Raw genomic sequence first — 57671 nt, 5'->3', positions numbered from 1 at the left:
TTGCATTTGTCCTTTATCCTTATCTCAGTAATAAATCATCTGCAAAAAAAGGAATCGTTATTGCAAATATGATTACTTTATTCGTTTACCTGCAAGTTACGTTCGTTTCTTTCGTTTATTTTAGCCCAGATGGTATAACTAAGTTTTTATGGCCCACTCTTTCTCTTGTTACACCATTTCACTTTTCATTTCTGGAACGGTTTGAAATTATCTTTTTGTCATTTTATCTCTTCATTATTTTTGATTCTTGCATTCCTTATATTTTTACTGCCTCAGATGGAATCAATCAGTTACTTAACAAAAAAGGGAGTTCATTACCTATTTGGTTTTTATTATTCGGGTGTGTTTTCGTTTTATGTTTTTATATCCCATCCTCGTATCAAATAAGTGCATTGCGGGAATTTTGGGGAACTGCAAGTTATTTTATCGTTTTTCTATTCCCAGTCGTATTTCTCTTATACATGACACTTTATCAGCATTGGAAAAGGAGAAAAATTTAAATGAGACGCTTTATTTTCACTATATTTTGCTTTCTCATAACCTTTTTAACAGGATGTGGAGGAGATCGGCTCGACTTAGAAAAACAATCCATTTCATTAATTTACGGGTTTGATACAAAAGCAAAAGGAAAATTAATTGTATACCACGTAAACCCTATTTTTAATGAAGATGTGGAGAAAAAATACGAAACTCATGAAGCGACAGTACATACCCCTCGAGAAGCAAAAGCAACATTTAATAGTTCAAGTAGCGGTTTAGTATCTACAGAAAAGTTACAACTCATTTTATTTAGTACGAAATTTTTAAAACAAGAAGGAGCTATGTCTTACCTTGATGTTTGGTATCGCGACCCTAAAAATACTGGAAATATGCGCATGGTTGCAGTAGACGGTCCAATCTCTTCAATTATATATAATAATTTTAAAGATAAGCCTGCACTTCCTGAATATTTAACAGATTTAATTAATACGAACAAACTATACAATCGAACCGCGTTTACGACATTCCATGAATTCCATAGGCAAACTTTTAATAAAGGTATAACACCTGCTATCTCAGAAATAAAAAAAGGTAAAAAAGATATTCTCGTTACCGGCTCTGCATTATTAACTTCTCGCGGAATCTATAAAATGTCTTTAAATCGATATGAAAGTGCCCTTCTTCTTCTATTACAAAAGAAAGCGAATATACCCGTTTCACTTACACTGAAAATCCCTTCTCATTCAGTTGAAAGTAATAGTCATCTAAAAGATACAGACGGCGACGACTTCGTAACAATAAATGTTCTTAGCATGAATCGTGACATTCACACAGGCTATAACGATAACCACTTCAAATTTAATATTGCAATGAATTTTAAAGTTTCCGTATCTGAACTTACATTCAACATGGATATAGACAAAGGTAGAAAGAAAATAACTTCACTTATTACAAAACAACTAAACAAAGATTTAAACAATTTAATCCACAAAATTCAAAAACAGCAACTTGATCCATTCGGGTTTGGTGATTATGCGAGAGCATTTCAATATAAAGAATGGAAAACGGTTGAAGACGATTGGCCGAGTGCCTTTTCAAAGTCTAATGTGAAAGTAGCACCTACTATTAAAATTTTAGAGAACGGGATTATTAAATAAAAAAAACACGCTACTTGCTCTTATACGTGTAAAGAGTAAGTAGCGTGTTATCATTTTTATTTTGAAGCTTCCTATGCAGTTACGCTTCTGTTTCTGGTTCTTCGTTTTCCGCCTGTTCCAATCTTTGCTGCTCCGCAAGTTCGGCTGAAATCATTCCATAATAAATTTCTGGATACAATCCAAATATTTGATATACACTTCCTAAAAACGGCATCGGAATCCCTCTTTTCTAAAGTTGTATTGCCACTTTTAAGGATTCCCTTTTCATTCATTATACATTCGTTTTTGGCGTTTCTTCTTCATCATGAACGCTTAATAAATTTTGCCACTTTTTATAAGGAGCACTATTTGGATCTACATAACCTTTCGCGTACGAACGATCCCACAATTGTTTAATAAACATTTCTTTCTCTTTCTTTGCAACCATATCGGCACCTGTACCGTAATAGTTTTGGAAATATAACTCAATTTCGTCAAGGAATAATCTTAATAATTCATCAGAAGTTTCTTCTAACGTTGGATCATATTTCGCTTCACGGTCATACATTAAAATCATATCTAAAATATTATGGACATGCTCTTTACGAAGCCATCTAATATCTTGAGCACCTAATACGAACGGATGTGTATATAAATGTCCGCCCTGTATCATAGCTTTTTCTTGTTCTTCTTCAAATCTGGACAAGATGTTTTCATAAATAAACGGATTATGAAGCAATGCTCTGTGTAATTTATAACTTTCACTTGAAATATTTTTTCCCATCGACTGAATTAAGAAGCTACGTCCAACACCGTTATATTGATACACGAACTGGCCATCAACAGCAACTAAACTAATCCAACGATACATATACGCGTATAGAAGAGCGCGATTACATTTATCGTAATCCAACTTCGTTTGCGTTGCATTTAAGTCTGGCATGAAAGCTGGCAAGTGCCAATATTTATCTAAATGCGGCGTTAAACTAGATTTTTTACTATTCAACTTGTTCACACGGCGATAGTAAGACTGAAAATAATCACCTTTATCATTCATAAATCCATTTGCAATATGTCCTGACGACAGCTTAGGAAAGTCTTGTAGTGATAAACCGTAATGCGCACGATAACAAATGACTTCAAATGGCGAAAAAGCTTCATGTACTGTATCTTTTTCTTTAAACATTTCTTGAATTAATTCCTCTTGCAATTCTTTCTTTAAAGATGGATGTATACCCCAATATTGTAATTCCCTATGATGGGAAACTTTCGGAACGAATGGACTTGCTAAATGGAATAAGTCTTCAATTTTTTCACGGACGTATTCATCACGATCACGCTTCTTATAATCCGCCTCTTTTCGTAACGCCTCAACGATATTCAGCTCTAATTTATCACGATAGCGTATTTGTAATTCATCGTAGCAATAACTTAGTATGTGCTCACGATAAAAATCTTCTACTTTTTTCGATTGAATCTCTTCTGTTTTTGCATCCCGGCAATATTCCCCGTATAAACTCATATAAATTTCCGCAGATATATCTTTCGGTAACACTCCCAAATTTAAATGTTGCTGCATATCTTGCCATATCTTTTCTTGCAATTTCTCTTCAGCTAATACGTATACATTCGTTGGGTTTGTTTTCCCTTCAAATTCCTTGCTTCGTTTTTGAATTTCGAACAATAAATTTTCACGTGTTTCGTATAAATTATCAAAAAACCTTTCCCAATATTGAATCATTTTATTAACCGCTTGATATAGCGATTGATAAACGAGTTCTAATAGCATTTCTTTACGATACTCGTTTAATTTGTGTACGTACTGCGTTACAATATCTTCAAATTCTTTTTTAAATAAACGCTGCTGATTATTAATCATTTTTCCAAACCAGCCTTGTTGCTGCGCGATTTCTACCCGGCGAACAGCTGTTACCGTTCCATCAATATTACTCACATTAAATTTCTTATCGTAGTTTTGAATTAAATTGCGCTTTTGTTCATTATTTTCATGTAGTCGATTCATTTTCTCGACTAACTGCTTTCGAATTTCATACAACATAAAACGAGCTGATACTGGATGAACAGGATCCGTTTTCTTTAAAAACCATGTATTTAATTGATAGGACTGCCCTTCAGAACCACTTGGTGCAAAACGGTCTGATTCAATCATGTCATACAATAGTGTCGTTACATGCTCATGTACGCGGCTCGGAATCGCATACGCATATAAACGAACCGCATGATCCACCCTTGCTACTTCACCTTTCATTTGCTCCATCATTTTCAGTTTAGCAGCCGAAATTTTACACTCGTGCTGCAGTCGGTTTAATTCCTCATCTTTTTGCACCGTACGCTGTACATAACTTTCTACAGCCTCTAAAAACAGTTTAGATTTCGCAACACCGACCTTACCGCCCTCTGCTCCTTCACGCGTTTCATTGTACATTTGTCTATAAAAAATATGAGCCTGTTCTGGACGGGTAGCAAGATGTTCTAAGTCTTCTAAATAACTTTTCCCACGCTCTGGCTTTTCACGTTGCATCCCGCGTTTGACGTCTTGGTCATATCTTTGCTTCTTTTCTTGAAACAGTTGATCTAAATGCAGCCAAGACTCATCTAAACCTTGCACAGCCCATTTTAAAGCACAATATTTTAACACGTGCTCATACGGATAAATAATCTTTGCCGTTCCTGCCCCGCAATATCGTCCTTTCCCACTTGATTCTGCTAATTGCTGAATTTGATTATCTTCCTGTGCAAAATGATTTGCAGACATCGGACTAAATAACTGTAAATAAATCGTATTTGCCATTTGCTCCATATAATCTGATAAATTGTGCAGATGGTGTCCATGTAGATTTTCGTAATCGTATAGGAAACAATAATTGTATGGTAAATGATGTTGTTTAATCGTATGATTCGTTCTTCCGTCTTCATCTACTTGATCAGGTCGATATTCTAATTCAATCGTCACACCGCCACGTTTTGATAATTCTCCAGTGGAACCGAGTGTAATGGCATGTAATTCTTTTAACGAGGCATAGCCGTTTGCTTGCACCGTTTCAAACTCTTTCGCACTAACCGTTCTCGTCTTAACTAAAACATCCGGCATTAAAAACGCACCACGTATTAAAATGTTGTGATGCTGCAGTTTTTTCCGAAGCATTTCACGTAAATATAATGCAATTTGTAGAAACATCCCTGAACCTGTTCCGCCCGCTAGTGATGTTACGATAATGACACGCACTCCATATTCCGTTTGATCGCTTGTAACCGGAAAAATCTTCTCGATTTCTTGCCAAAAGGATGTCAATTTATCTTCTTTCATCGCAGCAAGTAACGCTAAACGGGAAATGACGCGTAACTGTCCTGCCCCTTCTGTCAGTGGTTTATCAAGTATAGTCGGGTCCATCGGAAACCACTCTGGAATCGTTGGATCTCCTGCAATATACTCTCTTGGCGTTTTACTAGAACTCGTTTGCGTCTTAAACTTTCGAATATGATCAAATTTACTCAATGTATTCACATCTGTATCAAATACGTGCATTGCTACCTTTTTTCGGCGCTCCTCAGGTAGCCTTTCATATATTTGATGTGTCACAGTACTACCGATTCCACCTAAACCAATTAATATCGTTGGAACTTGTAACGTCATGTGAACCACCTTCCTATTCTTGCTTGTTTGAAAAGAGGGGAGAAAGATAAGACTCCCTCCTTTTCCCTATCTACTATTCACACTCATATTTGTAAATTTCTTTACCATACCCTCTATCAATTACTAAAAGTTCATTTGGATATAACGTCTTATGTTCCATTCCAACCTCATCTTCTGTTATAAACATCCCATCAATAATCATTCCTACTACTTGTGACTCTTTCGCTACAAATATTGATTTCGATCCTTTCTTTGCTATAAACGTAACGGATTGCACAGTCTTTCTTTCTGCCCTAAACGGAATGCCAAAATAATGTTTCCACCATTTATTTTTAAGTAATTCTGGCTCAGATTGATATAACCAATCTTTCGCTACCTCTTGATCCCATTCGTAATACAATAGTGCTTTTCGGTGAAATCTTGGACGAACAATCCATCCTAAAACGATTATTCCTACTACTAACAATAATAAAGTGATAGGAATAACAAACTTAAAAATAAGCGCATATTTTTCATAGAACGGTGCGTTTTGAATATGAAGTGATATATTTTTCTTTACTTCTTGTAATTTTGAATCTTGCACTACGATGGTAGCTTCTACGGTGCCGGTATCTGTAAAATTGAATGTGTCGGAGTAATGGGGGCGAGGATAAATATAAATTTGATTATCCTGTTGTTTTATTTCATAGTTGATTGATTGTTTAGATGTGACACCAGTAGATTTTAATAGTTTCTTTACAGCTTCTTCTGTCATCGGCTTACCATCTAACTGTGGTTGTATAATAAACGGTTTACTATTCTCTAAATTCGTTACTTTTTCCTCATAATCTTTCGTAATAGTTTGCAATGATAATTTTGGTTTTTCAGTTACTTCGATTTTAAATTCCTTCGTCTGTCTGTAAAACCCCTTTATGTTCATATGAACTTTCCCGCGCACTAACCCTTTATCGATCTTCGTTTCGTAGTAAAATACATGTTTTTTATCGTTCCACTTCATCGGATACTGTTTTCCGTCTATTTCTACTTCTGACTGAAAATATGAAGACTGAATTGGTAATTCCGTAGGCTTCGCTTCAATAACAGCAGTAACACCTTCGTACATTTTCTCCACATTTTTTTGACTACTATCGTCTTTGTCATAAGTAGAAACAGTATAGTTAAGCGCCGGTTCAACTAGTACTTGTAATCCTTCTTTCTCAATATCTCGATCCACTTCTATCGTATACGTTCCTGGTTTAATAACTTCCTGATTTTCCGTACTTATATGAACTATATTTCCGAATAATTTCGCTTCTCCTGGTGCATGTATGGAATAAGAAGATTGTAATTGTAACGGTTTAGAAATTTGTGTGACCTGATAATTAGACAAAGAAGGCGATTGCCGTACAAGCGTCATACGCTTTAACGGGAATGGTGTTGTAATCTCTACTTTCTTTCCTACTACTTTCGTTTTTACAATCGATTCAACCGAGGAGAACGGATCACGATTTGCAACTAATGCTGCCACTTGATTGACGCTTTTTACAATACCATCCTCTCCACTAGATGGCATCGTAACGCCATTTATCTCTTTCTTCCATATTTCTTTAAACGTATTTAGTTGTGCCTTTTCTTGCTGCCCTAAATCCTCTTCCATCGTAATTAAAATTGGATGTAAAGATATCTTTTTTGCATCCATTTCTTTCTTAAACTGTGCTAGCTTCTTTGTAATTTGTTCTTTTCCGCCAATCTTATCTTTCTCTAAATCATTAAATGCCCCGTCAGTTAAGACAATAAGCCAAAATTCACGTTTTCCATCTATATCTGCTTCCTTTTTTATAGATTGCATCGCCGTCTCTACTGCGCTAAACGGAGTATTTAAATACGTTTTCCATGCTCCAATTCCCTCAATTTCTGTTTGTCTCTTATCCTTCGTTAACGAAATGTTTAATGGATCATTCGGCTTGCTCATTGGAACATAAGAGAATTTATCTTTTTCATCTAATAGCGCAACTAAACTTTGCAAAGCATAATTGGCATATTTCCAGCGATCGTTATTTCTCATGCTGCCCGAATCATCATATACAAGTGAAACGACCCTTTCCTTTGCCTCCTCTCCTTTTGCAAAAGTCCAAAAAGGATGTAACCATATAAATAGAAACAACATGAATGTGGCACAAATTCGAATTTTCATGATGAGGCTTCGCCACCTTTGTAGACAAATTCCTATGTTTAAATTTATGAGAGGATACAAGATATATGACTTGTATTTCAGGACAACAAGCGCACCATAACTTTATTATGTAAACAGTTATATAATAAAGTTATGATTCCTTCTAGCATTTTCTATCCGATAATATAAGTAAAAAAAGCCTGTTTAAGCTCTACACTTAAACAGACTTTTCCTACTTTTTATATTGAAAACAAGCATCAAAAAGTTTGATTTTAAATTAACACATCACTTCAATTGTAAATCCACCAGGTGCTTCCACATAAAACGTATACGCATGTGCATGCTTAGGAGGTTCGACCAAAAAGCCATCCTCCTTCAATCTTTGATTCATCTTATTTACTTGTTCTTCACTTTCTTGAGGAAACCCTACATGAAATGTTTGTGGATAATGTACGTCTTTCCCTTTCATTAATTTTAATATAAACCCATCATTATCACGCAAAACTGCAAAGCCATTTCCCCTTGTTCCGCTACAAGTTAAACCAAAATATTTTTCTAAAAACTCTCTAGTAGCTACTACATCTGAAACTGTTAAATTAAGATGTTTAATTTTCAAACCGCCACCTTCTTTCTTAATTTTCTAACATTTTACCACATAAAGTGAAGGCTATTACAGGTAGTTAATCCCCTACCTAACTTCTTTGCTTCCGCTGAATTTTGAGGTGGGGGTCTTACTGCCCACAAATAGCGGGACAAATAAAAAACACGCCTTTCACAGCGTGTTTCATTGCTTCACATACACTTCAACAACCGGATTTTCTTTATTATCCGCATGCAAGCGTAAATTCTCTTCACTTGTACTATAAATACTAGCTAATAACATAATCGTTAACACATTAGGCGTTTTTGCATCGCTTCCGTATTTTCTTTCAAGTGCTTCCTTGTATTCAAACTCCAAATCCCCCTGCACGTATGTATACACTTCAAAGCCATCTTCTAAATTGCAAACTACTGTATCAATTATATCTGCCCCTACTTGCTTCTTCATTTCTTCTCGCAATGCTTCAATAAATTCTTCCCACGGTACTTCGTATGTCTGAAACTGATCTGTAGATTTCATGCCTTTTTCCTCCTTATATATCCTTCTCCTATATTTCCCCTTTCCTATAACAATTATGATAGATAGGACATTCGTACAAGCCGCACTTGTCCCCCTTACATATCGTATTACTGTAATGGGGAAGGAGGAAAAAACATGCATAGACAAAAATGTTACGATACGTGCCAACGTTATTTCGGTAAAGTCGTTCGAATTGAAGATCGTGATGGTCGCATTCATTTAGGCAAAATAATTGATGTGACAAACAGCTCTGTATGGATTGAACCAGTGCAACAGCGCTCATCTTTTGATACAGGATTTGGATACTATGACGCATATGCAAACGGTGGCTGTGACCTTTGTGGGGGCCTTAGCAGATGTGATAGTTGCGGATTTGGTTGTGGTGGTGGATTCAGCGGCTGTGGATGTGGCGGTCGTGGTTGCGGTAGTTGTGGTGGCTGGGGCGGCGGCGGCTGGGGCGTTGAACTCGGATTTGGTTTCATCTTCGGAATTACATTAGCTGCACTATTTTTCATTTAACATAGTAAAGAGTTGACTAGCTTTAGTCAACTCTCTTTCTTTATTTTTCACATATAAAAATACGATGTCCTAAAATATGTTGGTACATAAGTCGTACATTTTCATGCTGTACCCATGCCTCATATAATTCATTTGGAATATGCGAGGATACATTCCATTCTGGCTCTTCTATATAGCCCGAGATTGTTTCTGCAATTGTACCACCGCCAGCAATTGTAATTCTTTTAAAATTTGCTTTCTGAAATAATTGTACCCATTCACTCTCAGTTAATAGTTCTTTCATCCCGTATAACTGGGCAATCTTTTCTTCCTCACTCTTCTCAATGTGCCTATCAATAATCATTTCAATGACAACAAGCTTGCCCTCCTTCTGTAATACACGATAGCACTCCGAGATAACCCTTTCTTTCTCTGTAAAAGCGAGTATCGATTCTCCGAGTACGAACTCAAATGAATCATGCAAACAAGGTAATTGCTCTACACTTCCTTCAATTAATTGAATATCTATTCCTTCAAACGACCATCTATCTTTCGCCTTTTGAATCATAATCTCATTCTTTTCAACCGCCGTTACTTTATAACCACATTCTTTTGTCATATATGCCGCTGTTTTCCCCGTACCGCACCCTATCTCAAGGACATTCGCTCCAAATCTAAAAGGTAGTTGCTCCAACAATTGTTTTGTTAACGTAAAACCACCAGGATGAGCACTTCCTATTCCGTAATAAGCTAGGAAATCGATGTAAGTATTTCGTTCCATGGGATTCTCCCTTTTTTATTTTATATATTCGGGGAAGAAATAAAAGTGCATAGAAAAAGCATTTTCAATCGCTCTAATACCGCAACTTGAAAATGCTTTTTCTTTTATCCTGCTATTTGCTGGGCAGCCTAATTAAAGTTTCACTTTATTATTTCTCTTCAATATATGCCCATTTGAAGCTATATTCCGGACTAATATTATGTTTCACAATTCCCTTTATATTTGGTTTCATAACATATGATTTAGCACTTTGATATAAAGGTACAAGCGCTACATCTTCCTCAAGTAACAATTTCTCTGCCTTCCCTAACTCTGTCCAACGTTTTTTTGCATCAGCCATCCATTCTGTCTTACTTTTAGTAATAATGTCATCATATTTTGAATCTGAGTAGCTCATCTGGTTCTGAGAATTTGTCGTTTCAAACATATCAAGATACGTCATTGGATCCGCGTAATCTGGATTCCAGCCACCATATGAAAAATCATAATCTTGGTCTGATTCTAATTTTAGCTTTTGCTTAAATGGTTGCAGTTTAATATTTACTGTCACGCCTTTTAGATTTTTTTCAACTTGATCTTTTACATACTCCCCAACTTTTTTCGCATTACCAGTATCATAATTTAACAGTTCAATTGTTACTTGATCTTTTCCAAGTTCTTTTTTCGCTTCTTCCCAAGCTGCTGCTGCCTTTTTAGTGTCTTGTTTTAAACCATTCTTGAACGTTTCTGCGAAATCTTTACCATCTGGTCCACTCGCTAAACCTTTTGGTACTAAGTAATCCACTGGTTTTGAACCATCATTTAAAATGACATTCGCTAAAGCTTTCTTATCAATGGATAATGCAATTGCTTCACGTAGTTTTTTGCTCTTTAACGGTGTATCTTGCCCACCACGCTTTTGATTTAAACGTAAGTAAAACGTACTTGTTTCCGAATATGCGCCAAACTCCTCTTTATTATTTCTATACTTATCAACAAACTCTCCTGATAAAAGTGCGAAATCAATTGCACCTGTATCATACAAATTTACTCTAGTAGCTGGTTCTTTTACTACACTATAGTTAATTTCTTCTAGTTTTACAGTCTTTTTGTCCCAATACTGATCATTTTTCTTTAATTTCCAGCCTTGCTCATGTTTCCAATCAGTAAGAACGAACGGTCCGTTATATACTGTTGTATCAGACTCTAAACCGAATTTATTCCCTTTTTCTTTTACAAACTTTTCATTTAATGGATAGTATGACGCAAATGCCATTAAGTTCAAGAAATATGGTACTGGTCTTTCTAATTCCACTTCAAGCGTATAATCATCTACCGCTTTTACACCTAATGTAGAAACTTCTGCTTTTCCTTGATTAATTGTTTCTGCATTTTTAATATAGTAAGCAATAAATGCATACTCAGCAGCTGTTTTTGGATCTACTAGACGTTGCCATGCAAATACGAAATCTTTCGCTGTTACTGGATCACCATTTGACCATTTTGCATCTTTCCGTAATTTAAATGTATATTTTTTACCATCCTCGCTTTTTGTGCTAGATTCTGCTACAGCTGGGATTGGCTTATTATCTTTATCAAGACGATATAAACCTTCCATCGTATTCCCTAAAATTTGTGCGCCAAGTGTATCTGTACTTTTTGAAGTATCCATCGTCGGAATTTCATTCGTTTCAGTACGATTTAACACTTGCTTTGCCGCATATTTAATATCAGATTTCTTCTCTTCTCCACCATTATTAGATGTCGTTGTCGTTTTCTTCTCCCCACCAGAAGATCCAGAACAAGCTGTTAACGCCATACTCATCGCTAAAACTGGCGCTACAACCGCCGTGAGCTTTTTCATCTTTTTCTTCATTCTTGTACCCTCCCCAATTATATGTACGAAACTAACTTTGAGAGATTTCCAATTTAAATTATCAGAAAATTATTACTAATTATCATTCTACTAATTTTTCACGATTTGTAAAGTATTTTTAAAGAATATTCGTAATAATTAATTTATTTAAATCAATAACAATCTATTACTACTATACGAATTCTCCCCCATCTACTATATGTAAGTACCACTTTTCTTATTCTTCTCTATTTATTTAAATTTAATTGAATAGTAAAAGAGCGTTTAAAAAATAAATAATATATTTTTCAAACGCTCTTTTTTCTTATTTCCCTTCCGTTACATACGCCCACTTAAAGCTATATTCTGGACTGATGTTATGTTTCACAATTCCTTTAACATTCGGTTTCATTACATACGCTCTTCCTGTTTGATATAAAGGAACTAGCCCAGCATCTTCTTCAAGGAATAGTTTTTCAGCTTTTCCTAACGTTTCCCAACGTTTCTTCGCATCACCCATTAATTCATTACCTGCTTTTGATACCATATCATCATATTTGGCATTTGAATAACTCATTTGGTTATATGGGCTCTTAGATTCAAACATATCAATAAATGTCATTGGATCCGCATAGTCTGGACTCCAACCTGCATAAGAAATTTCATAATCTTGTGCAGTCTCTAATTTTAATTTTTGCTTAAACGGCTGAATTTTTGTATTAATTGTTACACCTTTTAAATTTTTCTCAATTTGATCTTTAACATAATCAGCAATCTTTTTCGCAGTTCCATCATCATAACTTAGTAATTCAATTGTAACTTGATCTTTTCCAAGTTCTTTTTTCGCTGCTTCCCACGCTGCTGCACCTTTTTTCGGATCATATTTCAGACCATTTTTAAATGTATCTTGGAAATCTTTACCGTCTGGTCCTGTCGCAAGTCCTTTTGGTACTAATTGATCTGTTGCTTTTGAACCATTATTTAAAATAACATTTGCTAAACCTTTTTTATCAACTGATAATGCGATTGCTTCACGAAGTTTTTTGCTCTTTAACGGCGTATCTTGTCCGTTACGCTTTTGATTTAAACGTAAGAAGAATGTACTTGATTCTGCATACTCGCCATATTCTTCTTTGTTCGATTTATATTTATCTACAAACTCTCCTGATAGTAGTGTGAAATCAATTGATCCTGTATCATATAAGTTTACTTTCGTCGCAACTTCTTTTACTACACTATAGTTAATTTCATCTAATTTCACAGTCTTCTTATCCCAATACTTATCATTTTTCTTTAGCTGCCATCCTTGTTCATGTTTCCATGAAGACATCACGAACGGCCCGTTATACACCGTTGTATCTGCTTCTAAACCGTACTTATCGCCTTTTTCTTTTACGAATTTTTCATTTAACGGATAGTATGACGGGAATGCTAGTAAATTTAAGAAGTATGGTACTGGCTTTTCTAATTCTACTTCTAGCGTATAATCATCTACCGCTTTTGCTCCTAAATCTGTAAGAGGTTTTTCACCTTTATTAATTGCTTCTGCATTTTTAATATAGTAAGCAATAAACGCATATTCTGCAGCAGTATTTTTATCGAGTAAGCGTTGCCATCCGTATACGAAATCTTTCGCTGTTACAGGGTCACCGTTCGACCATTTTGCATCTTTACGTAATTTGAATGTATATTTTTTGCCATCCTCGCTTTTCGTACTAGATTCTGCAGCAGCAGGAATTGGCTTATTATCTTTATCAAGACGGTATAATCCTTCCATCGTGTTTCCTAAAATTTGCGCCCCTAGCGTATCAGTAGATTTAGACGTATCCATCGTCGGAATTTCCTGTTGTTCTGTACGATTTAACACTTGTTTTGCTGCGTATTTAATTTCGGATTTGTTCTCTTCCCCACCACCACTAGACGTCGTACTTGATTTCTTCTCCCCACCAGATCCAGAACACGCTGTCAACGCCATACTCATCGCTAAAACTGGCGCTACAACCGCCGTGAACTTTTTCATCTTTTTCTTCATTTTTGTACCCTCCCCAATTATATGTACGAAACTAGATTTGAGTAATTTCCTAATAATTAGTTATCAGAAAATTCTTATTAATTAATATTCTACTATTTTTTCTGGTTTTGTAAAGTTATTTTTAAAATATTCTAAAAATTATTCTTTTCACAATAGAAACCTTATATTCATTACTTTTTACATTTAATTTCATAATAAAAAGCATTCCAAAAGTAAAGAATCTACCTTTGGAATGCTCTATTATTTTATCCTTCTATTGTGGACAGCGAGATTCTCAATGCAAGAATAAGATAAGGAACTTGCATATATCCACTTAAAGATAAAACCACTATTTAAAAATTATTTTCCATCTTTTTCAGTCATGTATGCCCACTTGAAGCTATACTCTGGGCTAATGTTATGGTGAACGATGCCTTTTGCATTTGGTTTTTGAACGTATGCATCACCACGTTGGTATAAAGGTACAAGTGCTACATCTTGCTCAAGAAGTAATTTCTCAGCTTTTCCGAGCTCTTCCCAACGTTTCTTCGCGTCACCCATTAATTCTCCACCAGCTTTTTTAATCATATCATCATATTTTGAATCAGCGAAGCTCATTTGGTTATGAGAATGATTAGACTGGAACATATCTAAGAATGTCATTGGGTCAGCGTAGTCAGGTCCCCAACCAGCAAATGATATATCATAGTCTTGCTCTGTTTCTAATTTCAGCTTTTGTTTGAATGGCTGAAGTTTAATATTAACAGTTACACCTTTTAAGTTTTTCTCAATTTGATCTTTTACATATTCCCCAACTTTTTTCGCATTACCAGTGTCATAGTTTAATAGCTCAATTGTAACTTGGTCTTTCCCAAGCTCTTTTTTCGCTTCATTCCATGCAGCTGCTGCTTTTTTCGCATCTGGTTTAATACCATTTTTAAATGTTTCTTGGAAGTCTTTACCGTCTGGTCCAGTTGCTAATCCTTTCGGTACTAAGAAGTCCGCAGGCTTAGATCCATCATTTAAAATAACGTTTGATAAATTCTTTTTATCGATTGATAATGCGATTGCTTCACGTAATTTTTGGCTCTTTAACGGTGTATCTTGTCCACCACGTTTTTGATTCATACGTAAGAAGTAAGTACTTACTTGTGAGTATGAACCAAACTCTTCTTTATTGTTTCTATACTTATCAACGAATTCACCTGTTAATAGCGCGAAATCAATTGCATTTGTATCATATAAGTTTACTCTTGTAGCTACTTCTTTTACTACACTATAATTGATTTCATCTAGTTTTACAGTCTTTTTATCCCAATATTGATCGTTTTTCTTTAGTTTCCAGCCTTGCTCATGTTTCCAATCAGTAAGAACGAACGGTCCGTTATATACTGTTGTATCAGACTCTAAACCGTATTTATCTCCTTTTTCTTTTACGAACTTCTCATTTAACGGATAGTATGATGGGAATGCTACTAAGTTTAAGAAGTATGGTACTGCTTGTTCTAATTCAACTTCTAAAGTAAGGTCATCTACTGCCTTTACTCCTAGTTCAGTTACAGGTTTTTCCCCTTTATTAACCGCTTCTGCATTTTTAATTGGGAATGCAATGAATGCATACTCAGCAGCTGTTTTTGGATCTAATAAACGTTGCCATGCATATACGAAATCTTTCGCTGTTACTGGATCACCATTTGACCATTTTGCATCTTTACGTAATTTGAATGTATATTTTTTACCATCCTCACTCTTCGTGCTTGACTCTGCCGCAGCTGGGATTGGTTTGTTATCTTTATCTAATCGATATAAACCTTCCATTGTGTTCCCTAAAATTTGAGAACCTAATGTATCAGTATTTTTAGAAGTATCCATTGTTGGAATCTCATTTGTTTCTGTACGATTTAGCACTTGTTTCGCTGCTAATTTTTCTTCTGATTTGCTATCTCCGCCAGAGCTAGAATTTGTGCTTGTTTTCTTATCTCCGCCTGATGTAGAACATGCTGTCAATGCCATACTCATTGCTAAAACTGGTGCTACAACTGCTGTTAGTTTTTTGATTTTTTTCTTTTTCACTTTCTGTACCCTCCCTAATTCTTAACGCTCTCATTTAAGAATTTTCTGATAATTCTGTTTTTCTTTATATATTTATCAGAAGATTCTTATTAACTATTATTCTACTAATTTTTTGAGTTTTGTAAAGTGTTATTATTGAAAATTTTTAAAAAATTATTTTTTTACAGTAATATTCATAAAAATTCCATAATCTTTCGAAACACTATATCTCATTGAATTCTATGTATTGATTTAATAACCTTTATATCCCTCCACTATAAAACACTTGTAAATTATTGTTAATAAATAATGTATATCGTAACAAACCTCTTTTCTACAAAAATAAAAAAGTCAGCTTTGCTGACTTTTTTATCCGACCATTTTCTCTTTTTTCATTTCCTCTATTACTCTCGTATACTTCTCTTCATCAAATTCATTTTCACTTTTTGCAACAACTACAGTCGCAATACCGTTACCAATTAAATTGACGATAGCACGTGCTTCTGACATGAAACGATCTACATCAAGTAATAGCGCTAACCCTTCTAACGGGATAACATTCATTGCAGATAAAGTAGATGCTAGTACTATAAAACCTCCACCTGTTACTGCTGCTGCCCCTTTAGATGTAACTAATAAAATAGCTATTATAGTTAATTGTTGACCTAGTGAAAGATCGACGTGAAAAACTTGAGCTAAAAATATAGTTGCCATCGATAAATAAATCGTCGTTCCATCTAAATTAAAAGAGTAACCTGTCGGAATGACTAAACCTACTACTGGCTTAGAACACCCGAAGTCTTCCATCTTTGTCATCATTCGCGGCAGTACTGATTCTGATGATGATGTCCCTAGAACAATAAGTAATTCTTCTTTAATATGTGCTAAATATTTCCACAAGCTAAATTTGTACAGTTTACAAATAAAATTTAAAACAATAAAAACGAATAATGCCATTGTCGTATACACAAATCATTAGTTTAACAAGTGGTATTAACGTACTTAAACCATATTTACCAATTGTAAACGCCATTCCACCGAATGCTCCAACTGGTGCTAACTTCATAACAATAGATAAAATATTAAAAAATACTTTCGATAATCTTTCAAAAAAGTCGATAACAGGTTGTCCATTTTTCCCGAGCATCGTTAACCCTGCACCGAATAAAATGGAGAAGAACAGAACTTGTAAAATATCACCTTTTGCAAATGCTTCAAACATGTTAGACGGCACAATATGTAAAAAGAAATCCATCCACTGCATTTCTTGCCCGCTTTGTACATATTGTGAAACATCTCCGCCCTTTAGTTTCGAAGGATCTAATCCATCTCCGGGACGTACAACATTCGCTACGATGATACCAATAAGTAAAGCCGCTGTTGTAACGATTTCAAAATATAATAGTGCCTTCCCACCAACACGACCTACCTTTTTCATACTTCCCATACTTGCAATACCAAGCACAATCGTTAAAAAGATTATCGGTGCAATAACCATTTTAATCATATTGATGAATGTTTCACCAATTGGCTTCTTCTCTTGTCCAACACTAGGCCAAATTGCCCCTACTGCAATACCACAAATAATTGCTAATGATGTATTTTATGTAATATCCCCCCTGGTATTTAACTTAAATCACATCATTATGTTATACTATCATCCATAACTTGAAAATAGTATATAATATTTGAATTTAAATGTCATACTATTAAACGTAATAAAAAAGCAGACATTATGCCTGCTTTAATTCTCCTCAATCTGCTTTTCACTTAATCCTAGATGTGTTCTAAGCGTATTACTCAAACTCTGTAGATCTTTTTTATTAGGGTTATAATAATATACACGTTGCCCATTTGGACCGTTAGGTAAATATAAATCATCTCCGCCTAATTGAATCTTTTCAACTGAACCATTTAAACCGTATTTATAAAAAGATAAAATATCATCCATTACTAAATTTGTTTTAAAATCGCCGTCAATCGCCTCAACTATTTTTTCTAGCTTCGTAATCGAGCCTACACTTTTTAATTTACTTAACATCGCTTCAATAACAAGTTGTTGGCGCTGACCTCTCATTGCATCACTATCAATATGACGCGTTCTTGCCAGTGCAAGTGCTTCTTCCCCTGTTAATTTTTGTAGTCCTTTTTTCAAATGGATTGCGTCAGGTTCATCTTTACTATTTTGCTCCGTAAATTCAACTGGGACATTTACTTCAATTCCATCTAATCCATCAACAATTTTAGTAAATGAATTAAAATTAAACTTCACAAAATAATCAACAGGCACTTGTAACAACTTTTCTACTGCTTCCACTGAAGCTTGCGGTCCTCCATCTTTACCATTTTTAACGAAACCACTTCCATATGCATGCGTTATTTTATCTTTTTTCTTTTCAACTGGAACATATGTATATGTATCACGTGGTATGCTCGTTAATTTCACTGTCTTATCATCTTTATTAAAAGTAGCTAACAGTAGTGCATCTGTATGGAAAGCACCATTATACTCCTTTTGTCGTTCTTGATTTTCATCAATTCCCATAATTAAAAGTGAAACATTGTTTGCAATTGGCTTTACAGTTTCCTCACGTAAATGTGATTTTTCACCACGCGCTAAATTTAAACTAGACTTTTGTACGAGATTAGAAGTTTTCATATACACATAAGCACCATATCCCACTCCGCCAAATAGTAATACTACTAACAATACACTTATTATCATTGTCTTCTTATATTTTCTTTTATTTTTCTTTTCTCTTGAAGAAGAGGTATTCTCCATATATTTCCCCCCGTTTTCTATTCATCTAATATGTTTTTCAATTTTTCATACTTAGCGCTATCCTTTTGAAATACATTCTCTTTCAATCCTTTATTTATTTGTATCCATTCAGTCGTAATCGAATATTGAATCATACCTTCGTGGAAACTAAGGAACTTTAGCATAATCCCCGTATTTTTCTCTACAACCATTTCAAATTTCCCTCTTAAATCTTCAGATGTACTTACAGGCATTTCTATATTTATTGTCCCTTCTATTTTGTAGCAATCAAGTCCAAGATACTTCGTTTCTTTATAATTCCAATCTTTATATCGAATTAATAGCTCAGCAAATTCTGATTGCATACTATACTTCGCAAATCCCACATATTCGTCATCATATCGTTTCTTTTCACCTGATTTTCTCAATAATCTTTCCGTAGGATTTAATTTTAATAGTTCATAGTTTCTTTCCCTCGGGCTCCATTTTGTCTCTCTATATGTATACTTCTCATCATCAAATTCTTTTTTCTTGCCCTCGTTATATATAATTGTTCGTTTTTTCGTTAGCTTATCTTCTTTCGAAGAGATACCTCTTTGTCGCTCCGTATCAAGCGCATATTTGTATGTTGTAGCAATTCTTGACGAACTAGAATATTCCTCAAATTGTCCTGAAATATTTTTAAAATGATCAATGGAATCCAGCATCTTTTCATGAATCTTTTCTTTATCTGGATAGTTTACGTTCGATTTTATTTCTTCTTCATTTTCATAATCAGAAAACGCCTTTTTCTTTACATATTCAAATACCCCACCATTTTGAGCAAAAATTTGATCAGAAAACTCCGACATAGACACAATGGACAGTGTTAGAACCGCAGCACTTATAGCCATCATATAAACTTTGTAACCTTTCTTTTTTACCGGAAGATTATGTAGTGTACGATTAATCTTTTCATTTAACTCTGGTGGTACTATAACATTCTCTTCTTTTATTCTCTTTTTTATTTTCTCATCAAATAATTTTTCGTTATCCATCCTATACACCCCCTATTCCATCTTTAATCGCTTTTCCAATTGTTCCCTCGCGCGTGACAATCTCGATTTCACTGTTCCTTTTGGCACTTCTAAAAGCTTCGCTATACTTTCTTGATTCATATCTTCATAATAAAAAAGCACCGTTACAGCTCTTAACTCTTCATGTAATGATTGAATCGCATTACACAAATCTATATCTTCATACTGATCATAAGCACTCATATTGTAATCATTTTCTTCTATTACCATTATCTTTTTGTATGATCTAATAATGTTGTTACACTCATTTATCAAAATTCGAATTAACCAAGTTTGAAAAAACTCTTCTTTCTTTAATTTTTTTATATTTTCATAGGCTTTTAAAATTGTTGCCTGTATCGCATCCTCTATATTTGTCTCATCGCGTAACATAGCCTTTGCAATGCGATACATCTTCACTTTTTCTGTATGTATAAGCGCCATAAACGCTTCATGATCACCTTTTTTCGCTAAAGAAACATCGGTTTCTTCTTTTACAATCATTTTATATAAAGGGATTACTTTCACAATTGCTCCTCCTGTTTCATCCTCACTTCAAATTTAACTTTACATGTATTAGACGGATGAGCCTAGAAAAAGGTTCATTTTTTGAATATTTCCATAAAAAAAGGTAAACATTCTTCATGTTTACCTTTACTCAGATGTAATTCTAAGGAAATATCCATCTGGATCGACAACTTTAAATCCCCGCATCTCCCACGGATAAGTTTGAATTTCTTCTTGTATTGTGCATCGCTTCTCTTTACAACGTTCATATACTTCTTCAATCCGATTGACAACAATAATTAGTTCAAAGCCATTCCCCTTCATGTCTTTTCGATTGTAAAAATAGTGATTTTCACTCAATGTTGAATCAGTAGCTAGTAACAGAGAGAACTGATCGTGATTAAAGCGTGCTGCATGCATACTTCTTTTATACAACTGTAAACCAATTACTTCTTCATAAAACAATAATGACTTCTCAATATCATTTACATATAGCTTAACCCGGAACAAATGATTCATTCGTTTCCTCCTCATCAAAAAAGCCCACTCTATCAGTGGACTTTCTACTTTATAACGGTAAATCCCTCTTCCTAAACACTACAATTGCTACTATGAAAATACAAAGGGCTCCAGCAGTTAAACCTATACTCACTGGCCATATATTATACGTTCCCTCAGCAATTTCTTTCGGACGAAATAGCGTAAATAATGATATATTTCTCATCCACTCTAACTTATCGCTTAATTTACCTACCATGTCCGTTACGAAAAATAAAATAGTTAAACTTGCTGAGTAGCTAAGTGCCTTTCTTTCGTCATTACATATACAAGAAAAGAAAAATGAATACGCACTAACGACTAAAAATATTAACCCACCGACTATATTTATCTTCAGGAATAATTCTTTATTTAAGTTATTATCTTGTAGAAACCACTCTGCACCTACTATACCCGCTACATACGTAACAGTTACTATGATTAGTAGCCCTAATACGAGAATAGCCGCTTGCGTGATTGCAATTTGCACTCTAGATACAGGTGTTGCTAGCAAGTATGCCATCGCTCCTTTATCTACATGACGAGCAATTAAATGCGTTGCAACTGTTACACAAAAAATTGTTAATATGATAATAAACAATAGACTATAATATTCGCCAGCTAAAAAATCCATTACGTTTTGAATCGGACTTTCCATTCCAACAATTTTTTTCACACTATCAGGCATAGCACTTATTAATTCATTTAACCCTTTCGCTGATACCATTGAAGGGAAGATCCAAATTAATAACCATAAATATAGAGCTGCACCAGTTGCATAACTCAAAATACTTTTTTGTGTTTCTTTCAAACTAGCTAAAAACAATTGCTTATTCATGCTTTACCCCTTCTTTCTTATCGTAATAATGCATAAATAAATGTTCTAAATCCATTACTCTCGTTTGAAGCGCCGTTACATTATAGTTTGAAAGTGTTTGTAAAACAGTTTGATAGTTTCCTTGCACAATAATCGATGCTTCTCTACCTTTCACCGCTTCAAATTGCAAATTACATTGTGTAAGAGATTCAATCTCTTCTTGCGATGATACGGTTACATCTATTACCTGTCGTCTCAAGCTTTGTAAATCATGAATATTTTCAACCGTTACAAGGCGACCATCTTTAATTATAGCCACTCTGTCACAAGTTCTCTCAATCTCAGTAAAAATGTGCGATGACATAAGGATTGTTTTCCCTCTTTGCTTTTCTTCTAATATTAAATCGATAAACACTTGCTGCATAAGTGGATCGAGTCCTGATGTTGGTTCATCTAAAATTAACACTTCTGGATCATGCATAAAAGCAGCAACAATTCCTACTTTTTGCTTCATTCCTTTAGACATTTTTCGAATCGGTGTTTTCACATCAAATTGTAGACGTTCTATTAATTCATCTCGTCTTTTCGTATCCTTTAACCCGCGCATTCCTTGCATTAACTTTAAAAAATCTAATCCGTTCATTCCTTCAATAAAAGAAATTTCACCTGGCAGATAACCAACTTTCCTTTGGATTTTCGCCGCTTCATTCCAACAATCTAATCCAAAAATTGTCGCTTTACCAGCTGTTGGTTTTATAAATCCCATTAAATTACGAATTGTTGTGGATTTCCCAGCACCATTTGGTCCTAAGTAACCAAATACTTCCCCTTCTTTTACATCAAATGTAATATGAAACAAACCTTTTCCATTTGAAAACTGTTTTGTGACATTTTGAACTGAAATCATAATTCCACCTCATTTTTTGAAATATTTAATATGTGATATTTCAAAATTATTGTACTCCTCATCTTTCATATTCGCAACAACTTTTTGAAATTTTTATATGTCCATATTTCAAAATTATTGTTTTCCATTAATTTTTCTTGTATATTTTAATTGAGGTGATTGCATTGAACGGCTTTGAAAAAGTGAAAGAAAAGAAAAAACGTGCCATTAAAGAGGCAGCCTTCTTATTATTTTCAGAACGTGGATTTAATGAAGTGAAAATAGAACATATTGCAAAAGAAGCAAACGTTTCTCAAGTTACCATTTATAATCATTTCGGAAGTAAAGATGCGTTATTTAGAGAACTTATACAAGAATTTATCATATCTGAATTTCAATATTATAAAGATCTTGCAGAGGACAAATTACCTTTTCATGAGATGATGCAAAAAATGATTGTAAGAAAAATGAATACTGGTGGGTTATTTCAGCCGGATATGTTACTACAAATGATGCAAAGAGATGAAGAGCTCCGAGAGTTTATTTATAGTTATCAAAACGAAAAAATCCTGCCTTGGTATTTAGAAATATTAGAACAAGCACAGCAAAAAAATGAAATTAACCCTCACCTTACTAAAGAAATGATGTTACTATACATTCAAATGTTCACTAAACTAGGTGATGATTTCGGGGCTCAGCTTCTTGAAGGAGATCGTGAAAAACATATACAAGATATCGTTACGATGTTCTTTTATGGACTGTCCGTCCCTGAAAAATAATTGTTTCTAAAAACAAGTAAAATCACCAAAAAGCCCTTTGGATATTTAAATCTCAAGGGCTTTTTCATATCAAATAAATAGCTAAAACTAACTTTATCTTAAAGAAGTTAAATGCTGCTTTATAGATAACACCTTATTATAGATTAACTCTTTTAGCATAACAGGCTGAATCGAGATAATCGTTTCACCGAAATTCAGAAAATAGTTCGAGATAAAATCAACTTCTTGTTTATTAAAATAGCCTGTTATAATATAATTTTCATTTTTCTTTTGCATCCTCATGGAAGGGTAATTCTCTTTATCAAAAATGTCTTTTCCTTTTTGATTAACAATGACACTAAAATCCGTTGCATCAGGCTTCCTGTGAAAATTAGTAAGATAACTTAATAATTCTTCAAGGTTTTTTGGATGAATATTACTTGTTTCCACAATAGAAAGAATTTTATCACATCTAATTATTTGAACATGATTTGTCTCAAAATTAAAGATTTTAGCATACCACTGGCCAAATTTAGATTCTATTCGAATAAATTGTGCGACCAAGGCTTTCTCCTCATCTTTTTTTAAATATGTTACATGATAAACTCGCTCAGCAAAAATCCCCTGCAAAATTTCTTTTAAGAACGGACTAAAATTACTATGATTTGTTACTTCAAAAGAAAGCGTTCGTTCCATAATTGAAATATTTTTACGCACATTATCAGGTAATACATGTTTAAATTTATTTTCAAGCGCAATACTTTCTACATTAAATGGTTTTGTCTTGTATCCATTTAGCGTAAGAATCGAAAAGTATAACGCATACATTTCATCCACACTAAAATAAATTGGCGATAACACACTATTTTCTATAATTTTATAACTTCCATTTCTACCCAGTTCGGAATATATTGGTACACCTATTTCTTCCAATGATTGAATATCTCGCAACGCGGTACTTTTAGAAATATCATATCTAGCCATTAAATCTTTTAAATTAAAATATCTTTTATTATTCAAGAAAATAAGCATATCATTTATTCGTTCCGTTTTTTTCATATTTCCCTCCTAAAAAGGTGTCATGTATTGAAACCTTTTTAGTCTATATTATAATTATTAACTAAGAAAGGAGTTATATATTTATGACATTAGAAATAGCTATTTTTCTTTCAATGAATGGGCAAGCAAAGGAGGCAATTAATTTTTACACACGTAATTTAGAAGCTACGCAGTTAATGATTGTTACGTATGGAGAACTGGCCAAAAGAGATAGTTCTTTTAAAATTACAAGTGAAAATAAAGATCATATTGCTCACTCTGTTTTACAAATTGGGAATACAAAGCTAATGATAGCAGAAGATACAATGAAGCCTAATGAACGTTATAACGTTGGAAATAACATGTCACTTTGCATTCAAAGCGCTAATTTAGAAGAAATACAAAGGTTTTATAATAATTTAATTTCTGATAAGCATGTGAAGATAATCTCTCCGCTAGAAAAAAATATATTTAGTGAAGCATATGGGATTATTGAAGATCCTTACGGCATACAAATCCAGTTAATGTATGACAAACGATTAAACTAAATAATTATCCATATTCACATATTCCTAATAAAAAAGACACGAAATTCGTGTCTTTTTTACTTTACAGTGATGACTCTACCGGTTTCACTACTTTCAATCGCTAATTGAATAAGTCGAATAACTTCTAAGCCTTCTTGTGCTGTTACAGGTGGTTTCTCACCATTTACTATACTATCTCTTACACCTTTATAATACATGTCATAACAGCCAACTTCTGTTGGAATACGCTCTAGCTTTTCTTCCGTATGTAAAGTAGCAAAATTCTCTTCAGCATCTAATCCATAACCGTTATCGCCTGGCTTCATTCCATTTTTTAATTGTTCTTCCTGTGAATCCATACCGTATTTCACGATAGAACCTTTATCTCCATGCAGTGTAAAGTGTGGACCTTCTTGCTTTACGTAACTGCTACTATGTAAAGTGACACGTTTAACACCGTAGTGAAGTATAACATGGAAGTAATCATCAATTTCTGCACCTGGTCGTTGTTTGATTACATCTGCACTTATCGCATCTGGTTTCCCAAATAATGATAATGCTTGGTCAATTAAATGCGATCCTAAATCATACAGTATACCTGATCCTGGTAAATTCTTTTCTCTCCAGCGATCACGTACATTCGGGCGAAAACGATCGAAATGCGCTTCATATGTGTATAGATTCCCTATTCTATTTTCTTCTAACAATTTCTTTATCGTTAAGAAATCATTATCAAAACGGCGATTATGATACACGCTTAACACCACATTATGTTGTTTTGCTAATGAAATTAGTTCTTCGCCTTCTTCAATTGAAACAACGAATGGCTTCTCCACAACTACATGCTTACCATGTAAAATTGCTTCTTTTACATATGGAAAATGAGTTGTATTCGGTGAAGTAATGACCACTAAGTCAATATCAGCACGATTTACTAATTCCTCAATTGTGCCAACAACTTCAGCATTTGGTAATGCTTGCCTCACTAGTTCTTCTTTTGAAGATAAAATAGCACGAATATCATATTCTTCTATCGTTTGTAATAATGGGATGTGAAATGTTGTACTAGAAAATCCAAATCCTACAATGCCTACACCTATTTTTTCCATGTTGCTCCTCCATCTGTCCCGCTTTAACGGACAGTAAGATTCCTACCTCAAAATTCAGCGAAAGCAAAGAAATTAGTTGAGGAATCAACTGCTCGTAAAAGTCCGATTGATTAAAGTTTCACTTTATGAGAACGATTTCATTCAGTTATTATAACAAGATTATTATTATTTACATAATAATTTGCCTAGAAAAAGCATCTTGCCATTATTCATAGCAAGATGCTTTTTTACTCCGGTCGTTTTTTTGTCCACGTTTCAATAACTTCACCAGTATCATTAACATCTAGTACTAAACTACCGTTACTATACCGGTCTTTATTTCGATACGCTTTCGGGTCAATTTCTTCTACAATATGTTTCTCAGTCTTCATATATACTAGTTCATCATCTCGAACAATTTCAATACCGACAATACGGTATGGATTACGTTTTAACTCTTTAAAAATAACAAGGCCTCGCTTCGCCCTCGTTGATTTCTCAATTTCTGATGCTTTTAGACGTTTTACAGCACCTCGCTGCGTAACAAGAATAAGTTGATCTTTGTCACCATTTAACGGTTTACCAGAAGCGACATAATCATCTTCTTTTAAGTTAATTGCTTTTACACCAGCGGCCCTTACACCGACTGGACTTACTTCATCTTCATGAAAAATAAGTGCATATGCACCATAAGTTGCAAGAACAATATCACTCGTTCCATCTGTTGCAAATATATCTACAACATAATCATCTTTTTTCAAATTCACAGCGACGAACGCTCTTGAATAACGCTGAACTTTATATTGATTTAATTCTGTTTTCTTAATCATACCATTTCGTGTAACAAATACGATAAATCGTTTTTCTTCTTCAAAGTTCGGTACGACGGTCGCCCAAATAATCATTTCATCCCGCTCGAGTGAAACGAGATTCGCAACGTGTTGACCTAAATCTTTCCAACGAATTTCTGGCATTTCATATACTGGCAGATATATATAGTTTCCTTTATTCGTAAATAAGAGGACTGTCTCTGTCGTATTCGTATCGAATCGCTCCAGTAAGATGTCACCCTCTTTCATACCGAAGTCTTTTCCGTTCGATGCATTATGTGAACGCCAACCTGTTCGCTTCACATATCCTTCTTTCGTTACAGTAACGATGACATCTTCCTGCGGAATCATAACTTCCACATCGATTTTAATTTCCTCAATTTGTTCTTCAATAATAGCACGGCGATCATCACTATATGTTTTCTTGACTCTCTTCAAATCTGTTTTAATAACTTGAAGAAGTCTTTTTTCACTTTGTAAAATTGACTGTAACTCTATAATCTTCTTATTAAGCTCGTCTGCTTCTTGTTCTAGCGCCGTAATATCTGTATTCGTTAAACGATATAGTTGCAGCGAAACAATTGCTTCTGATTGCGCTTCTGTAAATCCAAATTTCGTACTTAAATTATCTTTTGCATTACGTTTATCTTTAGAAGCACGGATTGTTTCAATCACTTCATCTAAAATCGATAATGCTTTCTTTAAACCTTCTACAATATGTTGACGGTTTTCTGCTTTTCTTAATTCATATTGTGAGCGTCTCGTAACAACTTCTTTTTGATGCCCAATATACGCATCCAAAATCTTAGGTAATGTCATAAGTGTCGGACGACGATTATTTATCGCTACCATATTAAAGTTATATGGAATTTGTAAATCTGTGTTCTTATATAAATAATTTAAAATACCTTCAGCATTTACTTCTTTTTTTAACTCTACAACGATGCGAAGACCTGTACGATCTGTCTCATCACGTACTTCAGCAATTCCATCTAGTTTTTTATCTAGACGTAATTCATCCATTTTTTTAACAAGGTTCGCTTTATTTACTTCATACGGAATTTCTGTAATAACGATTTGTTGCTTCCCACCACGGATCGTTTCAACTTCCGCTTTTCCCCGAATAATAATTTTACCTTTTCCTGTTTCATACGCTTTTTTAATACCATCAATCCCTTGAATAATACCACCCGTGGGGAAATCTGGTCCTTTCATAACTGTTAATAAATCATCAACAGTACTATTCGGCTTATCAATACGCATCATCGTCGCATCAATTACTTCCCCAAGGTGATGCGGAGGAATTTCTGTTGCATAACCAGCTGAAATTCCTGTCGATCCGTTCACTAGTAAGTTCGGGAACATCGCTGGAAGTACAACAGGTTCTTCACTCGTATCATCGAAGTTTGACACGAATTCTACTGTTTCTTTATCGAGATCACGCAATAACTCAGATGCGATTGGTGATAATCGTGCTTCCGTATAACGCATTGCCGCTGCTGGATCGCCATCCACACTACCATTATTACCATGCATTTCAACTAAAACATTACGTACTTTCCAAGTTTGACTTAAACGTACCATCGCCTCATATACAGAGGAATCACCGTGTGGATGGTAGTTACCGATAACATTACCAACTGTTTTAGCTGATTTACGAAATGCTTTATCATGTACATTTCCTTCTACATACATAGAATATAAAATACGTCTTTGTACCGGTTTTAAACCGTCACGCGCATCTGGAAGCGCGCGATCTTGAATAATATATTTACTATAACGTGCAAAGCGGTCACCTAACACGTCTTCAAGCGGGAGGTCATGAAACTTCTCTGCCTGCATGTTATTCCACCTCCGTCTCCATAATCATTTCATTTTCTAAAATATTTCCTTCTTCTTGCATACCAAATTGTACATTTCGTTCGATCCATTTACGGCGAGGTTCTACTTTATCACCCATCAATGTCGTAACTCGGCGCTCCGCTCTTGATGCATCGTCAATTTTCACACGAATCAACGTACGTGTTTCAGGATTCATCGTCGTTTCCCATAATTGATCGGCATTCATTTCGCCAAGTCCTTTATAGCGCTGCAGCATGTAGCCTTTACCGACCTTTTTTGTTACACCATCTAATTCTTCATCAGACCATGCATACTCAATCACTTCACTCTTACCTTTTCCTTTACTTACTTTGTATAAAGGAGGAAGTGCAATAAATACTTTGCCAGCTTCGATAAGTGGTTTCATATATCTGTAGAAAAACGTTAGTAACAATACTTGAATGTGCGCACCATCTGTATCAGCATCGGTCATAATTACAATTTTATCGTAGTTAATATCTTCAACAGCGAATTCATTCCCTACACCACCGCCAATAGCGTAAATGATTGTATTAATTTCTTCATTTTTAAAGATATCAGCAAGTTTTGCTTTTTCTGTATTGATTACTTTACCACGTAACGGTAATACCGCTTGGAAACGTCGGTCTCGACCTTGTTTCGCTGAACCACCCGCAGAGTCACCCTCTACTAGGTACAGTTCATTTTTTTGCGGGTTACGTGATTGTGCTGGTGTTAACTTACCACTTAATGTACCTTCTGATTTCTTTTTCTTTTTACCAGTACGCGCTTCTTCTCTCGCTTTACGAGCAGCCTCACGTGCCTGCGCTGCTTTAACTGCCTTTCTCACAAGAAGTGTAGCAACATCCGGGTTTTCTTCTAAAAAGTAAGCTAAATGCTCAGATACAACTGCATCAATTGAAGAACGAGCTTCACTTGTACCAAGTTTCCCTTTCGTTTGCCCTTCAAACTGAAGTACTTCTTCTGGTACACGTACAGAAACGATAGCCGCTACACCTTCACGAATATCTGTACCTTCTAAGTTTTTATCTTTTTCTTTTAATAACGATACTTTACGAGCATACTCATTGAACACACGTGTCATTGCTGTCTTAAACCCAGCTTCGTGTGTTCCACCATCTTTTGTACGTACATTATTTACAAACGAAAGAATATTTTCTGAGTAGCCATCGTTAAATTGAAAAGCTAGCTCTGCCTCAATTCCATTTTGTTCACCAGTAAAATATACAACCGGATGGATTGAATCTTTTTCTTCATTTAAGTATGAAACGAAAGCTTCGATTCCTGTTTCATAATGAAAGACATCTTCTAAATCATTTCGCTCATCTTTTATTGAGATTTTCATCCCTTTTAATAAGAATGCAGATTCACGTAATCTTTCACATAATGTTTCGTAATTATAATTTGTTGTGCTGAAAATCGTTGTATCTGGTTTAAAATGTATTGTCGTACCAGACTCTTTCGTCTTCCCGATCTTTTCCAGTGTCGTTGCAGGAATACCACCATTTTCAAAGCGTTGTTCATAAATATTTCCGTCACGTTTAATCGTCACTACTAACCATTCTGACAAGGCATTTACAACTGATGCCCCAACACCGTGTAAACCTCCACTTGTTTTATAGCCACCTTGACCAAACTTACCACCGGCATGAAGTACAGTTAAAATAACTTCAGGTGTAGGTTTCCCAAGTTTATGCATTCCCGTAGGCATTCCTCGCCCTTTATCAATAACGCTAATACTATTATCTTTATGTATTACGACAGAAATTTCGTCGCCAAATCCCGCTAACGCTTCATCAACGGAGTTATCTACTATTTCATATACTAAATGATGCAATCCACGGCTATCCGTACTCCCGATATACATACCCGGGCGTTTTCGAACGGCTTCAAGTCCTTCTAGCACTTGAATTGCATCTTCATTATATTGGAACTGATGCTTTGCCAAACTCCTTGCCCCTTTCCTAATCAAATCAGAACATATGTTTCTATTATAGAATAACGCCTCGACTATAGTTTTGGCAAGTTATCTTATCTCTTTTATATACCATTTTCAATAGAAAAATCCTTGTTTTTTCACAAGGATTCCTCTAGGCTACTATTTCAGAAAAATAATCGTTTGTCAACGAGAAATGGATATGTATGCCAAGATTATACATTCCAAACCTTTATCATGATCCAAATGATCAATATCCAAAATGGGATAACAAGTAACAATCCCCACAAACAGCCTTTAAAAAATCTCATGATGAACACCTCGTTCATCGGCCCTACTTATTTATAACGAGGGCTGAATCAATCTTTCTCTCTTTAAAACCTATACTATTTTGTCATCGCATGTTCTACTTTAATGCAACGATCCATTATTACAGTATAGCCTTTTTCTTGCAAAAGTTTATATGTATCTTCATCTTGTACTCCTAATTGTGCCCAAAAAACATCTGCATCAATCTCTACAAACTCTTTCGCAACATCCATTAAAAATTCTGAACGACGGAATACATTTACAATATCAACATGTTCCCTAATATCCTTTAGTGAAGAAACTGCTTTTTCTCCAAGCACCTCATCTACTGTTGGGTTTACTGGAATAATGCGATACCCAGCATCTTGCATTGCTTTTGAAACCATATACGATGTACGTTCTGGCTTATCCGATAATCCAACAACTGCAATCGTTTTGCTTTTCTTTAATACTTCACCAATTTCCGTACGAGTTGGGTTTTCAATTGTCATAATTTATCCCTCCTATTCCTTTAGTATAGCCGATAAAGAAAGTCTCTTTCAATATGAAAGAGACTTTCTTTTATTTCAATTATTGATTCTTTGTAGCTGAATTATCTGCTAAAGTAGCTGTTTTCGTCATTTTTTGACCGTTACGATAGAATGTAACTTCTACTTTCTCGCCTACTTTTTTCTTTTCATATAAATATTTACGGAATTGAAGTGAATTTTCTACTTTTTGATTATCTAATGATACTACAATATCATATTGCTCTAAACCAGCTTTTTCTGCAGGTGATATTGGGTAAATTTTACCTAATACAACGCCGTTTGTTACTTCTTTCGGTACTTTCAATTGATTTACTGCATAAGCTTGCACATCTTCTAATGAAACGACACCTACTCCAAGAGCTGGACGTTTCACTACTCCGTCTTTTTCAAGTGATTCAATAACTGGCTTTGCAATATTAATTGGAATAGCAAATCCAATTCCTTCAACTTCTTGTTGTGCAATTTTACTTGAATTAATCCCAATTATTTCACCATTTTGGTTAAACAACGCACCACCACTATTACCTGGGTTAATTGCTGCATCTGTTTGAATAACTTGAGCATTCCAATCTGCACGCTTATCGCCATCGATATCTACTGGAATTTCACGTTCTTTGCTACTAATAATACCTTCCGTTACACTTCCATCAAACCCTAGTGGGTTACCAATTGCAATCGCTTTTTCACCCGCACGAAGTTTACTTGAATCACCTAAAGTGGCAACTTTATTTACATTAGATCCATCAATTTCTACAACCGCTAAATCTAACCAAGGGTCTTTCCCTACAAGTTTTGCATCTACCTTTTTACCATCACTTAGTTTTACAGCAAGTTTATTCGCTCCATCTACTACATGGTTGTTCGTTACAATATACGCTTTATTTCCTGCTTTTTTATAAATAACACCCGATCCTGAGCCAGCTTGTTGCTCTTGGCCTGTCGGTTGCATTGCAAATGGATCAACACTTTGTTGCATATTAATAACACCTACAACAACATCTTTCGCGCCTTCAATCATACCAGGTAAATCAGTTTCATTTTTTGCTTTATTGACAACAGGAACTACAGTACCTTCAACTTTTGAATCCGAACTGAATGATGATACAGCCGCTCCATTATTTTGAGCCCATGGCATATATGGTGCCGCAAAACTAATTGTGACAGCCCCAACTACAGCTCCGACTAAACCTGTGAAAAAATAACCTTTTTTACTACCTGATTTTCTCACTTCTCTCGTTTCACTATGCTCTTCATTTAAATTTGGTCCGTCGTAATATCCCATGTTTACTTCCCCTCTCTGGTGAATTCGTATTTTCAGTATAGTCACGTTTTGTGTCCTTCTTGTGAACTCATCGTGAAATCCAATTAAAAAAATACTCTTATCTAACATTGTAGACAAGAAAAGTATTTTTTGTACATTCCACCTACAAAAGAGAGTATAAATTTGCTATATCCCAAAGCTAAAGCGCATAGTAATTTAAAGGTTATTCTTCAAATTTGTAACCCACTCGAATAACAGTACCGATATGCTTCGCTTTATCTCCTAGCTTATTTCGTAGTTTTTTAATATGAGTATCAACCGTTCGGTCATCACCGTAGTAATCATATCCCCATAACTGATCTAATAAATGTTGACGTGACAACACAATTCCTTTGTTCTCCATTAAATAAACAAGAAGTTCAAATTCCTTATGTGTCAATATAATTTCTTCTCCATCTACTAAAACGGTTCTAGATAGACGATTCACTTCTATTCCAGCTAAAGACATAGCATTTTCTTCCGCTACTCCTACCACGCCATCCGCACGCTTCAATAATGTCTTCGCGCGAGCTACTAACACTTTCGGGCTGAAAGGTTTCGTTACATACTCATCTGCACCTAATTCGAACCCTAGTAATGTATCATCCTCATCCGAACGTGCTGTCAACATAATGATTGGTACTGCTGATTCTTTTCTAATTCGTCTACAAACAGACCATCCATCTATTTCTGGTAACATTATATCTAACATAATTAAATCAATTTCATGCTCTGCAAATAATTCTAACGCTTTTTTTCCATCTTCTGCTTCGATTACTTCAAAGCCTTCATTACGAAAATAATCACTAACGATTTCACGTAATCTTCTTTCATCTTCAACTAGTAATACTGTTTTATTCATATCATCTATCCCGCCTTTTTACTCTTTCAATCGAATAATACGTTGATTGGAGCTTCCGCGAAATGGAAGTGTTAAATCTTTTTTCTCGATTTCAAATCTTCCATCGACTAAAACATCCCCATAATGTAACAACTCTATCATATCATTATTTTGAGAACTCTGTATCTCTTCTAACGTATAACCTGTATACATCCAAAGATTTTTTTTCAAGTCTTTCACAGCTTTTGCTACTTTTTTCACTTCAGCAGCTTGAAAAAATGGATCTCCACCTGAAAATGTTACATCAGTTAATGAATTACTTGCAATCTCTTTCACAATTTCTACTACTGTCATTTCAGTTCCATTACAAATATTCCACGATTTCGGATTATGGCAACCGAAACAACGATGCGGACAGCCCGCAAAAAACACGACTGTCCGCAACCCTTCTCCATCTACTACACTATCATGAATGATATTCATCACTTTCATTGATGCTTCACCCGATCCATCTCTTCACTACGTTTTGCACTATTCCACTTCGACATATCTCCTACAAGATAGCCTGTAATACGGCGAATTCTTTCTATATTAGCCTCGTCTTCATTTCCGCAACTTGGGCATTCATTTCCAATAACTCCGTGATAACTGCAGCACTTACAACGGTCAACAGGATGATTAATTGAACCGTATCCAACGCCATGATCTGCCATCGCTCGTACAATTTGTTTTAACGCCTGTTTGTTATGCATAGCTGCTCCGTCTAGCTCAATATACGTAATATGTCCCCCATTACATAGGGCATGGAAAGGTCCTTCTAAACGAATTTTATTTATCGCTTGAATGCTATAGTAAACTGGGATATGGAATGAATTCGTATAATAATTATGGTTCGTTATACCGCTAATCACACCAAATTCTTCTCTATCTTTTTTCACAAACTTCCCTGATAACCCTTCTGCAGGAGTTGCAATTACTGAGAAATTCAGTTCATGTTCTTCCGTCGCTTTATCCATTCTATCTCTCATAAAGGAAATGATTTCATACCCGAGTTTCCATGATTCTTCATCTTCTCCATGATGCTTTCCTGTTAAAGCTACTAAGCACTCCGCAAGACCGATAAAACCAAGACTTAACGTCCCTTGCTTTAAAATGGATGCTACAGAATCTTCAGGCTGTAAATTCTCTCCACCGCGCCATACACCTTGTGAATATAAAAATCGAAAATCTCTTGCTCGCTTCGTACATTGATACTCAAATCTCTCTAATAATTGCTTAATTCCTAAGTCTAGGTAATAATTTAACGCTTCAAAAAATGCTTCTTTTGAACCACTAATTAACGCTAATTTCACTAAGTTGATAGACGTAAATGATAAATTGCCTCTTCCAATCGCTGTTTCTTCTCCATGTATGTTAGACATAACACGGGTACGACATCCCATATAACATACTTCACTTTCCGGTCTTCCGTTATAATGCACTGCATTAAATGGCGCATCTAAAAATGAAAAGTTAGGGAATAATCGTTCCGCCGTTGTCTCTAACGCTAATTCAAATAAATCATAGTTCGGATCACATTCTTCAAAGTTCACACCTTTTTTCATTTTAAAAATTTGAATCGGAAAAATTGGTGTTTCTCCTTTACCAAGACCAGCTTGTGTCGCTTTTAAAAGTTGTCTAACTAATAACCGTCCCTCTTTTGATGTGTCTGTTCCATAATTAATAGAAATAAACGGTACTTGTCCCCCGCCCCTACTGTGCATACTATTTGAATTATGAACGAAAGCTTCACACGCCTGATACGTATCATTTTCTGTTTCTTCCCATGCAAATTCTTCTATTTGTTCTTTCGTAAGCGGATATGACTGTAATCGTTTCTTATGTCTCGCTACTGTTTTTCTCACATATGGAGCTAAATCAATATCAAAGAGTGCAAATGATTGACCACCGTGCTGCATATTTTGATTCGCTTGAAAAATAATAGACGAAAGAGCCAATGCACTTTTAATATCCTGCGGTTGTCTCATATGCCCATGTCCGGTATGAAAACCGTCCGCAAGCATTTGCGCTAACGGAATTTGCGAACAAGTCGTCGTTCCTGTCGCATAAAAATCTAAGTCATGTGGATATAATATATTTTGATTTATCGCTTTTTTCACTTGATCTGACAATAAATTTTCAACTGCATAATATTTCGCACTCTCTGATGCGAACGTTCCCATTACTCCCATTGGAGAGCGACCATCTACATTTGCATTTTCTTGCATTAAATCTTGCTCACTACCGTGGACAATCGTCTCAAACACTCTCATTAATTCTTCTCCACGTACATTTCGTTGTAACATTTATAACCCTCCACCAATATGTTGTTGTCTTTTGATTAAAATGTTACTACATATAGTCTTGGTGTTTCTGTGAGAAATGTAACATTCCTGTGAAATTTTTTTCACGAAATAATGAATTTTTCATTTACAAAAAAGAAATGTGCTCTTTACAAATGTATGGTACAATATACGGGAAAAACTCTTTTTACCCTTTATCAACACATTTGAATAAAGGAGACTGAACTTATGGTTATTACATATCTTTTATTTATCGTTGCCTACTTACTTGGCTCGATTCCATTCGCACTAGTCGTTGGGAAAATCGGCTACGGAATCGATATTCGTGAGCATGGAAGCGGTAATCTAGGCGGGACAAATACATTCCGCACACTAGGGAAAAAAGCAGGTTTTATCGTTACAATTGCTGACATTTTAAAAGGTACATTAGCAACAAGTCTACCGCTTATTTTCGGTTTAGATGTTCACCCACTATGGTTCGGATTAGCAGCTGTTCTTGGACATGTGTATCCGATTTTCGCGAAATTCCGTGGTGGTAAAGCTGTTGCAACTTCTGCTGGCGTGCTATTATGCTACTCTCCAGTTGTTTTTGCAATATTAGCTGTTGTCTTTTTCAGCCTTTTATTTACAACAAGATACGTATCACTTTCTTCTATGGTAACAGCCGTCGTTGCTGTTATTGCATCCATTGTTAGCGGGGATAAAATCTTCATTATTGCGATGTGTTTATTAGCAGGTATGGTTATTTATAAACACCGTGCAAATATCGGACGAATTATAAATAAAACTGAACCGAAAGCAAACTTTTCAAAAAAGCAAAAATAAGATCGTAACCCACATAACGCAAAAAGAAAACGTGAAGCATATTAATAGCGTCTTTTTGCGTTATTTTTTATACTAAAGAAAAAGCAACATAATTTGGAGGAACTATACATGAATCTTTCCGTAACAAAAGAAGCAGCACAATGGTATAAAAACGAATTAAACTTACAATCGGGTGAAACACTACGCCTTTTCGTACAATACGGCGGTTGCAGTACTGTGCAAAAAGGACTTTCTTTAGGTATTCGTAAAGATGATCCTGCACATCCTGCTGTTCAAACTCAAGAAGAAGGTATTAACTTCTTTATTGAAGGCGATGATGAGTGGTTCTTCGATGGACATAATTTAGCTGTTACCTTTAACGACGGTGATGATTTCCCGCAATTTAATTATGAAAAATAAAAAAACGTGGCTTCTGCCACGCTTTTTTATTTTTTCTTAATTTCCTCATATTTCGCATACCACTCAGGATATAACTTTTTAAATGATACGGGCCTGAACCCTTCTTTTTTCGCGCAAATATTCGTCGTACTTGCAGTAATACAAAGTTCACCTTCACCGTTATATATTTCATAACCATATACAACGCGAAGCGGACTAACAGTATCAATCCACGTTTTCACAATTGCTTTTTCTCCGTAACGCATCGCTTTACGATATGAAATTTGCAAATCTAACACAGGAGAAATAATTCCCTCTTTCTCCATTTCAACATATGAAAATCCTAAATCTTGTATAAGTTTCGTGCGACCTAGTTCAAGCCACACCAAATAGTTTGAATGGTAAACAACACCCATTTGATCTGTTTCCGCATAACGGATTTCAACTTCATGTTCTGCTACAAACATATGTATTCGCCTTCTTTCACTTCTGCTACCTTGCATACATTTAATCATAATACAGTGACATCAAAAATAAAATAAAAACAGTGAATCTTTTACTGAAAGGAGCAAGCATATGATTCAAATTGTAACTGTTCGTAGCGGTGATAGCGTATATAGCTTGGCATCAAAGTACGGATCAACACCTGACGAAATAGTAAAGGACAATGGACTAAATCCAGCTGAAACACTCGTTGTAGGTCAGGCACTGATCGTTAATACGAAAGGGAATAATTATTATGTACAGCCTGGCGATAGCCTATATCGAATCTCTCAAACATATAACGTACCTCTCGCTAGTTTAGCTAAGGTCAATAACTTATCTTTAAAATCCATTCTTCATGTTGGACAGCAATTATATATACCAAAAGGGACAAAACGCGCAGTAGAATCCATCGCTTATTTACAACCTTCAACAATACCAATAAAAGAAAGTTTAGTTAACGCTACGCGTGCCATTAATCCATTTTTAACATATTTGGCTTACTTCAGTTTCGAGGCAAAAAGAGATGGTACGTTAAAAGAACCAACTGAAACAGCTAAAATCGCTAATATTGCAACGCAAGGCAAAACCATCCCGATGCTCGTTATTACAAATATTGAAAATGGAAATTTCAGTGCCGATCTGACATCGGTTATTTTACGCGATGCATCGATTCAAAACAAATTTATTACTAACATTTTACAAACAGCTGAGAAGTACGGTATGCGAGACATTCATTTTGATTTCGAGAGTGTAGCACCTGAAGATCGCGAAGCGTATAATCGTTTTTTACGAAATGTAAAAACACGCTTACCTAACGGATACACATTGAGTACAACGCTTGTACCGAAAACAAGTTCAAATCAAAAGGGAAAATTTTTCGAAGCTCACGATTATAAAGCACAAGGGCAAATTGTTGATTTCGTCGTCATTATGACATATGACTGGGGTTGGCAAGGCGGGCCACCGATGGCTATTTCTCCTATCGGTCCTGTAAAAGAAGTACTTCAATATGCAAAATCTCAAATGCCTCCCCAAAAAATTATGATGGGACAAAACTTATACGGATTCGATTGGAAACTTCCGTTCAAACAAGGCAATCCGCCTGCAAAAGCAATTAGCTCTGTCGCAGCTGTCGCACTAGCTCGTAAATACAATGTCCCCATCCGCTATGATTTCACAGCTCAAGCTCCTCATTTTAATTATTTTGATGAAAATGGTGTTCAACACGAAGTTTGGTTTGAAGATTCACGGTCTGTTCAAAGCAAATTCAATTTAATGAAAGAACAAGGTATAGGCGGTATTAGTTACTGGAAGATTGGCTTACCATTCCCGCAAAATTGGCGTTTACTCGTTGAAAATTTTACGATTACGAAAAAGGGCTGACATAAGTCAGCCCTTTTTGACTATTAAAAATCCTTCACAAAAAGAAGAATGACAACATTCTCCCTTTTTTAACCGTTATCAACAATCGGTTGTTTGCCTGTTTGGTCTTGCATTTGCTTCCCTTTATTGCCACCAGCTTTTTTTGATTGTGTTCCAATATGATTCGGTGCAAAGTCTTTTGAATTCTTTTTCGGATTACCCATTACTATCGCCTCCTTAACACTAGTATCGTACTAGTGTTAAGAATTATTCAGCTTGCTTAAAAAGTTGCATTTCATAACGTTTTTCAATACGCTCTTCAATGCGATCGATTGCATCACGATCACTTAATAATTGTTGTTTATTTTCTTTCACAAGTTCGTCAAATGATTTACGGCGACTTCTTCTCATGCTGTTCACCCTCTCTCCTTCGCATTCTTACTATACATAGTATGAGCAAATGAAAAACTCTTTAATCAGATTTGTAAGAAAATTTTATGTTTTAGTATTCCTAAAAAAACTCCGTGCACAACTTCTTGTACACGGAGTTTTTTTATACCATTATATTTAAATATTCTTTTAGCTTTTCATCTGCATTCATTTCACTTTGTTTATACTCACTTAGCGCTTGCAGTACGAAATCATACTGTCCTAAAATATAACTTTCTAATTTCAGGACATCCTCTAAGCTATTAAGCATAATTCTCGTATTACCAACTTCACTTTTTAACGCGGGTTCACAATTTAAACTCGTACATATTTCTTTCACATCATCTTCTAATATCTCTGTTAATACGTATTTCTTTCGCCCTTTTACTTTTACTCTCATAACTGGATAAAAAGCTTTTATATCTAAATAGCTTCCTACATTCATACAACGAATCCATTCGATATCACGTTTATTTCGTACAAGTATCTTTTTTACTGCTTCATATACTACGGTTTCATCAAGTACTTCTGTATTCGATTTCCTGTTTGTTTCTTCTTCAATAGATGCACATTTTTGATAAACAGCTGCACAAGTAATACAATCATCAAATGCATTATGAGAACTTAAACGAATGCCAAGCATTCGCTTTAACGTTTCAAGTTTATGATTAGGTGCGTGCTTCATATATTTCTTCGCTAAAAACACAGTATCAATCACTTTATTTTGAGGTTCAGGCAGCCCAAGCATGTTTACATTACTTTTTAAAAAACGCATATCAAAAGATGCATTATGAGCGACAATAACATTTGTATGTAAAAATGCTAAAAATAAAGGTAATACTTCTTCAATCGTCGGTGCATCTGAAACACGATAATTTGTAATACCTGTTAAACTCGTTATTCGGTCCGGAATTGAACGCTCTGGATTCACATAGGAAACAAATTGATCTACTAGTTCATGATTACGATATTTCACTGCTGCTACTTGAATAATTTTATCATTATAAGGGTTAAATCCTGTTGTTTCAAAATCAATTACAACATAATCTAACGGTAAGGATACATTCCCCACTCCAAACACTCCTTTACCTCTAAACGTTTATATTTCTTTTATCATAACATGCTGCTATCACTACGTGAAAAAGAAAAGGCAGAAATGGTAACTTTCCACCTCTACCTTTTCACCATTATTTTAATTTAGCAATCCGTTTCTCCATCTCTTTTTGCGTCATCGGTCCAATAAACTTATCTTGAATGACACCTTTCGTATCTATAAAATACGAAGTTGGAATCGTAATTACTTTATACGCTGTTGTCACATCAATGTTCTTGTCCAATAAAATAGGAAAAGTAATTCCTTTTTCTTTTGCAAAATTGCTTACCTTTTCTACTCCCCCGCCCTTTTCTGAAGGCGTATAATTTATTGCTAAAATTTCTACATTTTCTTTATGTTCTTTATAGAAAGCCTCCATATCCGGCATTTCTTGCTGGCAAGGTCCACACCACGTTGCCCAAAAGTTTAAAATCACTTTCTTTCCTTTCAGATCTGATAACTTTACATTCGTTCCATCTAACTTCGTTAATTCAAAGTTTGGCGCACTCTTCCCTATTTCGATACCATTACTTGCAATCATCTCTTTCATAGCAGCTTCACTTTTTTCTTGCTCCCCTTGTACCGCCTGGTCTTTTTTACCAAACTGTTCATAAGCTGCATACCCCGCTAAACAAAGTAACACTACAATAATCGTAAGCTTCCGCCACATTTTATATCACCCTAACGTATTTATCTTCTTATTAACCTAATTACCCAAATACTATATACCTTATTTTAGCTTATACGGACAAGCTTGGAAATATTCACAGTCAAAATAATTAGAATATTCTTATTTAAAGTGAAGTTTTTTCCTTTTTATCATATAATTAGAAAAACAGATGAGGTGTTTTATCTTCTTATTGACCCACTTACCTATTTATTCTCGTAGTTATATAACCTTCAGCAAAGGGGGATTGTTTATGAATTCATTCGAAAAAACAACATTATATATTCTTAGTTTTCTTTTATACCCAATCGGCATTATTACATGGATCATTTCACTCTTTAGTAAAGATTTTGAAAAAAAGAAAGTAGGGCGTATTTGTCTCTACGTCTCTCTAGTCTCATTCGTCCTTTTCTTAATTCTCGGAATTGCAACTTTCCTTATGACTGCTACTTTTAACGTTGATCTGAATCACTCCGAATCTATCGAGTATCAAATAAATGATGCTGAATAAAGATAAGAGCACTGCTCTTATCTTTATTCATATCTCTGTAAAAACGAATGACTATTTATTAATTTTTCAGGACTTCCACATGCAACAATACTTCCTTCTCTCATTATAACAACACGATCTGCTAGTATCGCTTTCTCTACATCATGTGTTGCCACAATTCTCGTGACCTCTCTTCCTAATCCTTCTATCATATTCCAAACAGTTTCTTGGTTGCTCGGATCTAATCCCGCAGTCGGTTCATCTAAAATAATAAGATTCGGATTTGAAACAATAGCACGTAATAATGCAAGACGTTTTCTTTCTCCTCCAGAAAATTCTTCACCACTTTTATGTAGTACAGTTTGAACCCCTTCAGGCAACTTCCTAATAATGGATGTTCCATTTACTAGTTCAATATTTTTTTCTAACTGGTGTTCTATATACTCTTCACCGAAATACATATTTTCTTTTACTGTCGTCCGAAAGAAACGAGGTTCTTGCCACACTGTCTTCATACGAGCCTCATTACCATAATAAACAACGCTACCGTTAGATGGTTTATACAAACCTGTCATTAATTTTAAAAGCGTTGTTTTTCCTGCACCACTTTCTCCTACAATCATAACGAATTCACCAGGATTAATTTGCAAATCAATATTATGAATTCTGCATTTCTCTTCATTACTCTCCTGAAATGAAACATTTGTTACCGTCATCCCCATCGCTCTTTCTACCTTACTATTTGCCACTCGTTTATCTAAAAAGGAAAAAACTCTATTTGCCGAAGCGACTGCAACTTGTGTCATCATTAATAAATCGCCAACGTAGCGGACTGGAAAAAAGAGCATTTCAATTGTGGCTAACACAGCAACAATTGAACCAACTTCCATTTCCCCCTTCATTATTTTCTGCGCGCCTATAATGAGAACAACAATATATGCCCCTGTTTCAATCACGGTTCCAACTACTCCAATGCAATGTTGCATCATCGTCTTCTTTACTTCTGTTTTATAAGATTGTGCCGTTACTCCCTTAAATAAGCGAATGGCCCATTTTTCTTTTTCCAAACTACGTAAATCTTGTGCTCCTTTTACAAACTGTGACACCATCTCTACAACACTTGATTGATTTCTTTGAGCAATGCTGGCGATATTTCTTACCTTTTTCCCCATCAACATCGGAACCGTTGCACTTAAAAATAAAAACGGAGCTACCCACAATATGAACTTTATATCTATATGTTGTAGTGCTATGATTGCGCCAATAAATTGGGCAATAGCGTGTATATATTCTATTAATATAGATCCATATAATCTGACCCAGTTCGGAATATCAGACACAACTAATGTCTCTAACTCTCCTCCCTTAATCTTCTCACTCTCTTCAAACGGTAATGAGAAGAAATGACGCAATACATCTATACGCTTCTCTCGTAATATTCGCTGACTCGCTTTTGAACTTACATAATCAAATGAAAGATTGTTCACCCACATCAACAAGCGGCTAGCTGCAAACAAAGTAATGTAAAGATACACCTCCTTTAACTCTCGTTGAATAAGGTTATCTACAATTAATCCCATGAATAGTGGACGAGATAAATTTAAAATAGCAGCAAAGCATCCACTACAGACAGCTGCTATTACTAATAATTTTTCTTTCTGTAACGGTAACAATATTCTTTTATATTCTTTCATGATGTTCCCTCCATTTTTATAGTAAAAAGAAAGGGATGAAACCAAATGGTTTCATCCCTTTCCATAAAATAAGGAAGCTAACAGCTGTTAGCTTCCTTATCGTTCATTTCAATTATTTAATTTGACACTTTAGACTCTTCAATTTTCTCACGAAGAACCATTTGCAGAATACCACCGTGACGGTAGTAGTCAATTTCTACTTCACTATCGAAACGAGCTACTACTTCAAATTGTTTTTCGTTGCCATCTGCATCAGTTGCAACTACTTTTACAAGATCGCGTGGTCTAACTGTTTTGTCAATTTGAATTTCAAATGACTCATTACCAACAAGACCTAACGTTTCAGCGCTTTCGCCATCTTTAAATTGAAGTGGTAATACACCCATTAATACTAAGTTACTACGGTGAATACGTTCGAAGCTTTCTGCGATTACTGCTTTAATACCTAATAAGTTTGTACCTTTCGCAGCCCAGTCACGAGAACTTCCCATACCGTAATCTTTACCAGCAATAACTAGAAGGCCTGTGCCATCTTCTTTATATTTCATAGCAGCATCATAGATTGATGTTACCTCACCAGTTGGCCAATATGTTGTGTATCCGCCTTCTGTTCCTGGTGCGATTTGGTTTTTAATACGGATGTTCGCGAATGTACCACGCATCATAACTTCGTGGTTACCACGACGAGAACCGTAAGAGTTAAAGTCAACAGGTTGTACGCCGTTTTCTAATAAGTAGCGTCCTGCTGGTGTATGCTTACCAATTGAACCTGCTGGTGAAATATGGTCTGTCGTTACAGAGTCCCCAAATTTACCAACTATGCGTAAATCTGATAACGTTTCAACTTCACCTGGCTCTTTAGATAATCCTTCAAAGAACGGTGGGTTTTGAATATAAGTTGAATCATTATCCCAAGTATATAAAGCTTCATTTGAAGTTTGGATTTCATTCCAGCGCTCATTGCTGTTAAATACTTGTGCATATTCTTTCTTGAACAGTTCAGATGTAACAACGTTTTGAACTACATCTTCAATTTCTTTAGCTGATGGCCAAATGTCGTTGAAGTAAACAGCATTGCCATTTGCATCTTTACCGATTGCATCATTTTTCAGGTCAATATCAACAGTACCTGCAAGTGCATATGCCACAACAAGTGGTGGTGATGCTAAGTAGTTTGCTTTTACAAGTGGATGAATACGACCTTCAAAGTTACGGTTACCAGATAAAACAGATGTTACTAATAAATCGTTTGCTGCGATTGCTTCTTCTAATTCCTCTGCTAACGGACCAGAGTTACCGATACAAGTCGTACAACCGTAACCAACTGTTTGGAAACCTAATTGATCTAAATATGTTGTTAAACCTGATTTATCTAAGTATTCAGTAACAACTTTAGATCCTGGTGCTAATGATGTTTTTACGTACTCAGGTACTACAAGCCCTTTTTCAATTGCTTTCTTCGCAACTAGACCTGCCCCAATTAATACGTATGGGTTTGATGTATTTGTACAGCTTGTAATTGCAGCGATTGCAATTGCACCTGTTTTCATCGTTACTTCTTTATCTTCTAATGTAACCTTCACTTCTTTATCGAACTCTTGCTCATTAAATCCAAGTCCTTGTGTTCCAACTGGTGCTACAACAGCTTTATGGAACGCATCTTTCATATCTGAAAGTGGAATTAAATCTTGTGGGCGTTTCGGTCCAGAAAGGTTAGATTCGATTGTATTTAAATCAATTTCAACAAGATCAGTGTAAATTGGATCTTTGCTGTCTGCTGTATAGAATAGACCATTTGCTTTACAGTATTCTTCAACAATGCGAATTTGCTCTTCATCTCTACCTGTTAAACGTAAGTATTCTAATGAAATATCGTCAATTGGGAAGAATCCACAAGTTGCACCGTATTCTGGTGCCATATTTGAAATTGTTGCACGGTCAGCTAAAGGCATGCTCTTTAGCCCATTACCGAAGAACTCAACGAATTTACCAACTACACCTTTTTGACGTAATACTTGTGTTACTTTTAATGCAACGTCAGTTGCTGTAGTACCACTTGGAAGTGTACCAGTTAATTTCACACCGATTACTTCAGGTACTGGGAAGTATGAAGGCTGTCCAAGCATTCCTGCTTCCGCTTCTATACCACCAACGCCCCATCCAAGAACGCCGATACCGTTAATCATTGTTGTATGTGAGTCTGTTCCAACTAATGAATCTGGGTATGCAACTAAGTCACCTTCAGCATTTTTCACAGCATGAACAACTGGTGCTAAATATTCAAGGTTTACTTGGTGTACAATACCTGTAGCTGGTGGCACTGCGCGATAGTTATCAAATGATTTTTGTGCCCAGCTTAAAAATTTATAACGTTCTTCATTACGTTTAAACTCTAAGTCCATGTTGAATGCAAGCGCGTCTGCCGTACCCGCTCTATCAACCTGTACAGAGTGGTCAATTACAAGGTCTACAGTAATTTCCGGATTAATTTTATCAGGATCCCCGCCCATATCTGCCATTGCTTTACGAAGCGAAGCCAAATCTACAACAGCTGGTACACCAGTGAAATCTTGTAAAATTACACGAGATGGTTTAAATGGAACATCGATATCTTGCACATCTTTCGTTCCCCATTTCGCTAAATTTGTAACATGCTCTTCTGTAATTACACGTCCGTCTACTTGACGAAGTACTGATTCAAGTAAAACTTTCACGGAATATGGTAATTGAGATACGTTGCCAACCCCTGCGTTTTCAAGCGCTTTCAAATCATAATAATGATACGTTTTTCCATCTAATTCAAAAGTTGCACGTGATTGAAATGGATTATGTTTGACCATTATGTTTCCCCCCTGTTAAACGTGACTAAGTTGTCTGAATATAAAATGTAGACAAACTTTTCAATACCTTACGATAATATCTTATTACAACTTTCTAAATAAGTAAATAATAAGAAACTTATAGATTATCATAAGTTTTCTTTATGTTCCTAAATTTGAATAGTGTTCACGCTCCTTATGAATACTATTACCATAAAGTAAAGTGCTCTATTAGTGCTTTACTTACAGTTCATACATACTATGAACTGCTCATCATTCAACATACAAAAAAAGTTATAGAGGTGAAATAAAATGGGTAAAAGAAAAGCAAATCATACTATTTCAGGAATGAATGCGGCATCTGCACGAGGACAAGGTGCTGGTTATAATGAAGAATTTGCAAACGAGCCTTTAACTCCAGCAGAGCGACAAAATAATAAAAAACGTAAAAAGAACCAGTAACGAAAAATCCCAAAAGGTCCACTTCCTTTTGGGATTTTTTCTAATGTTTATAACGTAGTAATTCTGAAACCGTTACAAATCGATATCCTTGTTTTTTCAGCTCAGGTAAAATTTTTGCTAATGCTGCTACTGTTTGACTACGATCATTTCCTCCATCATGTAACAATACGATATCTCCACTTTTAGCATTTTTCACTACATGATTTACAATGGATTCAACCCCTGGATTTGCCCAATCACGCGGGTCTTGATGCCACGACCATAGAACAGTTTGATAACCTGCTTCTTTCGCTGTTTTAAATACAGCATCGTTAATATATCCGCCAGGTGGACGGAATAGTAAAGGTTCTTTCACCCATTTTTCGAAAAATTTCTTTCCATCTAAAATATCATGTTCTAATTTTTCATCCGATGAATTACTCGCATATAAATGATTCATCGTATGATTTCCAATTTCATGTCCCTCTTTTAACACTTGTTTCACTAAATATGGATTACGCTGAACTCGAAATCCAATCATAAAAAATGTTGCTTCTGCTTTATATTGACGTAATAAATGTAAAACTTGCGGTGTATAAGTTGGATCTGGGCCATCATCAAATGTAATGGCAATAATCTTTTCATTATTAGGTACTTCCCACGTTACATAGCCAGTTGGTTCTAGCTCTTTTCTGAGCAACATTTTCGCTTCCACTTTTTCAACTTGAAATATATGTACTGCGCATAATAAACAAAAAACGAATAGAAAAATCTTCTGTTTTAGCATAACGTTCGTCAAAGTAATAAGGTTGTCGAATACACAACAATCTCATTTACTTTTCTAATTGATCTACATTTCGCATAATGTTTTGGAGATTATTTTCGTATTGCTCAAGTTGTGGGCGTTGTGTTTCAGAAGCTACCTCTAACGCATTTTGAATTTGTTCATACGCTTCCTGAACCTCTTGGCGTAACTCTTTTAAATCATGACCGTAGTTTGGATCATTTTTTACAATGTTATTAAATGCGTTTTCTGCTTGTGTAACTCCTTGCTGCGCTGCTTGAAAAGCTTGTTGTTTATCTTTATGATATGGCATTATATAATCCCCTTTCCATAATAGTTAGTCCCATTTATCTTTACCTTTTTTTCTAAAAACATTCTCGTATAAATTTGCAAACTTCTCTCATTCTAAAGAGAAAGAGGAGGTGTCACATACAATGGGAAAAAACAATCGTGAAGCGAAAGAAAAAAAGGGACAACCTGAACCATTAAGCGGATCTCATAAAGTAAAAAACCGTAACCATTCACGCCAAAAAAATCATGCACATCATGATATGTAAAACAAAAGGCTCACACTAGCTACCTTTGCCGCATACAATGTTTATATTTTTTCATTTATTCTTCACCCCTACTTCATTCATGCATAACATAGTATGAATTGAGATTTTACGGAGGGTGTCTTACATGGGCAAGAAAAAGAAGGATTGTCTTTTTCATGTTGATGGTTTCGAAGAATGGATGGATCAATTTTGTTCTGATTCTTGTAGTAACTTTAGTTTCCCAAATCAAATTCATATTGACCTTTGTGAAACTGAACAAGAATACATTTTGGAAACAGATGTACCAAATGTATCCGAACAAAATGTAGTTATTAAAAAGATGGAGACAGGCCTAAATATTTGTATACTTCATAAAAATATTTCTTTGCAGCGGATCATCCCTTTACCCGCTACTATTATTTATAAAAAGATGCTAGCCTGCTTAGAGAATGGATATTTAGCCATTCATATTTCCAAAAATGAAGTTGCTAATAAACATGAAGAAAAAGTTCTTTTTCAAATTGAGAAGTAAAATAAAGTAAAGCTTTAATCAGTGGGTTCTTACTGCCCGCAAATAGCGGGATAAATACAAAAATAAGCCCCAGTCATCTGCTGGGGCTTATTTTATTTCGCATGTAATTCTAAATTACAATTTTTATCATATCTTTTTTTCAATAAACCTTTTGTAACTAAAAGTACAGGAAATGCTACAGTTGAAATTATAGCTAGCGCTGAAAAGACAATAAATCCATTTTGATACCCGTAGTAATCGAGAAGTACTCCCCCAAGCCACGGACCAATTACTGCTCCAATTCCTGAAAACCCCATCGCTCCAAAATAGGTTCCTTTTAAATGCGAGACAGCTATATCATCTATAAACACATCCGTCATGGAAAACATGAGAACTTCTCCAATTGTAAAAATAATTGTGCAGACAGCAGCACCTAGCGTAGATTCTACTATTCCAAATCCAAACAATCCTCCGCTCACAAATAAGGTTCCCACCATAATAGATACTAACGGTGTATACTTTTTACATATTTGAATAACAGGGTATTGAATTACGACTACAACAATCGCATTTAAAGCTAACATATACGAAAACAATGTCACTCCATCCTGAAATATATGTGCATTTGCAAAATATTGAGATACTGTTGTCGTTAAGTGTGAAAAGCCACAATTACTCAAAATAATACCGACTAAAGCAACTAAAAATACGACATCCTTTCGCAATATACGAACTGCATTTAACATTGTGACAGGCTTTTCTGTATTCACTTTCTTTTTTTCAATTGGATACTTCTTAAATTGGAACGCTAATATAGCTGTATATAGAATATATACTCCAGCTGCTACTAAAAAAGGAATTGTAGATTTTGCACTTCCAATCTGTAATCCGACAAGTGGGCCAATCGCTACTCCAACATTTATTGCACCGTAACGCAAATTATATACGAGTAAACGATACTCTGGTTTCGTTAAATCTGATAATAATGCTCTTGATGTCGGCTCAAAAAAAGACCGACATAATCCATTCAAAGCATTTAATAAAAAGAAACTTAAAATATGATTTGCAAGTGAAAAACCTATAAATACAAACACCCAAGCAACCATGGACCATATTATAATCATGTTTCGGCCGAATCGATCCGATAAATTCCCTCCAATAAAACTAGCAAACACTCCAACAAGTGCACTCGTTCCTATAATAGCACCCGTCATTCCAGCTGATACGCCTTTAACAGTCGTTAAATAAATTGCTAAAAAAGGAATACTCATTGACGTGGCGAATCTCGCAAATAAAGTCCCTATTATAATTGTCATTCCTAATGGATGAATATTTTGTAACTTCCCCTTCATCGTTAAACCTACTCTCCCTGTTCTTACATAAAAAAAGAAAGCAAAGAACCTGCTTTCTTTCCCTTTTTATATTTGAGCTGTTGATACCCGAGCTGTTCTCGTTATATCCATATCTATGCCATATGTAAACTGTAATTCTTTACAAACATCTTTAATTAAAATTGCAACATTATACTTCTCATTAAATTGTAAAACGATATTTTCTACTTCTTCATATGTATACTTATACTCCCCTGTAATGACACTTTTTAAATCAAAGCATTCATTTACACAAAGTTGCACAAGCAGCTGATCATATTTCTCTATTACATCTTCTTTCTTCCACAGTACCTCTTTTACATATAACCGATCAAACTTCACACTTTCTCGATTACAATCCGTTAAAATCCGGGCCATTTCATTTAATTCTCGATACAATTCAGAAATATTTTTGCTTAAACTAAGTAGTTTATCTACGCCGTTTTCATATAACATATTCATTCCACCCCCGCATTTTCTTCTTATTATAGCAAGAAAATTCTAAAAAAAGTTTCTTTCTTCTGAAATATTAGGAAACTATTCTCGATTGCTTTACAATGAAACTAGTGAACACGAAAGGGGAAAGAAAATTGGAGCAAAAATTATATTACACTGACGCTTATAAAAAAGACTTTACTACGAAAGTCATAAAGCAAGATTATGATAAAAACGGTAACTTATACGTTGTTTTAAATGAAACAGCATTTTATCCGACAGGTGGCGGGCAGCCCCATGATACTGGAACTTTAAATGGAATTGCTGTACTCGATGTTGAAGAAGTCAATGACGAAATCCGCCACTTCATTACCGAACAATTACATACAGAAGAAGTAGAAGGTAAAATTAATTGGGAGCGCCGTTTTGATCATATGCAGCAACATGCGGCTCAGCACATTTTATCTGCTGCTTTTTGGGACCATTTTAACATACCTACGATTGGATTCCATCTTGGTAAAGAAACGGTAACAATCGATTTAGAAACAGAAAATCTTCATGCAGAAACGGTTGAAGAAGCGGTACAAATTGCAAAAAAAATTGTTTTTGAAAACCATCCAATCCGCATCGAGTGGATGAACTTAGAAGAAGCGAAAACATTACCCCTTCGTAAAGAACCGACTATGACAGAAAATATACGCGTTGTTATTATCGAAAACTTTGATTATAACGGCTGTGGCGGAACACACCCGAAACGTACAGGTGAAGTAGGTCCTATTCAAGTACTAGGATGGGAGCGTAATAAAGGCGGCATACGATTAACGTTTATAGCTGGCTGGCGCACACTAAAACTTATGGGGCAACAGCAACAAATTATAAAGGATGTTTCTAAACAATTAAACAGTAGCGAGAGTGATATTCCAGCAAAAGTAGCACAACTTCTTACTTCTCAAAAAGAAAATGAAAAAGCAATACAAACAATGAATGAAAAATTATTATTTGCAGAGGCAAACGAACTACTTCAACAGCCTTCAGAAAAACATACCGGTATACTTATTTCTAAAGTATTTACAAATCGTTCTATGCAAGAAATCGCAAAGCTTTCTGCCATTATTACAGAACAACAAGAGCATGCCATTACATATTTCGTTATTGAAAATGAGGACAAACTACAATGCATCCTCGCTTGTGGAAAAACAGTCACGCTCGATATGAATGCTCTTTTAAAAGAGGCACTTCCTACAATTGAAGGAAAAGGTGGCGGAAATAAAAAGAGTGCTCGCGGTGGCGGAAAAGCGGTTATGACCGGGGACGAATTTTTAAATCAACTCGTTTCTTCTTTACAGTCAGAAGTGTAAAACATGTTTATGAAGGATAGCTAACTGCTATCCTTCAACTATATTTACAAACCTATATTTTGTTTCAAGCCTTGATAACTCCATGCACTTGCAAAACCTTCACTTATAAGAGTTATAAAAGTTTCCGAAAAACCATATTGACTTAAATCTTTAATCGGTACCATTTGCACATCTTGAATTGGATTATAATCAAACTCATTAGAAGGTAGCGTAATTTCACCTTCAATCCTTTCAAGCAGAAACGTAATATGTAATAAAGATGGACTAGCATCTGGTTTATCACAAACATAGAGTAGATTCTTAATTTTAACTTCTAATCCTGTTTCTTCTCTCATTTCTCGAATCATCGCTTCTTCTAACGTTTCACCATTCTCTACCCTTCCCCCAGGTAAAGACCAATTGCGATTAGCAACTTTTTGCTTTACTAGCAATACTTTTTCATCTTCAATTAAAATTCCCGTAACACGAACTTGCATTACACTTTCCATATGTAATCTCCTCTTCCCGTTATATTTACAAATTAACCCTTCCACAAAAAGAACATACGTTTTATAATTAAAGAAAATTATGGAAGAAAGAAGTTGTTACATCTATGCGTCCACCTTTAACAAAGTCTATATCACTTGAAGATTTCCAAAACTTTTATTGGTTAAAAGCAGAACTCCAAACATTTTGTCGTGAGCATGGTTTGCCAGCTAGTGGCTCTAAGATTGAAATAACCGAGCGTATCTCACATTATTTACATACTGGTAAAATATTAAAAAACAGCTCTAGTCAAAAGGTGAGTAAAGCTTCCCTCTCTTATAAAGAACTTTCTCTTCAAACGATTATTACTAACAATCACCGCTGCAGCGAAGATGTTCGTGCTTTTTTCAAAGAAAAAATCGGAGCAAACTTCCGCTTTACAGTAGCTCTTCAAAAGTTTTTTAAAGAGAATGTCGGAAAAACATATGAAGACGCGCTAACGTTTTGGTATGAAGAAAACGAACGAAAAAAAGATCCTACATACAAAACAACTATTAGCGCGCAGTTTGAATACAATCGTTTCACTCGCGACTTTTTCGAAGATCCAAATAACAAAGGGAAATCAAAAGCTGATGCTATCGCTGCTTGGAATGAAATAAAAGCAAAACCTGGTAGCAATGCTTATGTTCCTCAAAAAGTAGAAAACTAGTCCCTTTCTAGTTTTCCACTTTCTCAAATAATAGCGCAAGCCCTATTCCACCACCAATTCCTAACGTCGCAATTCCATATTTCATATGCTCTCTTTTCGCTTGATAAAACAAATGTGTCACAAGCATAGCTCCAGATGCACCGTACGGATGACCTAGCGCAATTGCACCACCATTTATATTTAATTTTTCGAAAGGAATTTGTAACTCCTTTGCACAAGCAACAACCTTTGAAGCAAATGCTTCATTTATTTCAAAATAATCGATGTCCTCTACTTTCATATTCATTTCATTTAATAATTTGTTCACCGCAAATATCGGACCAGTCCCCGGAAGATTTGGAGCCACTCCAACTACAGCACTACGAACGAAACGAAGTACAGGCTTATATCCTAATTTTCGGGCTTGCCCCTCTTCCATTACAAGAACGGCACATGCCCCATCATTTACACCGCACGAATTACCTGCCGTTACTGTACCATTTTGTAAAAATGCGGGCTTAGTTCTTTTAATCATTCTTTCATACTTCATTTCTCGTTTTATAGACTCATCTAAAGATCCATTAAAAGAAAGTATTTCATCTTGTAAATATCCATTTTCTACTGCTTGCAGTGTCCGTTTATAACTAAGGCAAGCATACTCGTCTTGCATTTCTCGCGTTATATTATAACGCTCTGCAACATATTCAGCTGCCACTCCCATATTAGGATCACCAATTGTTTCTGGTGAAAATCGCGCTCTATTTTGAAAAGGTGATGTACTTGTACTCTCTACTCCTCCTGCAATATAACAATTACCTGCGCCGCCTTGAATGAAATGACATGCAGTACGAATCGCTTCCAATCCGGCACCACATTGCCGGTCAATCGTTACACCAGGAATATGATAGCCAAGTCCTGCTTCTAAAGCAGATAATCTCGCAACATTCCCTCCCGGCCCCACAATATTCCCTAATATGACATCGTCTATTTCTCTCTCAATTCCTTTACTTAAAAACGTAAGAAGCGGCGTTACTAATTGGTGAACTTCATAATCTTTCAACATCCCATTCTTCTTACCAATAGGTGTCCTTTTTGCTTCTACAATAACCGCTCTATTCATATATTTTCTCCAGGTTTTCAATCATATTTTTTGCTGCAATACGAGCGATTTTCCCGCTATTTGTATACGGTATTTCATCTACAAAATGCCATTCTTTCGGTATTTTAAACGAGGATAATCGTTGTAAGCAAAAACTTTTTAATTGTTGCTTCGTAGCACTTCCTTTTACGATGGCGACAGGTTTTTCACCCCAATAACTATCTTTCACGCCAACTACAACTATTTCATCAACAGCTGTATGTTCATGTAATACACTTTCTATTTCTTCTGGGAAAATATTAATTCCTCCAAATAAAATCATATTCTTCTCTCTACCTACTATATATATAAAGCCTTCTTCATCTTCATAACCTACATCTCGCACTGTCATCCAGCCATCCGCAGTCAACTCTGGAACTAAAACCTTATCCAATATGTAGCCCATAAAAAACTGATCACTTTTCACATAAACAGTTCCTATCTCGCCTTTCTGTACTTCTTCTCCTGCTTCGTTACATATTCGAACTTGCACATTGTGACAAGGTTTTCCTACTGAATTTGGCCTTCTATCACTCTCTTCATCAACTAGTGCTGTTACAAAACTTAGTTCCGATGCACCGTAAAATTCATATTTTTGCGCATAAGGAAATATAATCTTTATTTTTTCTTTCGCTTCAGCTTCCCATTTCGCTCCTGACGAAATAATTTTCATTCCATTTTCTATTACTCTATTTTCTTTATATAAAGATTCTAGCATTGTCGGAACTGTATACATGACCGAAACGTGTTCCGTTTCTAACTTATCCAGCACTTGATCTGGAATAAACTTTTTCATAATATGCACCGTTTGCCCTACATATAATGCACTTATTGCACCGTATAAAAAAAGAGAATGAACGAGCGTCCCAGCTATTAAAATAGAATCTTCTTTTTTCATATGGAAGTCATGTATATTGCAATCAAAACTATGAATCCACGATTGTTGTGCACGTAAAAATGCTTTTGCCTTTCCAGTCGATCCTGATGTAAATCCCATATAAAACGGAGCATTTTGTACACTTTCTACAGGATTATATGTAGGAAGATAGTTCTCTATCATTCTTTTCCACTCATCAATTTCAATTACTCTTCCTTCTTCATCCGGTAGATCATTTACCTTATATCGCTCTGTCACAATCATAGCCGGGTTACTGATCGCAATTCTTTCTTTGAGCTCATCCTCTTTCCACTTTATATCTAACGGCACACAAACCCATCCGGCCATAGCAGCACCAGCAAATAGTTGTAAAAACTCCATACTATTTTCTAATACAATTGCTATCGTTTTATTCTGCGATTCTTTTTCATTCAACCAGTTTGCTACTTTACATACTGACTCAAACCATTCTTTAAATGTTAATACTCGATCATTTTCCTTTATTGCTATTTTATTTGTTTGTAAAGAGGCATACTTTTTATATTCTTTTGTAATCCCCATTTGAGACGTCCTTTCTTTACAAAATAATAAAAAGAAACACGCAATGAACGTGTTTCTTCTCTTTCTTATCCCGCATTTGTATATTTCCCACTCTTGAGAGCAGGCGTAATAATATGTTTCAATGAACGATGTAATTTCGTTACAAGAATTGCTGCTATAATCGCTTTTATGCAATCACCTGGTAAAAATACAGCACTTACTTTCATCGTCTGCCATATAGAAACATCCATAAAGAAAGCTTGTACAATAATACCAAATACATAAACTACGAAAATACCACCAATTATATTAATACATAATACCTTTATTATAGAAACTTCACGTAAACGCTCAATTAAATAACCAATGACAAACGCTCCAACGATATAACCAAGTAAATATCCTGCACTTGGCCCAACAAATACGCCTGGACCACCGCGTCCACCAGCAAGTAATGGTGCTCCAACTCCAACTATAAGTAAGAAAATAAGCTGACTTAACGCACCAAGACGTGATCCTAACAATCCACCAGCAAGCATAACACCGAGTGATTGTAATGTAATCGGAACTGGTGTAATAGCAAGAGCAATTGGAGGTATTAACCCTAACACTCCCATAATAGAACTAAATAAAGCGACGAAAACTAAGTTTTTTGTATTCATATTTGCTTCTCCTATTTGTAAACTTAAAATGATTTTCAGATAACATATTATAGGAGTTATATTATCTTTCTATTTAGTCTTTGTCAACTTGTTTTAAATATAGGTTTACAAATATTTTTTCAATTATTTCTCTTTATGCAAATGCTCAAGTTCTTTCCGAAGCGCCTGTTTTAAAAACTTCCCAACAGATGTTTTCGGTATTTCTTCCATAAATACAATATCATCTGGTAACCACCACTTCGCAAACTGTGGCTTTAAAAACTCATATATTTCTTCTTTTGTTACTGTACTATTTTTCTTTTGAACGACGCAGGCAATTGGTCGCTCTTGCCACTGCGGATGAGGAACGGCAACGACAGCTGCTTCAAATATAGCATCATGTGCCATTAATGCATTTTCAAGGTCAACTGAAGAAATCCACTCACCTCCGCTTTTAATAACATCTTTCGTACGGTCAACAATTTTCACGCAGCCTTCCTCGTCAACCGTAACGACATCTCCTGTATATAACCAACCATCACGAAAACCTTCGACAGTACGTTCATCGTTATAATAACTTTCAGCGATCCATGGTGCTCGTAAACATAGTTCTCCCATTTCCGTACCATCCCACTTCACTTCACCGTTTGTACCGACTACTTTCATCTCCACACCAGGGACAAGATACCCTTGTTTTGAGCGGATTTCTAATTGCTCTTCATATGATAATTCTGTTTCATAACTTTTTAAACGTGCAAGTGTTACGAGTGGGCTTGTTTCAGTCATACCATATGCATGTACGAAAGGAACATTATATTTTTGCTCAAATGCTTTAATAACGCTTTTCGGTGCAGCAGCACCACCGCATAATATTCTCGTTATACTAGATAAATCGTAACTATTATTTTCTAACTCTTGTAATACACCGAGCCAAATTGTCGGCACACCTGCTGCTATCGTTACTTTTTCAGCTTGAATCATCTCTAATAAAATTTTTGGAGTAAACATTGGTCCTGGCAGTACTTGTTTAGTTCCAAACCAAGTAGCTGCAAAAGGGAGCCCCCAAGCGTTCACATGGAACATCGGTACAATTGCCATCGCCGCATCACTTTCCGATAAAGCAGCTGTATCCGCTAAACCGAGTGCCATACAATGTAATACAGTACTACGATGCGTATATACAACACCTTTTGGGTTTCCTGTAGTCGCTGACGTATAACACATACCAGCAGGTGTATTTTCATCAATATCTTTTACAAATTGGAAAGTTGGATCGCCTTCTTCTAATAGCTTTTCATAATGATATACAGGTTCTAGCGTAGTATTGGGAAGTTCATCTTTATCAGTCATAATAATGTAGGCTTGTACAGTTGATAATTGTGATTGAATATTTTCAACAAGTGGTACGAGATCTTCATCTATAAGTAGAATTCGATCTTCTGCGTGCTGAATAATGTATGAAATATGTTGAGGAGATAAACGAATATTAATTGTGTGTAAAACGGAAGCAATACCAGGAATAGCAAAATACGCTTCCACATGTCGATGATGATTCCACGCTAACGTTCCTATACGCTCGCCTTCTTTAATCCCAAGCTTTTGTAACGCACTAGAAAGCCTTCTCGTCCTTTCACCTAACTGCTTATACGTTAACGTCGTAACTGTATCATGTGTCCGTGAAACAATTTCTTTCTTTGAAAACAGTTTTTCTGCTCTTTCCATCATAGAACTAATTGTTAACGGTACATTCATCATCATATTGGTTATATCCCCCTTTAAAGCGTTTTCATTTTGTTCATTATAACAGATTTCTACAAGTGATTACGACATTTTTCCGTATTTTCTGAATTATTCCTTTGGAAATAATTCAGAAAATATTAAGAAAAAACATACTAAAACTCCTTCTTACGATATATAAATACCGAAATAACAAAAGAAAAGATATATATGATAACGCCAAATATTGTATATAGAATTGAAACGTATACAGATAAATTTAAATT

General features: G+C 35.3%; 55 protein-coding genes and 1 pseudogene (2 of these 56 cut by a window edge). 14 read left to right on the top strand and 42 right to left on the bottom strand.

The window, feature by feature from the left end:
- Both AC1Q8N_RS22120 and AC1Q8N_RS22115 read left to right on the top strand, forming a co-directional pair.
- Positions 1–500 carry the 3' end of an endospore germination permease gene (locus AC1Q8N_RS22120; RefSeq protein WP_048544002.1) on the top strand. 598 nt of this gene lie to the left of the window's left edge, so only the last 500 of its 1098 coding nucleotides appear in the window; the start codon falls outside the window, past its left edge; its stop codon occupies positions 498–500.
- Positions 501–1637 carry a Ger(x)C family spore germination protein gene (locus AC1Q8N_RS22115; protein WP_493521382.1) on the top strand — a complete coding sequence of 379 codons (1137 nt, stop codon included), beginning with the start codon at positions 501–503 and terminating at the stop codon, positions 1635–1637.
- Between the two features lie 79 nt (positions 1638–1716).
- Here the strand turns inward: AC1Q8N_RS22115 and AC1Q8N_RS22110 are convergent, their stop codons facing one another.
- The 5 genes from AC1Q8N_RS22110 to AC1Q8N_RS22090 all read right to left on the bottom strand — a co-directional run bounded on the left by AC1Q8N_RS22110 (position 1717) and on the right by AC1Q8N_RS22090 (position 8543).
- Positions 1717–1851, bottom strand: a complete 135-nt coding sequence (locus tag AC1Q8N_RS22110) for a hypothetical protein (RefSeq protein WP_001116178.1) — start codon at positions 1849–1851, stop codon at positions 1717–1719.
- Between the two features lie 57 nt (positions 1852–1908).
- Positions 1909–5271 carry a tubulin-like doman-containing protein gene (locus tag AC1Q8N_RS22105; RefSeq protein WP_098068974.1) on the bottom strand — a complete coding sequence of 1121 codons (3363 nt, stop codon included), beginning with the start codon at positions 5269–5271 and terminating at the stop codon, positions 1909–1911.
- 73 nt (positions 5272–5344) lie between these two features.
- Positions 5345–7444: a vWA domain-containing protein gene (locus AC1Q8N_RS22100; RefSeq protein WP_098078833.1), complete on the bottom strand. Its 2100-nt coding sequence runs from the start codon at positions 7442–7444 to the stop codon at positions 5345–5347.
- A gap of 256 nt (positions 7445–7700) precedes the next feature.
- Complete coding sequence (locus AC1Q8N_RS22095; RefSeq protein WP_493521381.1) at positions 7701–8039, bottom strand: VOC family protein; 339 nt, start codon at positions 8037–8039, stop codon at positions 7701–7703.
- 168 nt (positions 8040–8207) lie between these two features.
- Positions 8208–8543, bottom strand: a complete 336-nt coding sequence (locus tag AC1Q8N_RS22090) for a hypothetical protein (protein ID WP_088064493.1) — start codon at positions 8541–8543, stop codon at positions 8208–8210.
- A gap of 135 nt (positions 8544–8678) precedes the next feature.
- Between AC1Q8N_RS22090 and AC1Q8N_RS22085 the strand changes: the two genes are divergently transcribed.
- Complete coding sequence (locus tag AC1Q8N_RS22085) at positions 8679–9062, top strand: hypothetical protein (protein WP_048544012.1); 384 nt, start codon at positions 8679–8681, stop codon at positions 9060–9062.
- 40 nt (positions 9063–9102) lie between these two features.
- On the opposite strand, the gene AC1Q8N_RS22080 is transcribed toward AC1Q8N_RS22085, so the two are convergent.
- The 11 genes and pseudogenes from AC1Q8N_RS22080 to AC1Q8N_RS22030 all read right to left on the bottom strand — a co-directional run bounded on the left by AC1Q8N_RS22080 (position 9103) and on the right by AC1Q8N_RS22030 (position 22303).
- Positions 9103–9822 carry a class I SAM-dependent methyltransferase gene (locus tag AC1Q8N_RS22080; RefSeq protein ID WP_098077941.1) on the bottom strand — a complete coding sequence of 240 codons (720 nt, stop codon included), beginning with the start codon at positions 9820–9822 and terminating at the stop codon, positions 9103–9105.
- A 148-nt stretch (positions 9823–9970) separates the two neighbouring features.
- Positions 9971–11677 (bottom strand): peptide ABC transporter substrate-binding protein, encoded by a 1707-nt coding sequence (locus tag AC1Q8N_RS22075; protein WP_048544017.1) that lies wholly within the window; start codon positions 11675–11677, stop codon positions 9971–9973.
- A 304-nt stretch (positions 11678–11981) separates the two neighbouring features.
- Positions 11982–13688, bottom strand: coding sequence for a peptide ABC transporter substrate-binding protein (locus AC1Q8N_RS22070; protein ID WP_098079620.1), 1707 nt, complete (start codon positions 13686–13688; stop codon positions 11982–11984).
- Positions 13689–14027: 339 nt separating this feature from the next.
- A complete protein-coding gene (locus tag AC1Q8N_RS22065; RefSeq protein WP_098079622.1) occupies positions 14028–15740 on the bottom strand; it encodes a peptide ABC transporter substrate-binding protein in 1713 nt (570 codons plus the stop codon).
- A gap of 348 nt (positions 15741–16088) precedes the next feature.
- Positions 16089–17307, bottom strand: a pseudogene (locus AC1Q8N_RS22060) (dicarboxylate/amino acid:cation symporter).
- Between the two features lie 156 nt (positions 17308–17463).
- Positions 17464–18501 (bottom strand): LCP family protein, encoded by a 1038-nt coding sequence (locus AC1Q8N_RS22055; RefSeq protein ID WP_098079624.1) that lies wholly within the window; start codon positions 18499–18501, stop codon positions 17464–17466.
- A gap of 17 nt (positions 18502–18518) precedes the next feature.
- A complete protein-coding gene (locus AC1Q8N_RS22050) occupies positions 18519–19517 on the bottom strand; it encodes an anti-sigma factor (protein WP_098079626.1) in 999 nt (332 codons plus the stop codon).
- A 12-nt stretch (positions 19518–19529) separates the two neighbouring features.
- Positions 19530–20063 (bottom strand): sigma-70 family RNA polymerase sigma factor, encoded by a 534-nt coding sequence (locus tag AC1Q8N_RS22045; RefSeq protein ID WP_048544027.1) that lies wholly within the window; start codon positions 20061–20063, stop codon positions 19530–19532.
- Positions 20064–20189: 126 nt separating this feature from the next.
- The gene (locus AC1Q8N_RS22040; RefSeq protein WP_048544029.1) at positions 20190–20561 is read right to left on the bottom strand and encodes a VOC family protein; all 372 of its coding nucleotides are present in this window, start codon (positions 20559–20561) and stop codon (positions 20190–20192) included.
- A gap of 49 nt (positions 20562–20610) precedes the next feature.
- On the bottom strand, positions 20611–21417 hold the full coding sequence (locus tag AC1Q8N_RS22035) for an ABC transporter permease subunit (protein WP_001041452.1): 807 nt from the start codon (positions 21415–21417) through the stop codon (positions 20611–20613).
- Entirely contained in the window at positions 21410–22303 is an 894-nt protein-coding gene (locus AC1Q8N_RS22030; protein ID WP_493521380.1) for an ABC transporter ATP-binding protein, read from the bottom strand. The genes AC1Q8N_RS22035 and AC1Q8N_RS22030 overlap by 8 nt, the downstream gene beginning before the upstream one ends.
- A gap of 137 nt (positions 22304–22440) precedes the next feature.
- On the opposite strand from AC1Q8N_RS22030, the gene AC1Q8N_RS22025 reads away from it, so the two are divergent.
- Positions 22441–23061, top strand: coding sequence for a TetR/AcrR family transcriptional regulator (locus tag AC1Q8N_RS22025; RefSeq protein WP_098078816.1), 621 nt, complete (start codon positions 22441–22443; stop codon positions 23059–23061).
- Positions 23062–23154: 93 nt separating this feature from the next.
- Here AC1Q8N_RS22025 and AC1Q8N_RS22020 read toward each other — a convergent pair whose 3' ends face one another.
- Complete coding sequence (locus AC1Q8N_RS22020; RefSeq protein WP_098079630.1) at positions 23155–24099, bottom strand: helix-turn-helix transcriptional regulator; 945 nt, start codon at positions 24097–24099, stop codon at positions 23155–23157.
- 83 nt (positions 24100–24182) lie between these two features.
- On the opposite strand from AC1Q8N_RS22020, the gene AC1Q8N_RS22015 reads away from it, so the two are divergent.
- A complete protein-coding gene (locus AC1Q8N_RS22015) occupies positions 24183–24626 on the top strand; it encodes a VOC family protein (protein WP_087982129.1) in 444 nt (147 codons plus the stop codon).
- A gap of 56 nt (positions 24627–24682) precedes the next feature.
- On the opposite strand, the gene AC1Q8N_RS22010 is transcribed toward AC1Q8N_RS22015, so the two are convergent.
- The 8 genes from AC1Q8N_RS22010 to AC1Q8N_RS21975 form a co-directional block, all read right to left on the bottom strand.
- Positions 24683–25714 carry an oxidoreductase gene (locus AC1Q8N_RS22010; protein WP_098078811.1) on the bottom strand — a complete coding sequence of 344 codons (1032 nt, stop codon included), beginning with the start codon at positions 25712–25714 and terminating at the stop codon, positions 24683–24685.
- Positions 25715–25941: 227 nt separating this feature from the next.
- Positions 25942–28365: a DNA topoisomerase IV subunit A gene (parC, locus tag AC1Q8N_RS22005; protein ID WP_001147486.1), complete on the bottom strand. Its 2424-nt coding sequence runs from the start codon at positions 28363–28365 to the stop codon at positions 25942–25944.
- 1 nt (position 28366) lies between these two features.
- Positions 28367–30331, bottom strand: a complete 1965-nt coding sequence (gene parE / locus AC1Q8N_RS22000) for a DNA topoisomerase IV subunit B (RefSeq protein ID WP_048544043.1) — start codon at positions 30329–30331, stop codon at positions 28367–28369.
- A 374-nt stretch (positions 30332–30705) separates the two neighbouring features.
- Positions 30706–31119: a CoA-binding protein gene (locus AC1Q8N_RS21995; RefSeq protein ID WP_048544048.1), complete on the bottom strand. Its 414-nt coding sequence runs from the start codon at positions 31117–31119 to the stop codon at positions 30706–30708.
- A 79-nt stretch (positions 31120–31198) separates the two neighbouring features.
- The gene (locus AC1Q8N_RS21990) at positions 31199–32440 is read right to left on the bottom strand and encodes a S1C family serine protease (protein WP_048544050.1); all 1242 of its coding nucleotides are present in this window, start codon (positions 32438–32440) and stop codon (positions 31199–31201) included.
- Positions 32441–32642: 202 nt separating this feature from the next.
- Positions 32643–33320 (bottom strand): response regulator transcription factor, encoded by a 678-nt coding sequence (locus tag AC1Q8N_RS21985; protein WP_001044683.1) that lies wholly within the window; start codon positions 33318–33320, stop codon positions 32643–32645.
- 18 nt (positions 33321–33338) lie between these two features.
- A complete protein-coding gene (gene nrdG, locus AC1Q8N_RS21980) occupies positions 33339–33791 on the bottom strand; it encodes an anaerobic ribonucleoside-triphosphate reductase activating protein (protein ID WP_048544052.1) in 453 nt (150 codons plus the stop codon).
- Positions 33788–35644 (bottom strand): anaerobic ribonucleoside triphosphate reductase, encoded by a 1857-nt coding sequence (locus AC1Q8N_RS21975; RefSeq protein ID WP_098079633.1) that lies wholly within the window; start codon positions 35642–35644, stop codon positions 33788–33790. The genes nrdG and AC1Q8N_RS21975 overlap by 4 nt, the downstream gene beginning before the upstream one ends.
- 225 nt (positions 35645–35869) lie before the next feature.
- On the opposite strand from AC1Q8N_RS21975, the gene plsY reads away from it, so the two are divergent.
- The gene (gene plsY, locus AC1Q8N_RS21970; protein WP_098091643.1) at positions 35870–36466 is read left to right on the top strand and encodes a glycerol-3-phosphate 1-O-acyltransferase PlsY; all 597 of its coding nucleotides are present in this window, start codon (positions 35870–35872) and stop codon (positions 36464–36466) included.
- Between the two features lie 108 nt (positions 36467–36574).
- Positions 36575–36865: a HesB/YadR/YfhF family protein gene (locus tag AC1Q8N_RS21965; RefSeq protein ID WP_001054448.1), complete on the top strand. Its 291-nt coding sequence runs from the start codon at positions 36575–36577 to the stop codon at positions 36863–36865.
- A gap of 26 nt (positions 36866–36891) precedes the next feature.
- On the opposite strand, the gene AC1Q8N_RS21960 is transcribed toward AC1Q8N_RS21965, so the two are convergent.
- Positions 36892–37311 (bottom strand): acyl-CoA thioesterase, encoded by a 420-nt coding sequence (locus AC1Q8N_RS21960; protein ID WP_000495804.1) that lies wholly within the window; start codon positions 37309–37311, stop codon positions 36892–36894.
- Positions 37312–37420: 109 nt separating this feature from the next.
- Here AC1Q8N_RS21960 and AC1Q8N_RS21955 point away from each other — a divergent pair, with 109 nt between their 5' ends.
- On the top strand, positions 37421–38713 hold the full coding sequence (locus AC1Q8N_RS21955; protein WP_046954571.1) for a glycoside hydrolase family 18 protein: 1293 nt from the start codon (positions 37421–37423) through the stop codon (positions 38711–38713).
- 68 nt (positions 38714–38781) lie between these two features.
- Here AC1Q8N_RS21955 and sspN read toward each other — a convergent pair whose 3' ends face one another.
- The 4 genes from sspN to AC1Q8N_RS21935 all read right to left on the bottom strand — a co-directional run bounded on the left by sspN (position 38782) and on the right by AC1Q8N_RS21935 (position 40884).
- Positions 38782–38916, bottom strand: coding sequence for an acid-soluble spore protein SspN (sspN, locus tag AC1Q8N_RS21950; protein ID WP_000527987.1), 135 nt, complete (start codon positions 38914–38916; stop codon positions 38782–38784).
- Positions 38917–38959: 43 nt separating this feature from the next.
- The gene (locus tag AC1Q8N_RS21945; RefSeq protein WP_001254698.1) at positions 38960–39103 is read right to left on the bottom strand and encodes an FbpB family small basic protein; all 144 of its coding nucleotides are present in this window, start codon (positions 39101–39103) and stop codon (positions 38960–38962) included.
- A gap of 142 nt (positions 39104–39245) precedes the next feature.
- Entirely contained in the window at positions 39246–40193 is a 948-nt protein-coding gene (locus AC1Q8N_RS21940; RefSeq protein WP_098048234.1) for a 3'-5' exonuclease, read from the bottom strand.
- A 115-nt stretch (positions 40194–40308) separates the two neighbouring features.
- A complete protein-coding gene (locus tag AC1Q8N_RS21935) occupies positions 40309–40884 on the bottom strand; it encodes a TlpA family protein disulfide reductase (RefSeq protein WP_000269060.1) in 576 nt (191 codons plus the stop codon).
- Between the two features lie 250 nt (positions 40885–41134).
- Here AC1Q8N_RS21935 and AC1Q8N_RS21930 point away from each other — a divergent pair, with 250 nt between their 5' ends.
- Complete coding sequence (locus tag AC1Q8N_RS21930; RefSeq protein ID WP_048544059.1) at positions 41135–41392, top strand: hypothetical protein; 258 nt, start codon at positions 41135–41137, stop codon at positions 41390–41392.
- A 23-nt stretch (positions 41393–41415) separates the two neighbouring features.
- On the opposite strand, the gene AC1Q8N_RS21925 is transcribed toward AC1Q8N_RS21930, so the two are convergent.
- Both AC1Q8N_RS21925 and acnA read right to left on the bottom strand, forming a co-directional pair.
- Complete coding sequence (locus AC1Q8N_RS21925; RefSeq protein ID WP_142330306.1) at positions 41416–43065, bottom strand: ABC transporter ATP-binding protein; 1650 nt, start codon at positions 43063–43065, stop codon at positions 41416–41418.
- Positions 43066–43181: 116 nt separating this feature from the next.
- A complete protein-coding gene (acnA, locus tag AC1Q8N_RS21920; protein ID WP_048544062.1) occupies positions 43182–45905 on the bottom strand; it encodes an aconitate hydratase AcnA in 2724 nt (907 codons plus the stop codon).
- 291 nt (positions 45906–46196) lie between these two features.
- Between acnA and sspO the strand changes: the two genes are divergently transcribed.
- Positions 46197–46346 carry a small acid-soluble spore protein SspO gene (sspO, locus tag AC1Q8N_RS21915; protein ID WP_098079641.1) on the top strand — a complete coding sequence of 50 codons (150 nt, stop codon included), beginning with the start codon at positions 46197–46199 and terminating at the stop codon, positions 46344–46346.
- 40 nt (positions 46347–46386) lie between these two features.
- Here the strand turns inward: sspO and pdaB are convergent, their stop codons facing one another.
- Both pdaB and AC1Q8N_RS21905 read right to left on the bottom strand, forming a co-directional pair.
- Positions 46387–47112: a polysaccharide deacetylase family sporulation protein PdaB gene (gene pdaB, locus AC1Q8N_RS21910; protein WP_095205706.1), complete on the bottom strand. Its 726-nt coding sequence runs from the start codon at positions 47110–47112 to the stop codon at positions 46387–46389.
- 46 nt (positions 47113–47158) lie between these two features.
- Complete coding sequence (locus AC1Q8N_RS21905; protein ID WP_001146295.1) at positions 47159–47422, bottom strand: hypothetical protein; 264 nt, start codon at positions 47420–47422, stop codon at positions 47159–47161.
- A 121-nt stretch (positions 47423–47543) separates the two neighbouring features.
- Here AC1Q8N_RS21905 and AC1Q8N_RS21900 point away from each other — a divergent pair, with 121 nt between their 5' ends.
- Both AC1Q8N_RS21900 and AC1Q8N_RS21895 read left to right on the top strand, forming a co-directional pair.
- On the top strand, positions 47544–47666 hold the full coding sequence (locus AC1Q8N_RS21900) for a small acid-soluble spore protein P (RefSeq protein ID WP_000517650.1): 123 nt from the start codon (positions 47544–47546) through the stop codon (positions 47664–47666).
- A gap of 124 nt (positions 47667–47790) precedes the next feature.
- Positions 47791–48177 (top strand): Hsp20/alpha crystallin family protein, encoded by a 387-nt coding sequence (locus AC1Q8N_RS21895; RefSeq protein ID WP_140386854.1) that lies wholly within the window; start codon positions 47791–47793, stop codon positions 48175–48177.
- Positions 48178–48269: 92 nt separating this feature from the next.
- On the opposite strand, the gene AC1Q8N_RS21890 is transcribed toward AC1Q8N_RS21895, so the two are convergent.
- Together AC1Q8N_RS21890 and AC1Q8N_RS21885 are read right to left on the bottom strand one after the other, a co-directional pair.
- The gene (locus AC1Q8N_RS21890) at positions 48270–49508 is read right to left on the bottom strand and encodes an MDR family MFS transporter (protein WP_493521379.1); all 1239 of its coding nucleotides are present in this window, start codon (positions 49506–49508) and stop codon (positions 48270–48272) included.
- 66 nt (positions 49509–49574) lie between these two features.
- Positions 49575–49982, bottom strand: a complete 408-nt coding sequence (locus AC1Q8N_RS21885; RefSeq protein WP_493521378.1) for a hypothetical protein — start codon at positions 49980–49982, stop codon at positions 49575–49577.
- Between the two features lie 134 nt (positions 49983–50116).
- Between AC1Q8N_RS21885 and AC1Q8N_RS21880 the strand changes: the two genes are divergently transcribed.
- A complete protein-coding gene (locus AC1Q8N_RS21880; protein WP_493521377.1) occupies positions 50117–51319 on the top strand; it encodes an alanyl-tRNA editing protein in 1203 nt (400 codons plus the stop codon).
- 44 nt (positions 51320–51363) lie between these two features.
- On the opposite strand, the gene AC1Q8N_RS21875 is transcribed toward AC1Q8N_RS21880, so the two are convergent.
- Positions 51364–51807 carry an NUDIX hydrolase gene (locus AC1Q8N_RS21875; RefSeq protein ID WP_000446730.1) on the bottom strand — a complete coding sequence of 148 codons (444 nt, stop codon included), beginning with the start codon at positions 51805–51807 and terminating at the stop codon, positions 51364–51366.
- Between the two features lie 104 nt (positions 51808–51911).
- On the opposite strand from AC1Q8N_RS21875, the gene AC1Q8N_RS21870 reads away from it, so the two are divergent.
- Positions 51912–52493: a DUF6434 domain-containing protein gene (locus AC1Q8N_RS21870; protein WP_001247733.1), complete on the top strand. Its 582-nt coding sequence runs from the start codon at positions 51912–51914 to the stop codon at positions 52491–52493.
- A gap of 7 nt (positions 52494–52500) precedes the next feature.
- On the opposite strand, the gene AC1Q8N_RS21865 is transcribed toward AC1Q8N_RS21870, so the two are convergent.
- From AC1Q8N_RS21865 to AC1Q8N_RS21845, 5 genes are all read right to left on the bottom strand, one after another.
- Entirely contained in the window at positions 52501–53592 is a 1092-nt protein-coding gene (locus tag AC1Q8N_RS21865) for an acetyl-CoA C-acyltransferase (RefSeq protein ID WP_493521376.1), read from the bottom strand.
- Positions 53585–55048: an acyl-CoA synthetase gene (locus tag AC1Q8N_RS21860; protein WP_493521375.1), complete on the bottom strand. Its 1464-nt coding sequence runs from the start codon at positions 55046–55048 to the stop codon at positions 53585–53587. Before AC1Q8N_RS21860 ends, AC1Q8N_RS21865 begins: the two co-directional genes overlap by 8 nt.
- A 65-nt stretch (positions 55049–55113) precedes the next feature.
- Positions 55114–55689, bottom strand: coding sequence for a biotin transporter BioY (locus AC1Q8N_RS21855; protein ID WP_001093321.1), 576 nt, complete (start codon positions 55687–55689; stop codon positions 55114–55116).
- Positions 55690–55812: 123 nt separating this feature from the next.
- Entirely contained in the window at positions 55813–57426 is a 1614-nt protein-coding gene (locus AC1Q8N_RS21850; protein ID WP_098068990.1) for a long-chain fatty acid--CoA ligase, read from the bottom strand.
- Between the two features lie 134 nt (positions 57427–57560).
- Positions 57561–57671, bottom strand: the 3' portion of a protein-coding gene (locus tag AC1Q8N_RS21845) for an ABC-2 transporter permease (protein WP_048544081.1). It continues 540 nt past the right edge of the window; 111 of the gene's 651 nt are visible here — the last part of the coding sequence; its start codon lies beyond the right edge, outside the window; its stop codon occupies positions 57561–57563.

This window comes from Bacillus sp. GW823-FHT06B01, from assembly GCF_058952315.1.
Note: the sequence above shows the minus strand (reverse complement) of the source record. Positions and strands in the feature narration are given on the sequence as shown.

Excerpts from the sequence above, each read along its gene's own strand:
- AC1Q8N_RS21975 (WP_098079633.1), bottom strand. The coding sequence starts at position 35,644 with ATGTTACAACGAAATGTACGTGGAGAAGAATTAATGAGAGTGTTTGAG.
- AC1Q8N_RS22115 (WP_493521382.1), top strand. The coding sequence starts at position 501 with ATGAGACGCTTTATTTTCACTATATTTTGCTTTCTCATAACCTTTTTA.
- AC1Q8N_RS21960 (WP_000495804.1), bottom strand. The coding sequence starts at position 37,311 with ATGTTTGTAGCAGAACATGAAGTTGAAATCCGTTATGCGGAAACAGAT.
- AC1Q8N_RS21925 (WP_142330306.1), bottom strand. The coding sequence starts at position 43,065 with ATGAAAGAATATAAAAGAATATTGTTACCGTTACAGAAAGAAAAATTA.
- AC1Q8N_RS21885 (WP_493521378.1), bottom strand. The coding sequence starts at position 49,982 with ATGTTATATGAAAACGGCGTAGATAAACTACTTAGTTTAAGCAAAAAT.
- AC1Q8N_RS22040 (WP_048544029.1), bottom strand. The coding sequence starts at position 20,561 with ATGAATCATTTGTTCCGGGTTAAGCTATATGTAAATGATATTGAGAAG.
- AC1Q8N_RS21855 (WP_001093321.1), bottom strand. The coding sequence starts at position 55,689 with ATGAATACAAAAAACTTAGTTTTCGTCGCTTTATTTAGTTCTATTATG.
- AC1Q8N_RS21860 (WP_493521375.1), bottom strand. The coding sequence starts at position 55,048 with ATGGGGATTACAAAAGAATATAAAAAGTATGCCTCTTTACAAACAAAT.
- AC1Q8N_RS21935 (WP_000269060.1), bottom strand. The coding sequence starts at position 40,884 with ATGTGGCGGAAGCTTACGATTATTGTAGTGTTACTTTGTTTAGCGGGG.
- AC1Q8N_RS22100 (WP_098078833.1), bottom strand. The coding sequence starts at position 7,444 with ATGAAAATTCGAATTTGTGCCACATTCATGTTGTTTCTATTTATATGG.
- AC1Q8N_RS22055 (WP_098079624.1), bottom strand. The coding sequence starts at position 18,501 with ATGGAGAATACCTCTTCTTCAAGAGAAAAGAAAAATAAAAGAAAATAT.
- acnA (WP_048544062.1), bottom strand. The coding sequence starts at position 45,905 with ATGGTCAAACATAATCCATTTCAATCACGTGCAACTTTTGAATTAGAT.
- AC1Q8N_RS22110 (WP_001116178.1), bottom strand. The coding sequence starts at position 1,851 with ATGCCGTTTTTAGGAAGTGTATATCAAATATTTGGATTGTATCCAGAA.
- AC1Q8N_RS21985 (WP_001044683.1), bottom strand. The coding sequence starts at position 33,320 with ATGAATAAAACAGTATTACTAGTTGAAGATGAAAGAAGATTACGTGAA.
- pdaB (WP_095205706.1), bottom strand. The coding sequence starts at position 47,112 with ATGCTAAAACAGAAGATTTTTCTATTCGTTTTTTGTTTATTATGCGCA.
- sspO (WP_098079641.1), top strand. The coding sequence starts at position 46,197 with ATGGGTAAAAGAAAAGCAAATCATACTATTTCAGGAATGAATGCGGCA.
- AC1Q8N_RS21865 (WP_493521376.1), bottom strand. The coding sequence starts at position 53,592 with ATGAATAGAGCGGTTATTGTAGAAGCAAAAAGGACACCTATTGGTAAG.
- AC1Q8N_RS22015 (WP_087982129.1), top strand. The coding sequence starts at position 24,183 with ATGACATTAGAAATAGCTATTTTTCTTTCAATGAATGGGCAAGCAAAG.
- AC1Q8N_RS22050 (WP_098079626.1), bottom strand. The coding sequence starts at position 19,517 with ATGGATAACGAAAAATTATTTGATGAGAAAATAAAAAAGAGAATAAAA.
- AC1Q8N_RS21955 (WP_046954571.1), top strand. The coding sequence starts at position 37,421 with ATGATTCAAATTGTAACTGTTCGTAGCGGTGATAGCGTATATAGCTTG.
- AC1Q8N_RS21905 (WP_001146295.1), bottom strand. The coding sequence starts at position 47,422 with ATGCCATATCATAAAGATAAACAACAAGCTTTTCAAGCAGCGCAGCAA.
- AC1Q8N_RS21875 (WP_000446730.1), bottom strand. The coding sequence starts at position 51,807 with ATGGAAAGTGTAATGCAAGTTCGTGTTACGGGAATTTTAATTGAAGAT.
- plsY (WP_098091643.1), top strand. The coding sequence starts at position 35,870 with ATGGTTATTACATATCTTTTATTTATCGTTGCCTACTTACTTGGCTCG.
- AC1Q8N_RS21945 (WP_001254698.1), bottom strand. The coding sequence starts at position 39,103 with ATGAGAAGAAGTCGCCGTAAATCATTTGACGAACTTGTGAAAGAAAAT.
- AC1Q8N_RS22090 (WP_088064493.1), bottom strand. The coding sequence starts at position 8,543 with ATGAAATCTACAGATCAGTTTCAGACATACGAAGTACCGTGGGAAGAA.
- AC1Q8N_RS21900 (WP_000517650.1), top strand. The coding sequence starts at position 47,544 with ATGGGAAAAAACAATCGTGAAGCGAAAGAAAAAAAGGGACAACCTGAA.
- nrdG (WP_048544052.1), bottom strand. The coding sequence starts at position 33,791 with ATGAAAGTGATGAATATCATTCATGATAGTGTAGTAGATGGAGAAGGG.
- AC1Q8N_RS22080 (WP_098077941.1), bottom strand. The coding sequence starts at position 9,822 with ATGGAACGAAATACTTACATCGATTTCCTAGCTTATTACGGAATAGGA.
- AC1Q8N_RS21850 (WP_098068990.1), bottom strand. The coding sequence starts at position 57,426 with ATGATGATGAATGTACCGTTAACAATTAGTTCTATGATGGAAAGAGCA.
- parC (WP_001147486.1), bottom strand. The coding sequence starts at position 28,365 with ATGCAGGCAGAGAAGTTTCATGACCTCCCGCTTGAAGACGTGTTAGGT.
- AC1Q8N_RS21890 (WP_493521379.1), bottom strand. The coding sequence starts at position 49,508 with ATGAAGGGGAAGTTACAAAATATTCATCCATTAGGAATGACAATTATA.
- AC1Q8N_RS22075 (WP_048544017.1), bottom strand. The coding sequence starts at position 11,677 with ATGAAGAAAAAGATGAAAAAGCTCACGGCGGTTGTAGCGCCAGTTTTA.
- AC1Q8N_RS22105 (WP_098068974.1), bottom strand. The coding sequence starts at position 5,271 with ATGACGTTACAAGTTCCAACGATATTAATTGGTTTAGGTGGAATCGGT.
- AC1Q8N_RS22070 (WP_098079620.1), bottom strand. The coding sequence starts at position 13,688 with ATGAAGAAAAAGATGAAAAAGTTCACGGCGGTTGTAGCGCCAGTTTTA.
- AC1Q8N_RS21930 (WP_048544059.1), top strand. The coding sequence starts at position 41,135 with ATGAATTCATTCGAAAAAACAACATTATATATTCTTAGTTTTCTTTTA.
- AC1Q8N_RS21965 (WP_001054448.1), top strand. The coding sequence starts at position 36,575 with ATGAATCTTTCCGTAACAAAAGAAGCAGCACAATGGTATAAAAACGAA.
- AC1Q8N_RS21870 (WP_001247733.1), top strand. The coding sequence starts at position 51,912 with ATGCGTCCACCTTTAACAAAGTCTATATCACTTGAAGATTTCCAAAAC.
- AC1Q8N_RS21895 (WP_140386854.1), top strand. The coding sequence starts at position 47,791 with ATGGGCAAGAAAAAGAAGGATTGTCTTTTTCATGTTGATGGTTTCGAA.
- AC1Q8N_RS22035 (WP_001041452.1), bottom strand. The coding sequence starts at position 21,417 with ATGAATAAGCAATTGTTTTTAGCTAGTTTGAAAGAAACACAAAAAAGT.
- AC1Q8N_RS21995 (WP_048544048.1), bottom strand. The coding sequence starts at position 31,119 with ATGACAATTGAAAACCCAACTCGTACGGAAATTGGTGAAGTATTAAAG.
- AC1Q8N_RS22010 (WP_098078811.1), bottom strand. The coding sequence starts at position 25,714 with ATGGAAAAAATAGGTGTAGGCATTGTAGGATTTGGATTTTCTAGTACA.
- AC1Q8N_RS22085 (WP_048544012.1), top strand. The coding sequence starts at position 8,679 with ATGCATAGACAAAAATGTTACGATACGTGCCAACGTTATTTCGGTAAA.
- AC1Q8N_RS21990 (WP_048544050.1), bottom strand. The coding sequence starts at position 32,440 with ATGGGATATTACGACGGACCAAATTTAAATGAAGAGCATAGTGAAACG.
- AC1Q8N_RS22020 (WP_098079630.1), bottom strand. The coding sequence starts at position 24,099 with ATGAAAAAAACGGAACGAATAAATGATATGCTTATTTTCTTGAATAAT.
- AC1Q8N_RS22030 (WP_493521380.1), bottom strand. The coding sequence starts at position 22,303 with ATGATTTCAGTTCAAAATGTCACAAAACAGTTTTCAAATGGAAAAGGT.
- sspN (WP_000527987.1), bottom strand. The coding sequence starts at position 38,916 with ATGGGTAATCCGAAAAAGAATTCAAAAGACTTTGCACCGAATCATATT.